Source organism: Pseudundibacterium arcticum (assembly GCF_042646465.1).
Classification (GTDB): domain Bacteria; phylum Pseudomonadota; class Gammaproteobacteria; order Burkholderiales; family Burkholderiaceae_D; genus Undibacterium_A; species Undibacterium_A arcticum.
Genome location: NZ_JBHRTP010000091.1, coordinates 1 through 55279 on the forward strand (window position 1 = coordinate 1; position 55279 = coordinate 55279).

Annotated in this window: 65 protein-coding genes and 2 pseudogenes (1 of these 67 cut by a window edge); 42 read left to right on the forward strand and 25 right to left on the reverse strand. The window is 52.5% G+C overall.

The features are described 5' to 3' along the window. The first annotated feature begins 511 nt into the window (after window positions 1-511). The gene (locus tag ACFOFO_RS23215) at window positions 512-1486 is read left to right on the forward strand and encodes a hypothetical protein (RefSeq protein ID WP_390333042.1); all 975 of its coding nucleotides are present in this window, start codon (window positions 512-514) and stop codon (window positions 1484-1486) included. Window positions 1487-1556: 70 nt separating this feature from the next. Further along, window positions 1557-1991: a hypothetical protein gene (locus ACFOFO_RS23220; RefSeq protein ID WP_390333044.1), complete on the forward strand. Its 435-nt coding sequence runs from the start codon at window positions 1557-1559 to the stop codon at window positions 1989-1991. Between the two features lie 71 nt (window positions 1992-2062). Here the strand turns inward: ACFOFO_RS23220 and ACFOFO_RS23225 are convergent, their stop codons facing one another. Continuing rightward, window positions 2063-3478: a RepB family plasmid replication initiator protein gene (locus ACFOFO_RS23225; RefSeq protein WP_390333047.1), complete on the reverse strand. Its 1416-nt coding sequence runs from the start codon at window positions 3476-3478 to the stop codon at window positions 2063-2065. 522 nt (window positions 3479-4000) lie between these two features. Between ACFOFO_RS23225 and ACFOFO_RS23230 the strand changes: the two genes are divergently transcribed. Beyond that, window positions 4001-5191: an AAA family ATPase gene (locus ACFOFO_RS23230; RefSeq protein WP_390329796.1), complete on the forward strand. Its 1191-nt coding sequence runs from the start codon at window positions 4001-4003 to the stop codon at window positions 5189-5191. A gap of 1 nt (window position 5192) precedes the next feature. Next, window positions 5193-6185 (forward strand): ParB/RepB/Spo0J family partition protein, encoded by a 993-nt coding sequence (locus ACFOFO_RS23235; protein WP_390329799.1) that lies wholly within the window; start codon window positions 5193-5195, stop codon window positions 6183-6185. A gap of 821 nt (window positions 6186-7006) precedes the next feature. On the opposite strand, the pseudogene ACFOFO_RS23240 reads toward ACFOFO_RS23235, so the two are convergent. From ACFOFO_RS23240 to ACFOFO_RS23270, 7 genes and pseudogenes are all read right to left on the reverse strand, one after another. Next, window positions 7007-7307 (reverse strand): annotated as a pseudogene (locus tag ACFOFO_RS23240) (hypothetical protein); the annotation flags it as partial. 61 nt (window positions 7308-7368) lie between these two features. Further along, window positions 7369-8535: a carbon-nitrogen hydrolase family protein gene (locus tag ACFOFO_RS23245; RefSeq protein ID WP_390333049.1), complete on the reverse strand. Its 1167-nt coding sequence runs from the start codon at window positions 8533-8535 to the stop codon at window positions 7369-7371. Beyond that, window positions 8519-8824, reverse strand: coding sequence for a hypothetical protein (locus ACFOFO_RS23250; protein WP_390329804.1), 306 nt, complete (start codon window positions 8822-8824; stop codon window positions 8519-8521). The genes ACFOFO_RS23245 and ACFOFO_RS23250 overlap by 17 nt, the downstream gene beginning before the upstream one ends. A gap of 109 nt (window positions 8825-8933) precedes the next feature. After that, a complete protein-coding gene (locus tag ACFOFO_RS23255; RefSeq protein WP_390333050.1) occupies window positions 8934-9743 on the reverse strand; it encodes a hypothetical protein in 810 nt (269 codons plus the stop codon). A 21-nt stretch (window positions 9744-9764) separates the two neighbouring features. Further along, on the reverse strand, window positions 9765-10400 hold the full coding sequence (locus ACFOFO_RS23260) for a DUF6753 family protein (RefSeq protein ID WP_390333052.1): 636 nt from the start codon (window positions 10398-10400) through the stop codon (window positions 9765-9767). Continuing rightward, the gene (locus tag ACFOFO_RS23265; RefSeq protein ID WP_390329810.1) at window positions 10401-11090 is read right to left on the reverse strand and encodes a nucleotide-binding protein; all 690 of its coding nucleotides are present in this window, start codon (window positions 11088-11090) and stop codon (window positions 10401-10403) included. It abuts the gene before it with no gap. Between the two features lie 71 nt (window positions 11091-11161). Next, complete coding sequence (locus tag ACFOFO_RS23270) at window positions 11162-11929, reverse strand: P-loop NTPase family protein (protein WP_390329812.1); 768 nt, start codon at window positions 11927-11929, stop codon at window positions 11162-11164. Between the two features lie 649 nt (window positions 11930-12578). On the opposite strand from ACFOFO_RS23270, the gene ACFOFO_RS23275 reads away from it, so the two are divergent. The 6 genes from ACFOFO_RS23275 to ACFOFO_RS23300 all read left to right on the forward strand — a co-directional run bounded on the left by ACFOFO_RS23275 (window position 12579) and on the right by ACFOFO_RS23300 (window position 18769). Continuing rightward, complete coding sequence (locus tag ACFOFO_RS23275) at window positions 12579-13235, forward strand: hypothetical protein (protein WP_390333054.1); 657 nt, start codon at window positions 12579-12581, stop codon at window positions 13233-13235. A 260-nt stretch (window positions 13236-13495) separates the two neighbouring features. Then, complete coding sequence (locus ACFOFO_RS23280) at window positions 13496-13942, forward strand: hypothetical protein (protein ID WP_390329817.1); 447 nt, start codon at window positions 13496-13498, stop codon at window positions 13940-13942. A gap of 404 nt (window positions 13943-14346) precedes the next feature. Further along, window positions 14347-16551, forward strand: a complete 2205-nt coding sequence (locus tag ACFOFO_RS23285) for an OsmC domain/YcaO domain-containing protein (RefSeq protein ID WP_390329818.1) — start codon at window positions 14347-14349, stop codon at window positions 16549-16551. A gap of 443 nt (window positions 16552-16994) precedes the next feature. Continuing rightward, window positions 16995-17369, forward strand: coding sequence for a hypothetical protein (locus ACFOFO_RS23290; RefSeq protein ID WP_390333056.1), 375 nt, complete (start codon window positions 16995-16997; stop codon window positions 17367-17369). A 281-nt stretch (window positions 17370-17650) separates the two neighbouring features. Continuing rightward, a complete protein-coding gene (locus tag ACFOFO_RS23295) occupies window positions 17651-17998 on the forward strand; it encodes a BrnT family toxin (RefSeq protein ID WP_390333059.1) in 348 nt (115 codons plus the stop codon). A gap of 102 nt (window positions 17999-18100) precedes the next feature. Further along, on the forward strand, window positions 18101-18769 hold the full coding sequence (locus ACFOFO_RS23300) for a hypothetical protein (RefSeq protein WP_390329476.1): 669 nt from the start codon (window positions 18101-18103) through the stop codon (window positions 18767-18769). Window positions 18770-19134: 365 nt separating this feature from the next. Here the strand turns inward: ACFOFO_RS23300 and ACFOFO_RS23305 are convergent. Further along, a pseudogene (locus tag ACFOFO_RS23305) lies at window positions 19135-19434 on the reverse strand (UPF0182 family protein); the annotation flags it as partial. 71 nt (window positions 19435-19505) lie between these two features. Between ACFOFO_RS23305 and ACFOFO_RS23310 the strand changes: the two are divergent. From ACFOFO_RS23310 to tnpB, 23 genes are all read left to right on the forward strand, one after another. After that, window positions 19506-19805 (forward strand): phosphoribulokinase, encoded by a 300-nt coding sequence (locus ACFOFO_RS23310; RefSeq protein WP_390329478.1) that lies wholly within the window; start codon window positions 19506-19508, stop codon window positions 19803-19805. Between the two features lie 187 nt (window positions 19806-19992). Further along, the gene (locus ACFOFO_RS23315; RefSeq protein ID WP_390329480.1) at window positions 19993-20133 is read left to right on the forward strand and encodes a type II toxin-antitoxin system RelE/ParE family toxin; all 141 of its coding nucleotides are present in this window, start codon (window positions 19993-19995) and stop codon (window positions 20131-20133) included. A 114-nt stretch (window positions 20134-20247) separates the two neighbouring features. Then, window positions 20248-20907, forward strand: a complete 660-nt coding sequence (locus ACFOFO_RS23320; protein WP_390329481.1) for a site-specific integrase — start codon at window positions 20248-20250, stop codon at window positions 20905-20907. Next, on the forward strand, window positions 20907-21125 hold the full coding sequence (locus tag ACFOFO_RS23325) for a hypothetical protein (RefSeq protein ID WP_390329483.1): 219 nt from the start codon (window positions 20907-20909) through the stop codon (window positions 21123-21125). Before ACFOFO_RS23320 ends, ACFOFO_RS23325 begins: the two co-directional genes overlap by 1 nt. Before the next feature lie 92 nt (window positions 21126-21217). Then, a complete protein-coding gene (locus tag ACFOFO_RS23330; RefSeq protein WP_390329486.1) occupies window positions 21218-21469 on the forward strand; it encodes a hypothetical protein in 252 nt (83 codons plus the stop codon). A gap of 16 nt (window positions 21470-21485) precedes the next feature. Then, window positions 21486-21752: a hypothetical protein gene (locus tag ACFOFO_RS23335; RefSeq protein ID WP_390329488.1), complete on the forward strand. Its 267-nt coding sequence runs from the start codon at window positions 21486-21488 to the stop codon at window positions 21750-21752. An 8-nt stretch (window positions 21753-21760) separates the two neighbouring features. Continuing rightward, window positions 21761-21994, forward strand: a complete 234-nt coding sequence (locus tag ACFOFO_RS23340) for a hypothetical protein (protein ID WP_390329490.1) — start codon at window positions 21761-21763, stop codon at window positions 21992-21994. 14 nt (window positions 21995-22008) lie between these two features. After that, window positions 22009-22251, forward strand: coding sequence for a hypothetical protein (locus ACFOFO_RS23345; RefSeq protein WP_390329493.1), 243 nt, complete (start codon window positions 22009-22011; stop codon window positions 22249-22251). An 8-nt stretch (window positions 22252-22259) separates the two neighbouring features. Continuing rightward, entirely contained in the window at window positions 22260-22571 is a 312-nt protein-coding gene (locus ACFOFO_RS23350; RefSeq protein WP_390329494.1) for a hypothetical protein, read from the forward strand. A 21-nt stretch (window positions 22572-22592) separates the two neighbouring features. Next, window positions 22593-22784 (forward strand): hypothetical protein, encoded by a 192-nt coding sequence (locus ACFOFO_RS23355; protein WP_390333061.1) that lies wholly within the window; start codon window positions 22593-22595, stop codon window positions 22782-22784. 16 nt (window positions 22785-22800) lie between these two features. Continuing rightward, a complete protein-coding gene (locus ACFOFO_RS23360) occupies window positions 22801-23187 on the forward strand; it encodes a hypothetical protein (RefSeq protein WP_390329497.1) in 387 nt (128 codons plus the stop codon). Between the two features lie 12 nt (window positions 23188-23199). Beyond that, the gene (locus ACFOFO_RS23365; protein ID WP_390333063.1) at window positions 23200-24114 is read left to right on the forward strand and encodes a hypothetical protein; all 915 of its coding nucleotides are present in this window, start codon (window positions 23200-23202) and stop codon (window positions 24112-24114) included. Window positions 24115-24207: 93 nt separating this feature from the next. Further along, complete coding sequence (locus tag ACFOFO_RS23370; RefSeq protein WP_390329501.1) at window positions 24208-24636, forward strand: hypothetical protein; 429 nt, start codon at window positions 24208-24210, stop codon at window positions 24634-24636. A 132-nt stretch (window positions 24637-24768) separates the two neighbouring features. After that, window positions 24769-25194 carry a hypothetical protein gene (locus ACFOFO_RS23375; protein ID WP_390333064.1) on the forward strand — a complete coding sequence of 142 codons (426 nt, stop codon included), beginning with the start codon at window positions 24769-24771 and terminating at the stop codon, window positions 25192-25194. Between the two features lie 20 nt (window positions 25195-25214). Further along, window positions 25215-25667, forward strand: a complete 453-nt coding sequence (locus ACFOFO_RS23380) for a hypothetical protein (RefSeq protein ID WP_390329504.1) — start codon at window positions 25215-25217, stop codon at window positions 25665-25667. A 10-nt stretch (window positions 25668-25677) separates the two neighbouring features. Beyond that, window positions 25678-26220, forward strand: a complete 543-nt coding sequence (locus ACFOFO_RS23385) for a thermonuclease family protein (RefSeq protein WP_390329506.1) — start codon at window positions 25678-25680, stop codon at window positions 26218-26220. A gap of 19 nt (window positions 26221-26239) precedes the next feature. Continuing rightward, window positions 26240-26488 carry a hypothetical protein gene (locus ACFOFO_RS23390; protein ID WP_390329508.1) on the forward strand — a complete coding sequence of 83 codons (249 nt, stop codon included), beginning with the start codon at window positions 26240-26242 and terminating at the stop codon, window positions 26486-26488. Window positions 26489-26499: 11 nt separating this feature from the next. Continuing rightward, entirely contained in the window at window positions 26500-26835 is a 336-nt protein-coding gene (locus tag ACFOFO_RS23395; RefSeq protein ID WP_390329511.1) for a hypothetical protein, read from the forward strand. A gap of 21 nt (window positions 26836-26856) precedes the next feature. Further along, complete coding sequence (locus ACFOFO_RS23400) at window positions 26857-28068, forward strand: DUF4236 domain-containing protein (RefSeq protein WP_390333065.1); 1212 nt, start codon at window positions 26857-26859, stop codon at window positions 28066-28068. Between the two features lie 69 nt (window positions 28069-28137). After that, window positions 28138-28470 (forward strand): hypothetical protein, encoded by a 333-nt coding sequence (locus ACFOFO_RS23405; protein ID WP_390329518.1) that lies wholly within the window; start codon window positions 28138-28140, stop codon window positions 28468-28470. A 16-nt stretch (window positions 28471-28486) separates the two neighbouring features. Further along, on the forward strand, window positions 28487-28951 hold the full coding sequence (locus ACFOFO_RS23410) for a hypothetical protein (protein ID WP_390329520.1): 465 nt from the start codon (window positions 28487-28489) through the stop codon (window positions 28949-28951). A gap of 173 nt (window positions 28952-29124) precedes the next feature. Continuing rightward, a complete protein-coding gene (gene tnpA / locus ACFOFO_RS23415) occupies window positions 29125-29544 on the forward strand; it encodes an IS66-like element accessory protein TnpA (protein ID WP_390333068.1) in 420 nt (139 codons plus the stop codon). Beyond that, window positions 29541-29888: an IS66 family insertion sequence element accessory protein TnpB gene (gene tnpB, locus ACFOFO_RS23420; RefSeq protein WP_390329523.1), complete on the forward strand. Its 348-nt coding sequence runs from the start codon at window positions 29541-29543 to the stop codon at window positions 29886-29888. The genes tnpA and tnpB overlap by 4 nt, the downstream gene beginning before the upstream one ends. A 67-nt stretch (window positions 29889-29955) precedes the next feature. Here the strand turns inward: tnpB and ACFOFO_RS23425 are convergent, their stop codons facing one another. Continuing rightward, complete coding sequence (locus tag ACFOFO_RS23425; RefSeq protein ID WP_390329525.1) at window positions 29956-30942, reverse strand: site-specific integrase; 987 nt, start codon at window positions 30940-30942, stop codon at window positions 29956-29958. A gap of 175 nt (window positions 30943-31117) precedes the next feature. Between ACFOFO_RS23425 and ACFOFO_RS23430 the strand changes: the two genes are divergently transcribed. The 3 genes from ACFOFO_RS23430 to ACFOFO_RS23440 all read left to right on the forward strand — a co-directional run bounded on the left by ACFOFO_RS23430 (window position 31118) and on the right by ACFOFO_RS23440 (window position 36083). Next, a complete protein-coding gene (locus tag ACFOFO_RS23430; protein ID WP_390333070.1) occupies window positions 31118-32155 on the forward strand; it encodes a DNA-binding protein in 1038 nt (345 codons plus the stop codon). A 153-nt stretch (window positions 32156-32308) separates the two neighbouring features. After that, window positions 32309-34213 carry an ATP-dependent nuclease gene (locus ACFOFO_RS23435; protein WP_390333072.1) on the forward strand — a complete coding sequence of 635 codons (1905 nt, stop codon included), beginning with the start codon at window positions 32309-32311 and terminating at the stop codon, window positions 34211-34213. A 13-nt stretch (window positions 34214-34226) separates the two neighbouring features. Continuing rightward, complete coding sequence (locus ACFOFO_RS23440; protein ID WP_390333075.1) at window positions 34227-36083, forward strand: UvrD-helicase domain-containing protein; 1857 nt, start codon at window positions 34227-34229, stop codon at window positions 36081-36083. A 435-nt stretch (window positions 36084-36518) separates the two neighbouring features. Here ACFOFO_RS23440 and ACFOFO_RS23445 read toward each other — a convergent pair whose 3' ends face one another. The 9 genes from ACFOFO_RS23445 to ACFOFO_RS23485 all read right to left on the reverse strand — a co-directional run bounded on the left by ACFOFO_RS23445 (window position 36519) and on the right by ACFOFO_RS23485 (window position 43242). After that, complete coding sequence (locus tag ACFOFO_RS23445; RefSeq protein WP_390329545.1) at window positions 36519-37295, reverse strand: hypothetical protein; 777 nt, start codon at window positions 37293-37295, stop codon at window positions 36519-36521. 315 nt (window positions 37296-37610) lie between these two features. After that, complete coding sequence (locus ACFOFO_RS23450; protein ID WP_390329547.1) at window positions 37611-37958, reverse strand: hypothetical protein; 348 nt, start codon at window positions 37956-37958, stop codon at window positions 37611-37613. A 15-nt stretch (window positions 37959-37973) separates the two neighbouring features. Next, a complete protein-coding gene (locus ACFOFO_RS23455) occupies window positions 37974-38246 on the reverse strand; it encodes a hypothetical protein (protein ID WP_390329548.1) in 273 nt (90 codons plus the stop codon). 17 nt (window positions 38247-38263) lie between these two features. After that, on the reverse strand, window positions 38264-38473 hold the full coding sequence (locus ACFOFO_RS23460) for a hypothetical protein (RefSeq protein ID WP_390329551.1): 210 nt from the start codon (window positions 38471-38473) through the stop codon (window positions 38264-38266). Window positions 38474-38556: 83 nt separating this feature from the next. Further along, window positions 38557-38793, reverse strand: a complete 237-nt coding sequence (locus ACFOFO_RS23465; protein ID WP_390329552.1) for a hypothetical protein — start codon at window positions 38791-38793, stop codon at window positions 38557-38559. Further along, window positions 38790-39401 (reverse strand): hypothetical protein, encoded by a 612-nt coding sequence (locus ACFOFO_RS23470; protein WP_390329555.1) that lies wholly within the window; start codon window positions 39399-39401, stop codon window positions 38790-38792. The genes ACFOFO_RS23465 and ACFOFO_RS23470 overlap by 4 nt, the downstream gene beginning before the upstream one ends. 194 nt (window positions 39402-39595) lie before the next feature. After that, window positions 39596-40531 (reverse strand): DNA-binding protein, encoded by a 936-nt coding sequence (locus ACFOFO_RS23475; protein ID WP_390329558.1) that lies wholly within the window; start codon window positions 40529-40531, stop codon window positions 39596-39598. 1275 nt (window positions 40532-41806) lie between these two features. Beyond that, complete coding sequence (locus ACFOFO_RS23480; protein ID WP_390333078.1) at window positions 41807-42124, reverse strand: hypothetical protein; 318 nt, start codon at window positions 42122-42124, stop codon at window positions 41807-41809. A 269-nt stretch (window positions 42125-42393) separates the two neighbouring features. Continuing rightward, window positions 42394-43242, reverse strand: a complete 849-nt coding sequence (locus ACFOFO_RS23485) for a hypothetical protein (protein ID WP_390333081.1) — start codon at window positions 43240-43242, stop codon at window positions 42394-42396. A 523-nt stretch (window positions 43243-43765) separates the two neighbouring features. On the opposite strand from ACFOFO_RS23485, the gene ACFOFO_RS23490 reads away from it, so the two are divergent. The 3 genes from ACFOFO_RS23490 to traI are packed head-to-tail and all read left to right on the forward strand — an operon-like array spanning window position 43766 to window position 46490. After that, window positions 43766-44089 (forward strand): plasmid mobilization protein, encoded by a 324-nt coding sequence (locus ACFOFO_RS23490; protein WP_390333083.1) that lies wholly within the window; start codon window positions 43766-43768, stop codon window positions 44087-44089. A gap of 3 nt (window positions 44090-44092) precedes the next feature. After that, window positions 44093-44359, forward strand: coding sequence for a hypothetical protein (locus ACFOFO_RS23495; protein ID WP_390329571.1), 267 nt, complete (start codon window positions 44093-44095; stop codon window positions 44357-44359). Next, window positions 44349-46490, forward strand: coding sequence for a TraI/MobA(P) family conjugative relaxase (gene traI, locus ACFOFO_RS23500; protein WP_390333085.1), 2142 nt, complete (start codon window positions 44349-44351; stop codon window positions 46488-46490). The genes ACFOFO_RS23495 and traI overlap by 11 nt, the downstream gene beginning before the upstream one ends. A 194-nt stretch (window positions 46491-46684) precedes the next feature. Here traI and ACFOFO_RS23505 read toward each other — a convergent pair whose 3' ends face one another. The 6 genes from ACFOFO_RS23505 to ACFOFO_RS23530 form a co-directional block, all read right to left on the reverse strand. Beyond that, window positions 46685-47029 carry a hypothetical protein gene (locus tag ACFOFO_RS23505; protein ID WP_390329578.1) on the reverse strand — a complete coding sequence of 115 codons (345 nt, stop codon included), beginning with the start codon at window positions 47027-47029 and terminating at the stop codon, window positions 46685-46687. A 119-nt stretch (window positions 47030-47148) separates the two neighbouring features. After that, window positions 47149-47487 carry a hypothetical protein gene (locus ACFOFO_RS23510; protein ID WP_390329581.1) on the reverse strand — a complete coding sequence of 113 codons (339 nt, stop codon included), beginning with the start codon at window positions 47485-47487 and terminating at the stop codon, window positions 47149-47151. A gap of 196 nt (window positions 47488-47683) precedes the next feature. Next, entirely contained in the window at window positions 47684-50053 is a 2370-nt protein-coding gene (locus ACFOFO_RS23515) for a DEAD/DEAH box helicase family protein (RefSeq protein WP_390333088.1), read from the reverse strand. Next, window positions 50046-51977 carry a site-specific DNA-methyltransferase gene (locus ACFOFO_RS23520; protein WP_390333091.1) on the reverse strand — a complete coding sequence of 644 codons (1932 nt, stop codon included), beginning with the start codon at window positions 51975-51977 and terminating at the stop codon, window positions 50046-50048. Before ACFOFO_RS23520 ends, ACFOFO_RS23515 begins: the two co-directional genes overlap by 8 nt. 150 nt (window positions 51978-52127) lie before the next feature. Further along, complete coding sequence (locus ACFOFO_RS23525) at window positions 52128-52523, reverse strand: PIN domain-containing protein (RefSeq protein WP_390329592.1); 396 nt, start codon at window positions 52521-52523, stop codon at window positions 52128-52130. Further along, window positions 52520-52762 (reverse strand): AbrB/MazE/SpoVT family DNA-binding domain-containing protein, encoded by a 243-nt coding sequence (locus ACFOFO_RS23530; protein ID WP_390329595.1) that lies wholly within the window; start codon window positions 52760-52762, stop codon window positions 52520-52522. The genes ACFOFO_RS23525 and ACFOFO_RS23530 overlap by 4 nt, the downstream gene beginning before the upstream one ends. 135 nt (window positions 52763-52897) lie before the next feature. On the opposite strand from ACFOFO_RS23530, the gene ACFOFO_RS23535 reads away from it, so the two are divergent. The 3 genes in view from ACFOFO_RS23535 to ACFOFO_RS23545 are tightly spaced (at most 40 nt apart) and all read left to right on the forward strand, a layout consistent with a single transcriptional unit that may run on beyond the window. Continuing rightward, window positions 52898-53323 (forward strand): LexA family protein, encoded by a 426-nt coding sequence (locus ACFOFO_RS23535; RefSeq protein WP_390329597.1) that lies wholly within the window; start codon window positions 52898-52900, stop codon window positions 53321-53323. Between the two features lie 18 nt (window positions 53324-53341). Then, window positions 53342-54613, forward strand: coding sequence for a Y-family DNA polymerase (locus ACFOFO_RS23540; RefSeq protein WP_390329824.1), 1272 nt, complete (start codon window positions 53342-53344; stop codon window positions 54611-54613). A 40-nt stretch (window positions 54614-54653) separates the two neighbouring features. Beyond that, on the forward strand, window positions 54654-55279 hold the 5' portion of the coding sequence (locus ACFOFO_RS23545) for an SOS response-associated peptidase (RefSeq protein WP_390333093.1). Its footprint extends 55 nt past the window's final position; 626 of the gene's 681 nt are visible here — the first part of the coding sequence; the start codon lies at window positions 54654-54656; its stop codon lies off the right edge, out of view.

A 55279-nucleotide genomic window follows, 5' to 3' on the forward strand; every position in this document is an offset into this window, starting at 1 on the left:
GCTGACACCAGGCTATGCTTCGAGACTCAACAAAAGAATGTCTCAGACCGGCCATCAAGAGACGTTGGGCGTCCCGCGCTCTACGTCAGGTCAAGGCGGGTTGCGGTCACTGGGCTTCGATAGAACCCAACCAGTTCTATGCAAATTGGTTTCTTCGCCTCCATTGGAACGAACGGCGGCTTAGAGACCGGCCGTTGACGGAAATTTCTCAACGAGCGGCTGGTTTTCCAAAGCCTGGCGGGCAGGTCTCGACCCAAGCCGGCCTACATCTAGCCCAAAAGCAGTCCTCGAAATATAGCGGCGATTGTGAGATGCAGCCGCCTTCCAGATTCAGTCGATTACCGGCGGTCGAATTGGCTGCAAAGCTGCTTTCTGGCAAACCTATTCTGCCCCCCCCGGAAGAAGCAGGATTTGATCGATCTCAAATGCCTTGCAATACCCCGTCCTAGCATGAACAGATAAGAGCAAGTAGGCGCGCAAGGGAATTTCTATCAGCCTGGGGTGTACAGACATGGAACAGCGAACTTTGAATCTTGGCCGGATCTTCGTGGGAGCTCTTTTGGTTAGCCTTAGCGCATGCGGCGGCGGAGGTCCTGACGACTCGGCTCTTGCACCTACAGGAGCTGCTAATAATTCGGCCAGCGGGGTCTCGATGTTGGCAACATCGTCGGTCACGTTAGCATTACCGACCGTCTCTGCTGGGTTCAACGTTGAGATTTATTCCAATGTAACCGAACCAATGAAACTGTCTTTCGGGTCGGATGGAGCACTTTATGTAGGACGACAAGGAGGTGTAGTGATTCACAGGGTCCCTCCTGGGGGCGGCTCAGCTTCAGAATTTGGTCCGCCCATGGTTGACCCTGATGCGGTTCTTTTTGACGCTGCTGGACTTATAAGCGGCGTCCCTAATTCCGTCCTTGTCGGGGGAGCAGGCGGGGGAGGAGGTGTTCTAGCGGCAATTTTCCCAGATCAAACAGCGACGGTTATTTTCAATTCCGGCTTTGCTGATGTGGATGACATGAAGTTCGACCATACGGGACGCCTTGTTTTTTCCGATGACTTCCCGCAGGTCCTGGTGAGTAACGGAAGTACTCCCACTGTATTGTTCTCGACCCCTAGTCGACCTGGCAGCATTGCGATCGACGACGACAACCGGATCTTCGTAGCCCTCGCAGATGGGACAATCAGGATTTACAACGCAGATGGATCGTTGGCAGACGGTGCTTTTGCGACCGGGCTGGCCGGTCTTGATACATACCTCGCCTTTGGTCCGGGACCAGGCGGCTTCGGAAAAGCGCTCTATGTCCTGAGTGGAAGCAACCTTCTTAGTTTCAACATGCGTGGTAAGGCCACGATTATCGGATCAGGATTTAGTGTTGGCCCCTCTTCAGGTACCGGCTTTGTGTTTGGTCCTGACAATGCGCTCTATGTGTCTGAGTACAATGAAAATCGGATTCTGAGGATATCTCGGGGGCACGTACAGTAACGCAGCAGTCAAGGACCGTGGAATAAATGGGGCGGTTTACATTCGTTGAACGCCACATGGAGCGTTGCAAATGAGATTCATGGTCTCCGCTGTCTTATTGACGCTATGCCAAGTAGCACCAGCACTGGCGGCATCTGACGATCAGAAATATGGTCAGTATCTTTGCCGCGTTGAACACGCTGCGGGGCTTCGATATCACAAGGGCGAAGCTCTGTACGCCGGGGCAATCAACTTACCTGAGTCAGAGCTTACGTTCGGTGTAACAATAAGCCCTATAACGCGTTCGGAGATCGACGTTACCCTCTGCAAGAGAAGTTTACATTTTTTCCGACGTTGGAAATCCGCTATTTCTTTTGCCCATTTGCTTGCAGCTGCAAAAAAGCGTCAATTGTTCAGCGTTTCCTTAGGGGCTCTTGTGGACCCGCGAAAAGCCAATCGTCCACTTCTGCATACGTTAAAGATGGATGAATTTTTGGCCACAGCACGTCACCAACATTCAACGTAAATTGTTTGCGATCGGACTGATGCGACCCGGCGAAATCATGTCCAAGACCGCGAACCCTACACCCGCTTTTCTCAATGTTTTTTTACACCTAGGTCGACACGCGCGCGACTGGCGGGGCGCAACTGCGAGACTCCCTCTTGATCGATCTTTGACACGATCGCCAAATCGATCATCTCCGAATCTGTCGGTTTTTCCCAGCCCTCATCCCACACTGCGTTGCCCAAGAACTTAAGAAAGGCCGGCCGCACGATCGGGCTGGCAATACCCTTGCCTTGGAATGCTTTGCGTAGTGCGCCGCCATCGGACAAAACTTCTTCTTCGAATTTAGATATCCACGTCTTCTGATCAACCATCGGCATTTCGTCAAACATCGCGTTCAGTTCTGTCCGCTTCTGCGCCATGAAACGCTCAATCAATTTCAAGCGCTCGGCTTTCGTGTCATAGACTTGTGCGACCGGCGCGCCCTCTTCCTTTTGCTGGCCGAATTGGCCGGACTGCAGTATCGTCACAAGGTATTTTTCGGGATTGCGAACCGGTTCCATAGTCGATCGGCGCTGACGTTCCTGCATCACGAGGATCGCTTCATCGAGCGCATTTGCGCCGTATTTAAGTAACAGTTTCTCCGCCCTGTCCTGCGCCAGGCCGGCCTTGATTGCGGCACCAATAGTTTTCAAATCAATCGGTTCAATCGCCCTATCCGGCGGCGCCTGTGGCGCCAATTTTCTCTTCACCCGGAATTGCAGTTCCTGCACCGAACGACCTATTTTGTGCTCGATCAATTCAATTTCGAGATCAGTGACATCGTTGACCTTCTTGACCGCTTTTTTTACGACATCGCGATTGAATATTTTGTATTCCTGGTAGGCACTAGTGGGGCTATCCGGCGCACCGGTCAGTACTGGTCGCCACCACGCCCAGGACTGGCGCGCGGTCAACCCACTCGGATTGTCCGCATAGCGACAGCAGATCTCATACAACACAACCGACGCCATCGTATTGAGTGTCGCGAGCACTTGAAGTGACATCTTGGCGAAGCGCTGCGGATCCAGTAATTCCTGTTTGATGTTCGGCGCGTAGCTCCATTCCAATACAAGCTCATTGCCCCGCTGGATGAGGTCCGCATGGGCAATCAGTGCCGAGATGCTCCAGCGCGCGCCCTCCCCTGTTGTCGGTGATTGCCACTCGACGCCGGTCGTGGCCATTTGCCTGAAATACTGTTTGATGAGCTCGGTATTGTTGGACTTGAAATCGATGCCAGTTGCGATATCCGCTAGACGCGCGCGGTAACTGTCTTTCTCAATCCCTTGGCGTTGCGCATATTGCAGCATCACGTTGTAAATCTTGCGCGCGGTAACCGTGATCTTTTCGGATTTTGGCACGATGGCCAACGTGTTGACAGGCTTGCGCAGCAATATGTCCGATTCGACGGCCGCAAATTTGCGGGCGCTGTCGGCAGCTCGCCTCGGTTGAGACTTTGTATTGGGCATGGTTATTGATCGCGATAAGATTCTGGCAATAGTCTATAGTGAGTCGGAAGTTAACGCAAACTCACCTAAGATCATGCCCTCCATTCCCGCGCAACCCAAACTCTTGCGAACTAGATGGCTCCTCCCAAAATATCTCACCTTAAGTGCCCTGCTACCGGCTTTGTCGTGGCGGGCGAGCGTTCCCATATCCACTCACCGTAGGCCCCAAATGTTCTCACCCTTCACCCTAAAATTGCTCACCTTACCTCCCAAACATTCTCACCATACATCCCATAAGTTCTCACAGAAAATGAGTTAACTCGTTGAATCTATTATAGAAATGTTGACCTATAGTTGTTATAGGGATTGAAGGGTTTAAAATTTTTATTAGCGTCGGAGATCAAAGAAAAGATCAAAAACAAACGAAAAGACAGCGATTATTCAAATTTTTGTAAATTTCATGAAATACGAATAATTTTGTAATAGCCATGAATATCGCTATAACGTAAAATATTGACTTATCGTTAAACCTTTGAGAATGCAATGGTCACACAAAAAATGAATGACACGCAAAAAATCCAAATCAGTGACATTGTGGATCAAGCAGAGCGCGCGACGCAAATGGTTAACCAGATTCGTTCTCGCATGCTCGCGCCTAACGCGGTGAAGAATCCACCAGTGTTTTCGCTGACTCAGCTCGCTAGCTTGTGCGGCATCGACAAAGGGCAAGTGTCATATCGAATCAGCAAAGGCGACTTACCTGCCGGTCACCTGAATGACAAAGGCTCGCGTCGCGAGTTTTCGTTAGCCGAAGCTCGCGTATGGGTACAACATTACCGCGCTGGGCAACTACGGCCAGATGGCGCGCGTGCTGTGACCATTGCAGTCGGCAATTTCAAGGGAGGCGTCTCAAAAACCACTACCGCCATGGTTCTCGCACAAGGTTTGAGTTTACGTGGGCACAAGGTTTTGGTTATTGATGCAGATCCGCAGGGGTCACTAACGACTCTATTCGGAATTATGCCAGACACCGAAGTCACTGAAGAGCAAACTATCGCTCCCTTGGTATATGGCGAAACGACAACTATTAGGCCTGCGATTCAGTCGACCTACTGGGAAGGCATTGATTTGGTCGCCGCGTCATCGAGTTTGTTTTCGGCTGAATTTGTGTTGCCTTCCCGGCAGATGAAGGATCCAGCATTTCAATTTTGGGACGTTCTAAATCTAGGGCTCGAGGATGTGCGGGACGACTACGATATTATCGTCATTGACACACCCCCTTCCCTATCGTACGTAACGATAAATGCATTCATGGCCGCTGATGCCCTGATCGTGCCTTTACCGCCCAACGCGCTAGATTTCGCGAGTTCCGCGCAATTCTGGAGTCTATTCAGTGATCTGGCATCCAATTTGGTGGAAAACGCGGGCATAACCAAAACCTTCGACTTCATCCACGTATTACTGGCGCGGGTCGATTCCGCTGATGTTGCCAGCGAAGTGGTGCGCTCCTGGATTACGGCCACTTACAGAGAAAAAGTGCTGCCGGTGGAAATCCCAAAAACGACAGTGACTTCATCCAGTTCAGCGGAATTCGGGACGGTGTACGATATCAGTCGCTACGATGGCAGTATGAAGACCTACAGTCGAGCACGGGACGCATATGACAGGGTCAATGACCTGGTCGAAGTATCGATTCGAAATTCATGGATCTCCCAATTAAGTGAAGGAGTCTGATATGTCGATCAAGGGTCGGCTGACGAGTAAAACAGAAGGACTGTTCTTGGCAAGCAAGGTAGATGGAACTACGACGACGCCTGCTGCCCCAACGGCCGCGCTGCGCACCGGGCCTGGACAGATGTTGATGGTTAACTCGCTGATGAAGGAAAGTAACGAGAAAGTTTCATTGCTGGAGGCGCGGTTACTTGAGTTTGAGGGAATACTTCCGGTGCGCCTAATCGACACTGACAAGATCGCGGCGTCAAAATGGGCCAATAGGATTAGTGACAGTTTCACCTCAGCTGATTTTCTCGCCTTAAAAGAGGAGATCACTCAGGCGGGCGGCAATGTGCAGCCAATCAAGGTGCGACCACTTGTTGGCGTGGCCGATCGTTACGAGATTGTATTTGGGCATCGTCGTCATCGCGCCTGCTTAGAGGCAGGGTTGCCGGTATTGTGTCTGATCGAAGCGGTTAGTGATCAGGAACTGTTCAAGGAGATGGATCGCGAAAACAGGGATAGGTTAGATTTGTCCCCGTGGGAGCAGGGTCGCATGTACCGGCACGCTCTGAGTGAAGGCCTGTTTGGTTCGTTGGGCGAATTGGCCAAAGAGGTTGGAATCGACAAGGGTAATTTGAGCAAAGCATTGCGGTTGGCCGCGCTGCCCGATGATGTCGTCAACGCGTTTCCTTCACCGCTTGACTTGCAATTTCGGTGGGCGAAGTTGTTGAACGATGTGATGCAAAACAGGCCTGATGACGTGTTGGCTCGGGCTAAAGATCTGGCGGAGAGCAAGCCGCACAAGCACTCGTCCAAAGAAGTATTGGATATCTTAGTAGGGTCTCCGGCTAAGGCGATATCCGAGCAACCAGTCGTGGTGGGCGGCAAATCGCTGGCCACAATTTGTATCGATGGGGACAAGGTGGCGGTTCAATTTTCAAAAGGTTCTCTGAGCCCAGAGAAGACGAAACAGTTGCATTCCTTGGTTAAGGAATTTTTGCAGAAGAAATAGGGTTGGCACTGGATAAGACCGAAGTAGAGATGGTTGTTGTACGGTACAACACCCTTTTTTATTTCCGGAGAGTGTCGAATCGTGAAGTGAATATCGGCTTTCAGATGCAGCCCAAAATTTCTCACCTATTAAGATATTGGTCGAACGGGAACGAAAGGGCCGGAATATCAGGCCGTTGGCTCTTGGATTCTGTTGAAACATTATCCTTCAGATGCATCTTGAGATTGGAGGGCACATTTTGGTGTGGCTGGGCGAGGAAGGGCAGCGAATTCTGCCGGCAGCAGGACGGGTGTCGGGGGAGGGAATGGTAGCGGATGGTCGCTTCGGGGGTGTTGTCCCGTACAACACCCCCATCTTTATTGCCTGTAAACGCGGAACGTCGACCGATCGGGGACGAATACTGGGCGCGTAGATTAGTGAGGCGCTCGGAATTCTGACATCCCGGGAATGATGGTTGTCAGGCAGGGGAGGGTAATCGTAGGTTCGGTCTGGGGTGTTGTACCGTACAACACTCGTCACTTTCGGAGTGGATAGATTGAGGGCCTTTCGGTTGCATACAATCTTATCCAATCTCCCAAATCTTCTCACTTTGCTGACATGTAGTCCTTGTACCGTACAACGCCAATGTACTAGAACTAGACCAGTGGAAGGGGGCACTGCTGTCGGTTGCAACTATCGTAAATTCGATGCGGAAAGCGTATTCGCTGCCAGCGGCTGTCATTGAGTAGTCGAAGTCCCTCCCAAAACTTCTCACCTTCGATGACTTCTTGATGCGTGCACATATTCGGATACCGTCCGAGCAATTGACGGCCGGCTAAACCTCAATCCCTCAATCCGAGCGCACGCAGCAATGCGTCAATCTGTCCGAATGCATCTTGCTGCCACTGATCTGGCGTTCGTCCGTTTAACACATGTGAATCTTCGACGAATCGCCGGACGGACGTAGGGCCATAGCCATCCACCTCATCAAATTTTATGGCGAGCAAGGCGGGGATCGAGCAAACAGCAATCTCAACGCGATTATTGCCTCCTTCCGGCATCTGACCGGCGATTGCGACCATCTGATAAAATCGCATCGCCAGATCGGCGCCATACGCGCTAGGCAGCAAAGTCATTAATCAGACTGTGCGAGAGGCTTTAGCTGCGGTACGCAGAAGGTAATTTTATCGGAATTGGCGTTGCGTCAAGAGTTGACAGCGAACAGGACGGGAATATCGAACAACAATCCCCAGGATGTCATTGCCTGTCGTTGAATCTCCGCAACACTGGTTTGTTTTGCCCACCAGATGTTGGACGGAGCAATGAGCAAGTCGGGCGAGTTCGCGGCGCTTATCAGGATCGGCCACATCAAAATTTGCTCATAGCAAATAATGTGGGCCACTTTCTTATTTTTAATTTGAGTTGTACCGGACAGCCACCAGTGGGCCACCGCTCCATCCTCAGCCCACGGTTTCCACATCGAAATTGGTACCGGAACGCGATCCTCTAACTCCCTGCCCGATATCGCCCCAATGCTGATCAAGCTATTGCTGTAGCTGGCGCCGGCCATTGGACGGTGAATCCCAAGCAAAACGGTTTGATCTTTCTTTTGCAACGCTTTTTCAGCGTCTTCCCACCACATCGCATTTACTGACCAATCACCCCCGACCAGCTCGGGCAACACAATAATTTCGCCTCGGTCCCTACTATTTGATTCTTTGGAGACGATGGATTGAAGCGACTGCAGGCGATGGAATTCATCAGTATCGCGTTGGCCACCACCTAATTTAGTGTTAATTGCGGTCCAGCCTGGGATCGCTTCGGCCCGCGTATGCAGCACATTGAAAGTGATGGCAACAAGTGCAAAGGGAAGAATAAAAGTAGGGCGGGGCGATGCTACCAAGACCAGAAAAAGGACCACCAATGCCATCAGCCCATACCATCCAAGACCCGGAAAATAAATGCCAGCAGAGGTTAGGGGATTCGCCCATCCGATGATGCCGATCGGAGGGCAGGAGAGGGCAATCAAAATGACAAGCAGCCGAATTGCTTTAAATCGATGACCCCAGCAGATCGCCCATGTTGCGGCCAGGATCGTGCTCGAACAAAGCCAGAGCATGATGCCCAGCCAAATTCCTCGGAAGAGGGCGGTCTCAGCAAAGAACAGGCTGGACCCATTCAAAATGCCACGACTTGCGGCAGCATAGTAAAAAAATAACGCCAGAAAAGCCGCCCATCGGGTTGCGCAACGACTCCAAATGACAACAATCGCAGGTAGCAGGAGTAGGGCGGTTGTATTTCCACCCCAGCCAAAATATCCGACCATTGCGCTCAGAATACAAAGACTGAGCGTTTTATAACGATTTTCCATGACATTGCTTTATGTGTGTGTGCACCGCATCGAGCGCGGCTAACCAGACTTGAATTTCTCTCTCAATTACGCGAATGCGACTGGAAACTTCTGTCGAATAGGCTTCATCTTCAACATTTAGCAAATTCGATAGTTCTATGCCAAGCGACCTCAAATTAGAAAGGATGTCAGGCAGATCCGCCGCATCAATGGCGTCAGGCTGGGAAGAATTTTCCGGTACGTCAATGGCGGAACAGATGCGGCGATACAGCGAGACAATTTTCAGATTCAAATCATTGTCGTCGCCCATTGCAACTTCCTACCTTGTCGAGATCACCCTTGAGCGCGGATCTACACTGAAGGGTGTTTGATTCGAGTTTGCCGGTGCCGGATTTCCGACGTTGGAAATGGAAACTGCCCTAGCCGACGCGCCGGACAAGTTTTAATTGAACGTGATACCCATTTTCGCGAAGCGCTGACACTAGAGGCGTGTTGAGGTGATCCGGTACGTTGGCCAGCGAATTCAGATGGCTTTCCACGATCGAAAGCAATCCAGTGTGATCGTTATCTTTTGACGATTTCGATGCACCTGGAGCGGGACTGTTTCTTTCAAGCAAGTCAATGCGAGCTAACGCTTCACGATAGAGGCGTTCGATCCGACCTTTTTCTTCCTTCTCTCTGCTCAGGTCCAACGTCAATTCCTGAATGTGCACGAACTGTTCATTCAGCGTTCCCATGATTTCAGCATCCGAGGATTTGCTTTCAGATACCGGCAGCAGTTCAGCGGAATCACGTTTCTCCTGATCGGATTGACTGGCGGTCGGTACAGCATCGACAACCAGGTCGTCATGACTCCGACGGTCCGACGTGAAAGCTCCATCGCAAATTTCGTTACGTTGAATGTTGATGTTTACCAGCCGGCCAAGCAGCATGTGTTCGATCTCGCTACTTTCCGAATAAAGTTCGCAATCGATCCATCCCAATTTTTGTAGGATGTAATTAATATTATTCAAATGGTCTTTGGAGTTTCCGAAAATATCGATGACTTCCAGATCAGCCGATATTTCAAACGCAGCATCATCGTCGTTTTCCGAATTGAAGCGCAATGCCGTCATTCCGTCTTCAATGTATTGATACGAACTGAGGATATCGGAAACCTCCGCGTCACTGACTACGTTGCCAGTAACCATCACCAGTTTTGCTACTGAATTATGTTCTAGGGTTCTCATGATGTAGTCCTTTATTGAATGTTATTGAATTCGCCAGCCGGTGATTTTTTTCTCTCGATCGTCATACGGCACGCAGAAGGTTTTATTTCCCTCGACCCGCTTTTGTCCAGCACTACACTGAATAAGTGATCTGACATCGTTCAGTTCTGCCATATGCCGGGCTGCTACACCTTCTGGGCTGACTGCCCACGCGACTTGCGCCGCACTACTGCGGGAACCGATCGCAAAAGCACTCCAGGCGAGCAAGCACATTGCCATTGCCGCGACGCCAATGCTTACAGTGAGGCCCAAAATGAATTTGTTGCGGGAATCCGCAATGGTGATTTGTTTCGAGGATGCGATGACCTCTTGCGCCATTTCCCGAGCCGCCTTCGCGACACTTTCTACCAGGTTGGCTTTTACATGGCGGTCTGCCGCTTCCGCCGTATGCTCCAAGGCAATCTTGTGTTCTGCAATGAGACGATGTGCTTGCTCCGCAATTTTTGCGGGGATCTCTTCATACAAAATTTCATAGTGACCGAAGGCCAGCAGCAACGACCACACCGAATCGTGCTCACTGAAATTGCATATTTCTTTAATTTTATAGAATTTGCTAATGTCCTCGGCAGAGGGTTCCCGGCCAATCAGGACTCGCAAGGCTTCTTCGATAGGTTTCATTTATTCCCCCAAGAGAACTTCGTCCAGTGCTTCAAACATGTTGTCGCGCCAATCCGCAACAATGAGTTTTGCATAGGTAAAGTTGGTGTGCGCATCGCCGGTTTGTTCTGAAAATTCTTGAAATGGCATACTTGATTCCCGAACCAGCATCATTATTTTGAAGGCCATTCTAGGGAAGAGAATCGTCTGATCTGCATATTTCGCTCCGAAGGTTTGATCAAAATGACCGAATTCAGAGGGGGAACCAAAGCATAGATTTTTAACAGGAAAGACGTTTTTGAACGAGCCGGAAAGCTTGTCAAACAGATGAAGTCCGTCCGGAAGTGTGTTGATTACGAACAACACCTTAATTTCAAAATCATAGCTGTCGGCCAGACGTTCCAGGCGTTGAAAGTAGAGGATTGCTCGCTCACTAATTCCATCCGGTAGGTTGGTGACAACATGACCGTTAAATCCTGTTTCGCAAATGAAGTCTGAGAATAGTGGCCAGCCAGTCTCTTCGTTCAGATCAAATTGCTTTGTGGTCGCGGTATCACAAAAGGACGCATGAACATCCGGGGTCCGTTTGTCACCGTCCACGATCAAAACCGGCGTTTGGTTGCGGCGAAGCCATTCGACCATGCTTTTAGCGACGACAGATTTACCAACGCCACCCTTATTCCCAGCAATTAACCAGACGACTTTATCCATATTTTTTGGGGGGGAGGGGAGAAGGAGAGATCGCCCGGCGCCCCGCCCCCATTTTTCCAACGTCGGAAATGTTAGGTGCCCAAGGCTTCTTGTAATTGATCGAATTGACGATGATTTTCTTGCAACCACATCAGCAATTCCATATTTTCGGAAGGCGTCAGTTTGTGTGCCGATTTGCTAACGTCCTGAACAGGAACGACCGCCGTGCTAAACGGCATCACGTTTTCATTGTCCGCAAACAATTTGTCAACAGTTCGTTCGTGCAGCTCAGACAAGCAAATAGTTCGGCCACCGGAAGCTTCGAACTTCTTCCGAGTTTCGCTGTTGTCCCAGCGGCTAAATTTGTCTTCATCGCCAAAGAAAAGGTTTTTTACAACAATCTTTGAATGAAGCCTGTCACCGACAACGTTCATCGCTTCGGCCAGGAGATTGATACTGTCGGGCAAACGATTGATCACCCAATACATATTGACTGGCCTGTTAAGCATGGCGCAGGTTTCGAAGAAGCGCGCGGATTCTCGCTTGAAGTCGCCGCCGATGCCGGCCGGCAGGGAAACAATGATGGAATCATCCGGCTTCGCAATCATGAAATCGGTTAAGTCCATCCATCCTTCATGCACCCTCAGATTGCTGTTGATGACGGGGATACTGTCACCAAACATCCTCGACACATCGGGATTGCGCGTATCGCCATCAACCAGAGCCGCAGGCACTTTCCGTTTTACCAGCCAGTCCGTAAAAACTGAGCAAGTCCAACTCTTGCCCACGCCCCCTTTGTCGCCGTGAAATAGCTCTACCGGTTTGCCGGCAGGTTTTTTCTTTTCCGAATTTGTAGCCATGACTGACCTTTATAAAAGTATTGATTGTTTATTACATTCTACATTAAATATGTTACAGAATTGCGATGATCTGTAGGGAGGCGGAATACATGACACTGCGGATACATAGAAATCAGCCAACTTGGCAACCTGGCTAAGTACCGCACTGGTACAGGCCAAGCCGAAATAGCGAAACTGAGCGGACTCGCCACATGAATTGCTGACACCAGGCTATGCTTCGAGACTCAACAAAAGAATGTCTCAGACCGGCCATGAGCGGGCATTTACGTATTTATCCGAAAGCGGTCATCCCACTGGTTGGTGGTATCGCGTCGGCCGGTACCCGGTTATTGGTCACGAAAGTACTGTGCGCATTTTCGAAGAATCAGCAGAACGTCAATATGCACAAGGGTTTCAAAGAGATGGCTGCGGCAGGATATTGCACAAGCCTCCCGATTATGAGTCACTATCTGTTCAATAAACCACGTTGGCCGTCATGAACTCTCCGAATAGCAAGTCTATCAATTTGGCCGCTGAACTGAGGTCTGGTCGCCACTATGGCGTGTTTATTGATGACACCGGCTCCCCCGGTCTGATAACTCCCGGTCTCCATGAGCAGCGGAAGTCGTGGGTCGCAGTACTCGTTCCGCCACATCAAACAGCCGAGGTCATGGATCAACTTCCAAGCGCTCTATCCTACCTTCAAGAACTAGGACTCAATGATCCTGAGTTGCACTTCACGGAAATTTGGGGCGGAAGGGGTGAGTACAGCAAGCTGGATCTCCAGCAGCGCTTGGGCATATTTCGCTTTATGGCGCACATCTTTACAACCTACCGCTTTTCGGTGCTGGTGCAGACCTTTGATCCCGATAACGCGGCTGATGTTCTCAATCGCGCTAACTGGCCAGATAATTTTGGCCCCTTGAAGTTTAGCGATCACGAAGACCTTGCATTAATCTTTGCGCTCTTGCGAGTCCGCTTACATCTAAAATCGCTTGAAGGAGGCAACGCAACGGCCTGCGTAGTAGTAGACGAAGGGCGACTCTCCAACGGTAAGGCAATCATTCTTTCTGGCTTAGCTCCAACTTTTTGTGCAGGCGCGATCCTGTTCGCTAGTTCACGGCTGGTTCACCCAATCCAACTTGCCGATTTCGCAGCATTCGTGATGAATCGCTGGCAACTACTTCGCGTAAAGGACAGGCTCAGTAAACTTGATAAAACCCTTCTTGAGATTATTTCGCCCGTTGCAGAGTGCTTCGTCAACATAGACGCTGTGCCAGTTCATGGTTTTCCAAAAATTACAAGCCTTCGCCAAGGAATGAGCTAAATGACGGCCAACCCTACAGTCAAGCGGGACTGCGCAAAAGCGCGCAGCCCCTTACTTCCACGTTAGCCCCCACCGCCGTCATCATGCAGCGCATCTATCCAGATCTTGAGTGGTACTCGAAGCAGAGCGCGTCGCGAGGTCTGCCCGTGCGTTGCCCGTACGCGAACGTCCACACTTGCCCGCGCTACTTTCAAAGCCTTGCTCTTCTGGGAGAACAAGGGACTACTACCCGCATAGACCCGGCGACCGATAGAGCACTCATGGAGAAGTGGCAAGCTTCGCCTCTTTGGCCAGTAGTTGCCGAGCACGCCACGTCCATTGTCAACAAACGTCTCTACTCCAACTTTTGTCCAGAAGTGAGCTTCGATGTATTCCACCTCTTTGCATCATCACTCTCACGCTATGCTGACGAAATCGATAGAGACGCTGCGGAGCGCGCCATGGTCAGAGAGGGCTCTTCAGGAACAAACGACTGGCGATGGAACTGGTCTCACGTCTCGGAAATGCACTACTCGGAGTGCCCCTTGTACTCGCAGCTCGTCCATCAAACGTCGCAGCCCTCCCACCAAACTCCAACCAAGCCGGGTGAGAAGCCTACAGAGATCCTCACGCTCAAGCCGGGCGCTTTTGGCATGTCAATCGACATCAAAGGTCTCTTTACACGAGTCGTGCGATGGTGGCTGTCACGCAATGGGAAATCGGGCTAACCCTTGCATCGAGGGGACATGCAAGATCAGGCTTCGCCTGCTGTCGCATGCCCCTCATCGCCAACTTTTGACCGATTGAATCCGCAGCCAAAAGCGGACATGTGACTACATTAATAAGCCACCCCTTGGTCGCCTTTTCTTCGCGGAACGCCCACCTGCCCGCATTCTGGGGTATGTTGGCGGAACTTGCGGCGATTCAGTTTAGCGCATGGCGCTGCCGTGGATATCGCCATGGCGCATGGAAGCATGCCGGGTTCCAACCACGTCCTGCGCAATAGCATTAGTCTGTCAAATTATCCGTATGCGGCAGCGTTTGTAGAACGCATCGATGTGTCACAAGGCGCCGGCGTGGCGACGGATAATAACGGCCACCTCATTTTGAGCACAATTTTTGGAATTTTCCCATGGAAATCAAGGTCAATTTTCTCGATAAGCTTCGTCTTGAAGCCAAGTTTGATGATTTCACGGTGGTGGCCGACCAGCCCATCCGCTATAAGGGCGATGGCTCGGCTCCCGGTCCCTTCGATTACTTTCTGGCCTCATCGGCTTTGTGTGCGGCTTACTTTGTGAAGCTGTACTGTGTAACTCGCAACATTCCGACCGAAAATATCCGCCTGTCGCAGAATAATATTGTTGATCCGGAAAACCGTTACCAGCAGATTTTCAAGATTCAGGTCGAGTTGCCGGCGGATATCTCTGCCAAAGACCGCCAGGGTATTTTGCGCTCCATCGACCGTTGTACGGTGAAAAAAGTGGTGCAAGCCGGCCCCGAGTTTGTGATTGAAGAGGTAGCGAATTTAGATGCCGATGCTCAGGCCTTGCTGATGTTGAATCCGACTTCTGAAGCGAGCACCTATATTGCGGGCAAGGATTTGCCCTTGGAGCAAACTATCGCCAATATGTCGGGCGTTTTGGCGGGCCTGGGCATTAAGATTGAAATCGCTTCGTGGCGCAATATCATTCCCAATGTGTGGTCGCTGCATATCCGCGATGCGCACTCGCCGATGTGTTTTACCAATGGCAAGGGAGCGACCAAGGAAAGCGCGTTGGCGTCGGCGTTGGGAGAGTATATCGAGCGGCTCAATAACAACCATTTCTACGCCGGTGCGTTTTGGGGCGAAGACATCGCCAATGCGGCGTTTGTACATTACCCGAACGAGCGCTGGTTCAAGCCTGGCCGTAAAGATGCGCTGCCGGCCGAAATTCTCGATGAATACTGCCTGCCCATTTACAATCCCGATGGCGAATTGCGTGGCTCGCACCTGGTCGACACCAACTCCGGCAATGTGCAGCGCGGTATCTGTTCGCTGCCGTATGTGCGACAGTCGGACGGCAAGGTGGTGTATTTCCCGTCCAACCTGGTCGAAAACCTCTACGTCAGCAATGGCATGAGTGCCGGTAATACGCTGGCCGAAGCGCAAGTGCAATGCTTGTCCGAAATTTTCGAGCGCGCGGTAAAACGCGAAATTCTGGAAGGCGAAATGGCATTGCCTGATGTGCCGCACGAAGTGCTGGCGAAATACCCCGGCATTCTGGCCGGGATTCAGGGATTGGAAGAGCAAGGCTTTCCGGTGCTGGTGAAGGATGCGTCGCTGGGTGGCATCTATCCGGTGATGTGCGTCACCTTGATGAACCCACGAACTGGCGGTGTCTTTGCTTCGTTCGGCGCGCACCCAAGCTTCGAGGTGGCGCTGGAACGGAGTCTGACAGAATTGCTACAGGGTCGCAGTTTTGAAGGCCTGAACGAATTACCTCGGCCCACCTTTGCAAGTGAAGCAGTGACTGAGCCAAATAACTTTGTCGAACACTTCATTGATTCCAGCGGTATTGTGTCGTGGCGCTTTTTCAGTGCCAAAGTGGATTTCGATTTTGTCGAGTGGGATTTTTCTGGCCAGGGCGAGAATTCCAATGCCGAGGAAGCCGCGACTTTGCTTGGCGTTCTTGAAGACATGGGCAAAGAGGTGTACATGGCGGTCCATGACCAGCTAGGCGCGGTTGCTTGCCGGATTTTGGTGCCCGGCTATTCGGAAATTTATCCGGTAGAAGATTTGATCTGGGATAACACCAACAAGGCGCTGTTGTTCCGCGCCGATATCCTGAACTTGCATCGCCTGGACGACGCCAGCCTGGAAGCGCTGCTTGAGCGTTTGGAGAACAGTGAGCTCGATGAGTACTCCGACATTGCCACCTTGATCGGCATCGAATTCGACGAGAACACAGACTGGGGCCAGCTGACCGTTCTCGAGTTGAAGCTGCTCATACATCTCGCCTTGCAGCAATTCGAGGCGGCACACGAGCTGGTGGGCGCCTTCTTGCAGTACAACGACAACACGGTCGAGCGCGGATTGTTTTATCAAGCCTTGAACGTGGTGCTGGAGGTGCTGCTCGATGACGACCTAGAACTGGACGATTACGTGGTCAATTTCCGCCGGATGTATGGCAATCCGCGGATGGACGCGGTGCTGGGCTCAGTGGACGGCAGCGTGCGCTTCTTTGGCTTGACGCCAAACAGCATGGAACTGGAGGGGCTCGACAGGCACCGCCGCCTGATCGACAACTACAAAAAAATGCATATGGCGCGGGCCAATGTGGCGGCTAAAGCCAGTTAGGGTTACAACGCGCCGAGCGGATTCGTAACATTTGGGGACGATTTTGCTGATTCAGCCAACTTGTTGCGTCGACCGGTTGAATCCAAGGTCGACTCCCGCCCGTCACGCTAAGAATCTGAATGCCTGGTGCCGGCCACAAAGAGGCGTTCGCCCTCACAACGAGTTTTGTTAAGCATCTCTTAAGATTTGGCGATGACTGATCGAAATTTCTCTGGTAAGTTATACCAAGGCGCCAGATTGGAGTTACGAGAAAGAATGGCGAATCACATCTCGCCGGCGCCCGACCGACATAGGTTCATTTACCGACTACAAATGCCACCCGGCCGAGCTTTCAGCTGTCTATCTCGGTCCGATGATTTCGCTACCTGATCGAAACACGATTATTAGTCTTGCGGCGCGCTACTCCCTTGCCAAGGTGTGGAATGTCACTATCGGAATGAGCCGTGAATTCGAATTCTCGAAAGCAGAGGGTTAATCATATGAGCAGGGGATGGTTTCGACTCGGTATATTGCTGACAGTGATTTGGTTCGCTAGCGCCGTTGCGTTTCTCATCTATGAATACCGTTCCCAGAACCCATTCTGTCAGTTTGATGAACCGGTGGCTTCTGGGCCGGCCTGTGAACACGTTTTTTGGACGTGGGAGCCGATCAAAAACTCATCGACACTTTTTACGACAGGTCAAGCAACAGAGGCCAAGCAGGTTTTTACACCGCAAGTTGGTCGAGTCGTTTTCTTATTGCTCGGTATGCCATTGCTTGGCTGGGCGTTGGCCATTGGCGTTGCATGGGTTGCCAGCGGATTTAGGAAATCAACCTAATCATTCCATACGAACACGAAACTCGCCGGTTAGCGTCCGTTATCCTCAATGCGAGGCAGCTGACGCTGTGCTTTCCGCCTACCTCGAATTCCGTTCTACCTTTGTGAATTGACACCCCCCGATCGACGCTTGCTGTCGCAATCGGCAACTGGCGGCCACAAGGAGACGGCTGACATTTTTCTGCAAAGCCGACGTTCGTGGGAAGTTGAACGCAAGAATGGATGTACTGTCAATCCGTGGCGCTGGCTTATTTCAGGTTTGTCATGTAGAGGAGAACAGTGATGCTAACTTCACCGTGGACTGAGTCGGATTTCCGTATCGTAATCGGAAGCACCACTATCGACTACGATCAAAACAAAGAGACGGTCAATCGCCAAAAGCACGGCTATTCTCTTGCAAGCGCAGTGTACTTTTTGGAGCGCATGATCCTTCCGATCCCGGGCCCGCTGCTGATTACGACGGACCCGTTTGAAGAGAATGGCGAAATTCGGCACAACCATATGACCAAGGACGAAGATGGGCATGTCGTTTTCTTCGTAACAACCATGCGCCCTAGTGAGACTGTGCGGGTTATCTCACTTCGTAGAGCTAGCAAGAATGAGGAAATGATTTATCTTGCGCATACTTGAGCGTAACAGTGCGTTGCCGCCCAACTTGTCGGTCACCAGAACCTGCGCCATAAAGACAGGCATTGGCCGGTTACATCTAGCCCAAATCTAGCGGAGGAATACATGTCAGTCTTCAGATTTATAACATCAAAACAAGGCCGTACCCATGTCGTTACCATTACACTTCTTATTTTTCTTGCGCTCATAGGCTGCAGCAAAACTTCTGATCCTCCATCCTCAATTGCGCTTCGTCCGGAGCCTTCCTGGCAGAAATCCACTCGACTTGAAACGGCTGCTGAGGAACGCAATGTTCTATTTATTCGAAGATTTTCAGAGGATTGGACGTTCGAAAAACCGTACACGACGGTCAAGGCAGGTGATTTCGAGTACGTTGCAGGCGGCAAAATCAATTTTCGTGGGATGGTGATAATGACGTTTCGCGGCGAAAACATAGAGATCACACGAGGCGTTATATGCGACGGTCTGTCACACGACAAAAAGAAGGTTCGTTTTGGCTATCTCGACCTTGAAGAAATTCGAGCGTTCGAAGCAGGCATGGATAGAATGGCTTCGGGAAATGAGAAGCTTCTTGAATCGAATGGAGAAGCATTTTTCACAACCAAAAGCGGTGTTACCGTGAACGGCGACGGAAAAACATTTAATTTCCGATTATTGGGAATTAAGGACACCGAGGAGGAACTGAACGTCGCTGGTCTAAATAAGTCTGACTTGGCAGAAATCAAGATGAAGCTGGAACTGGCGCGCAAATGGGCAGAGAATCAAGGGCAATGATATTACATGTTCGAACTCAAAAACGGCAACTCGCGTCGTTCAACTGGACCGCTGGATAGCTAGCACGTTGAAGGTCAGCTTTGCGGAAAACGTATGTCGCCTTTGGGTCGAATTCGGCCTGTCGCGAATGACGCAGTTCGGCCACGTGCGGTCATTCAAGCCGGTCAAAACCTGGTGACTCAAACGACTCTGATAACTGATAGAAAAGCAGACCTTCGGCGTCCAAGATGCTTAGACAACAGTTCGGCCAATCCGGACCTTCGCGACCAAGTGCTAACCATCAACTGGCAACGTCCGCTTTCGGAAACGGAACGCGTACTCCCGACACATTGGGTTGAGTAGACGCTCTTTTAAATACACTCAGGTCACCTCTGATCCTCGGAACGGCCGGCGCCGAGCGCCTCGAGCAGCGGCCGGAGGGCATCGAGTTCCGAGCCGAAACCGCTCCAATCTCCCGCCTTCAATCGCTCGATGGCGCGGTCGTAATGGGCGAGTGCCTCGCGGGCGCGCGCGTCCGCCGTGCCGCGGGGCGGCGATGCCACCGGGACGGTCTCCTTGAAGAGCGCCGCCAAGGCTTCGCCCAAGGTCTCCTCCATCACCACACGGTCACCATAGGTGGCGATCACCCGCTTCAACTCGGGCAACTGACCGGACGCCGCGCGCACATTGGCTGCTCGGCGTCAGCACCGGCAACAAGACCGAACCGGGGACGATCCTCGCGCCAGAGGCGATCGACATGCTGGCCACCAAGCTACGCACGCCGCTACAGGTCCAGCTGCGCCTGACATTGGCCCTCGAAGCGGGCTACCAGACGGGCGAAAAGCCGGTCACGGCGGAATTGGTGGAGACGGTGCTGTCACGCCAGCTCGACGACCTGGAGCCGACGCTGGCGCGCCACGGCTACCGGCTCAAGGACATGACCGAGCAGTTTGACGCCAAGGCGGCGGAGATCCGCGCGATGTTCAGCAACCAGCTCGAACCGAAGCGCACGGCGGAGATCCGCGAGCGCATGCTGGCGGCAGGCTTACCGATATGAGTCGTCATTTGCAGTTAGCGTGAGCCGGCGCCCATGGAATGCAAGCCGGCGCCGTCGATTGCAAGCTCATTTGCAGATAACGTGAGCATGACCGCGCCGTCAGTTGCAGTTAATTCGAGCTGAAATCGGCGTCAAATGCACGACCGTTTTCAAATGCGAGCCGTTACACTATAGAAGGTTTCCTGGCATGGGGCGGCCTGGCCGAGTGATCGGTACTCGCGAGCTGGTCATACACCCCAACTACATCATTCCGTATCGGATGAGTGGGGACGTGGTTGAGGTCTTGCGCGTTCAGCATGTGGCACGGCGCTGGCCCCGGCGATTCTAAGGACGGGCTCCCGCTTTTCCGAGGACTGGCCACGTACCTTGCCCGAAGCCATGGTTTCAGGGTATCCTTTCTTCAACTAACTCTGAATAGAACCAAATCCGGCAAAGCATATTCATGGCAAAAGCACCATTTATTGAGGATCACCGATTGAAGCACATGCTCAAGATCGCTGCGGTGAGTGGCGAATTCCCGGTGCGTAACGTGGCCATGCTGACCACGATTTACGGCACAGGCATGATGCTGACAGAAATCGCTCGACTGCCGCTCAAAGCGTATCTACGGCCAGATGGCGCGGTCGTAGACGAATCCGCAGTAACCCCAGACGTCGCCTACAACGGCACTGAGCGCCCCCTGTACTGGTCGAATGCCAAGGTTACTGCTGCTATCGACAAGTACCTTGAATACCGCGTAGAACACCGTCACCGCGTCACCACGCGCAAGGCAGCGTACCGGGGGCTGGACCCGGAAGCGCCGATCTTCCTAACCGATGAAGGCGAACCGTACAAATTGACCGAGCGCCGTACCGGCACTGGGGCAGTCAGCTATTCGTGCGACTCCCTCAGCCAACTGTTCCGCAAGCTCCACCTGCAGGCCGGCATCGAGGGGGCAAGCGCGATGTCGGGCCGTCGCACGTTCGCTGTACGTTTAGCGCGCAATCAGATCGACTTGAAGCACATCAAGGTGCTGCTGGGTATGAAGACGCTGCGGGCCACCAAAAACTTGATTGACGCCGATCCTGTCCGCCTGGGCGCGATTGCAGCGGGGGTATTCTAATGAAGCCTGCGCAGTTCGACGCAATAGCGAAACTCATCAGCTCGCGGGAGCCGACAAAGAGCGCGGCCCGGCGCGTGCTGGTGGACGGGAGTGCGCCAGTGGATGCGGCGCGTGAATTCGATATTTCGCGACAGTCGGTCGGCAACACCGTTGCCCGGTTCAAGGCAGCGGAAGATACGATTTTAACGGCCTATAAACCAATTGAAAAAAGCGCTTGACGTACACGTTTAAACGTGTACACTGTGAAACGTAGAAACGCACCAGGTGCGTGCCAATTTAAGCCAGATATTCAGCATAACGAAGGAAACTCATGGCCATTATTAGGGCGGCAGTAGGCGAGAATTTGAAGGAGTTCGATGACGCATCCAGCTTGGAAGATGTTTGGGCATTCATCAACTCGCAAATGGCAACATCCAATACTGAGAGGGCCGTCGTTTTGATGGATGACGGTGGCGACACAATGGGGCAAATTTGGGACAGTTCGCTGTACTACGCTCATTGGGAAACACCGGTCAAGATGCGCGCCTACTTTAACTTGATCGGCTTCGACCAAAGTAACTAGGGAAAAAGGGGGAACTATGGTGTTTGTTTTGCTTCCGTTGATTGCTGTTGCGATTGTCTATGTCTTCCTGAATCGAGGTAGAAAAGCTGTTCGGGCGTTCTTTTATATCCTCGGTAGAAACGCAGGTGAAAGTGTTTTCGATGCGAATCGCGGTGCAATGCGTATAGGCTTCCACCGGGCATCGCAACATAATCTCGCAATGATCGATTGCGCAAATAAACACTTCGGCGGCAGTCAGCTTCGGCTCATTGGTGCAGCGCGCCAAGATGGCTTCACTCAATAGGAAAACCCATGACTTGGTTTGAAAAATGGTGGGGGAGCGAAAAGGATGAGCCAATATCCTTCTGGGACGTCGACACTTCTATCCCTCCACACTGGTCCGCTAAGCCTTTCCGATCACTTGCAAAAGTAATCCGTACAGACAAGAAACTACCGTGGTTTCAACGTCCAGTTGGCGTCGTTTCTCTTGCAATTGTCGAAAGCGTGATCGCCGCCGGTATCGCTAAACGACTGGGCTGGATTTGATTGAGGAAAAATCAATGAATATGACCTACACCGACGTTACCGACGCAACCGAAAACATGATTCGAGAGCTGTTCGCTACCGATGTGCCAATGCCGCCTGCGGAGATTCAAGTGCGCAGCACGCTAGCGCAATCCGCTCTGGACGCTTGGCTCACACATGCAAAGCCGCTTGCGTCCGGCGATACCCACAAAGGGGAGCATGACCGTCTCGCGGAGCTGGTCCGCGAACTGCCGCTAACTGCGCGAGTTCTGGCATAGGAAAAAACATGGCATCCATTCATTTGGTTGAACGTCTCAACAACGTTCGTAAGGTTTCAGCCAATCCACCAATTTGGGAAAGTGGCTATTGGGTGATCTCGGAAGAAACGGCTGATCGCTTGACCGGGGCGGACCTCTACTTACATTCAGGTCAGCTAGTAGCTTCTCATTTTGGTGGGAAAATCTTAGGTTATCGCATCCATCGAGACGGCACTGAGATTGATGGACGCGTAGTCTTCCGTATCGCGCCCAGCATTACACACAAAGGCGTCTTGACCGGCCGCGAAGGTTGGGGAAACGAGAAGAAGCTCGTCTGGTAGCGGGATCATAGGAAAATCGCAGTGCCAGTTACTGATCCAATCATCGTCGCCTTTGTATCCGGTTTACTTGCGCTGCTAAGCGGCTGCGCGGGAGCTGCACTCACGCGCCGCACCGAATATGATAAATGGCTGAGGCAAGAACGAAGTACCGTCTTTGCCGAGTTCTGGAGACAGCTATACAAGGCGAAAGTTGACGCCACCAACGCAATTTAAGAAGCAAAGGAAAAACATGCCAATCTTTCCAATGGTACTCGGCGTTACAGCGGCCGGAATTCTAGTCTTCGGGTACGCCCGTGGTGGGTTCTGGCTTGGGGCGCTTGCGGTTTTCTTGATATGGTGGGCCGACAATGATCGCAAGCGCTTGTCAGGTCGAATGCGCGAAGAGGAACTCATTGCGGCAAACGCTCCAGAACTGGTTGGCAAAGATTTCGTGGAAGCGGGCGCATATATTCTGCAGGCAATCGATACTTTTAAGTCAAGCACTCCGGCCGCAGCGCAGCAGCGATTTACCGAGGCACTTGCACAAGAACAGGCGGAGTGGGCAGGCCGTGGAACTCCCATGCCACTGTGGGCTACTCTTGCGTTGCTGCGCAAAACTGAAAGTGATCTGAAATAGGACGGAAACTGAATGATTACCATCAATACGAACAAGAGCGTCGTGCGGCTTGACGGGTGGGATGACCTGATTGGACGCGCAGGGTTTTCAACTAATCTAGATCCAGCAGAACACGACCTCGATGCGATCATCGGTCGCTATAACATTGGTGAACGCGTTCGCTGCGGCCTCTCTAACTGCCATACTTTGCATGCGAAAGGTTATCTTGTCTCCACCAAGAGCGGGCGAGAAACCAACATCGGAAAGGACTGTGGCAAAGCCTATTTTGGCGTCGACTTTGAGAACCTCGCAAAGCAGTTTGAGCGTATGAGCACCGAACAGGACAACCGCGAGCTTTTGTCAAATTTCAGTTTCAATGTGGAAGAATTGGACACTAAAATCCGCACCCTCCGGCACGGGCAACGCGGTGCGGACTGGGTGAATAAGCACAGTCGGTGTCTAATTGATCCGAACTCCCGAGTTCCTGTGGAAGTCGTTCGTGCGGTTACAAAGTTGGTAAAGGCAAACGCGAACGAGTTTTCTATCCAGCGTGAGGCGACTGATCGAGAGGTAGAAACCATGGAAGCGGCTCAGGGAAAAAAACTGAATCGCCCGCAGTTCGTTGACGAAGCTGTCGCCGTAATTTATGGGTTGGACGTTCTGAACCCGGAATACGACCTGCGAAAACTTCTAGTTATCAATGTGGAAGAGCCGCTGAAAGCGTTCCGCACATTGACCATTGATGAGTTGACTTTCGAGCAGCTTGCGTATTGGAAAAAGTGGGCAGTATCTGTCGAAGGCTCCCTAGAGTCGGCAGCGTTGGCAACCGCCGCCGGTCAGCGCCTTTTGACACGCGAAAACCTATCTCCGCTTTTGCGATTGCCTTCGTTGGAGAAGGGTGAGGATCGCGCCCTGTTTCAGGCCTACCTCGACACCATCACTATTTAGAGGAAAATCCCCAGCAGCACCCTATGCCAGCCACGAGCTAGCGTAGCCATTGAGAGGGGCGGCATGGTGCCGACTTGATAAGGACAGAAAAGTATGATCGACCACAAGATTCAGTTTTTCAGCTTTGACGAGGCGGTCCAGGCTGCACGTAGCGACCCTGGCACCGAACTCGTCGGCATAAAATTCGATGAGCCTTTCAGCTATTTGGGTGTGTACATCATCCAAATCTATGCCGATGAACCGGATAACGTAAACGTCTCCTACGAAGGCGGTGCCCTGTTCGACCCACTGGGAGAGGAAGACTTCTTTGACTTGGAGGATGCGCCTGCTGAGGCGAAGAAGCTGTTCTACGCTCGGAGAACTGATTTAGGACGCGGGCACGCCAATGTCATGGGACTGACAAGCGAATTTGTGCTTCAAGAAGTGCTGCCGGGACTCAGCGAAGATGCAAAGTACCGGGACCAAGCCCATTTCATGCAAGTAGCCGGGGCGGAGTTTCGCGCCTACTGGCGGCATGCGTAACGCATAGGAAAGTTGTGAGCGCCATTATCAGCCAATGCGGAACGTATCGCTAGCGTCGCACTTGTTACGCATCGTTGATGCACGCGCGTCAAAATCAGGGGTGCGCCCCTAGAAGTCGAATCAAAGAAAGCCATGGATATTCAAATTCCCCTGATTGGAATCCTGATACTGATCTGCATCGGGCTTTGGGCACGAGTCGCTAGCTTGCGTGATCAGGTGTTCCTGTGGCGAAAGCGCTGGATTATTGAGCGTTTTGGCGTAGGAGTGGAAGGAAACAAAGGCGATTACTTCGTGACGTTCCAGTACACAAATGGAGTGAAGTGTCTCATCTTTGACAAGAGTGCTGACCGCTTGGCCGGCCATGGTAGCCCAGTGCGGCAGTGGAATAACTTTATGGGCCGAGACCCCTTTTCGGTAGACTGTGACTTACCGGAGGAGAAGGGGGTTGGGCTTCCAGAGAATCCTGAGAGAAGCAAAAGAGCATGGATCGCGGCTGGTCCCGGTCTCTGCCGGCTTCCTCCCGAGTTGCATGAGAAAGCAGCAATTCGGCAAGATTGAAATCTTCAAGGAAACCGACCTTGAGCATGAAAAACAATTATCTCTTGAGGCGCAACGGGAGAAATCAGTTCGACGATCGAGAGGACAGACTGCTGCCTTCAAATATGGAAAGGCCAGCACCAACCGATCGTGACCGCGCCATGTGGGTCATGCACCGTGAATTTAATGAAGCAGTGGTGCGCGAACATGGGGCGGCCTGGTTAAGTTCGTTTGCTGGCATGTCGAAAAAGGACGTGTGGTCGAAGTTATGTCCGCGCGGTACGCCGGCTCTCTCAACGTTCAGGTCCATGGCGCGGGAATATGCGTCGTTTGATGAATTTATGTTCTTCTGGATGGTTAGCAACAAAAGGCAGTCGCTTGCGCTGCTTGGAGTGCCGACGGTGGATATCAACGAAATAATGGAGCGATTCACAGAATGCGGCCGATATTACGTTGCGTATGGCCAGGGGAAGCGTATTTTTGGTACTTCTTAGGAAAACAACGTTGAAAAAATTGCTCATCATTCTGGCCCTAGTCACGGTGCCGGCGTTTGCAGATCAGGTTATCGGCATTGCCGACGGCGACACGCTGACGGTACTGCATGACCGCAAGCCACTGAAAATCAGGCTCGCCAACATTGATGCTCCTGAGAAGAAGCAGGCATTCGGCGAGCGATCCAAGCAATCGTTATCTGACCTGTGCTTTCAAAAAGATGCGACCTACACCGTCCAGAACATTGATCGATACGGCCGCTCGGTTGCGGTCGTTGCGTGCGAGGAAGTCGAAGTGAATCGTGCACAAGTCGAACGCGGGTTAGCCTGGGTCTATGCACAATACAACAAAGATGGATCGCTACCGAAGGTCCAGGCCGAGGCGAAATCGGCTCGGCGGGGGGTATGGACTGACACCAATCCAACACCGCCTTGGGAGTTCAGGCATCCGAAAAATCGTGCAGAGAGAGTTGCAGCCAATGATGCCGAGTGCCACACCGGGCCGCGTGGCGGACACTACCGCATCGTCAATGACCGGAAGCAATACGGTTGTTAATGCCAATTAAAGGAAAATCATGGCACATCAAGTCTTGGAAGGGGTGACGTACGTTCACGCCGCAGCGAAAGACTGCACGGCAAGCGCGACCGCGCCGGCAATGTACGCTGTTGGCGATACGGTTCGTGTGGACCGCGCCGATGGGACAGTGCTCGATGTCGAATTGAACCTGGTCGACGTCGCCCAGGGTAATTTTCAGGGTACCGTCAAGGCGAGTTCGGCTGAAGATGTTGAACTCGATGACACCGTCTCGTTTTACTTCAAGTAGACCGGAAAAATATGCAGGGCTACGTGAAGGTACTGGCAGCCGCGATTGCTACAGTCGCTTCCCTTGAAGCTGCAGCTGCGGAAACCAGTTTGACTTGCAGCGACCGCGAGGGCGCAGTGAAACGAGTTGTATTCGATGCAACCAAGACGACTGTTGTTATGGATGGCGTCAAGATGGTTGATGTGTCTGCTTCTCAGCACGAGATCCGTTTTACGCATGATCTGGGCGTGGCTGGGCGCTGGAAGGTGAGTATCGACCGAACAACTGGCCAAATGATTATCGGCATCCCTGGATCGAGTATGAACCTTGCTCCATTGCAGTGTGAGAAAGCTAGCCAAAAATTCTGACGGATACCTCAAAGGAAAATCGTGGGAGTTCGTTTTCGTAAATCGATCAAGCTTGCACCGGGAATTCGTATGAATTTCAGCGGTAGTGGCATTGGGTGGACTATCGGGCCGCGAGGCGCTTCGGTCGGAATCGGGAAACGCGGGGCACACTTAAATACCGGCATTCCTGGCACCGGACTGTCGAATCGCACCAAGCTGTCTGGGGGGGTGAAGGGGGCCGCGACCACACCGGGACCCAAGCGAACGGTGGCGATCAAGGTGATAGTGGATGACGACGGCAACATCTCATTCAGAGATAGCGAAGGCACCCTTGTATCGCAGACCGTCATTGACGCTGCAAAGCGACAGCAAGGTGACAAGATAAAGGGATTGATCCAGGAAAAGTGCGACGAGATCAATGCGCAGATCGATGCGTTGGCCGAAATTCATTTGCATACGCCGCGACCCGTGGCTCCGGCAATCATTCCAGGTCGATTCAGCAGCGAGATGCCGCGCGCGCCAGTTGCGAAGAAGGCAGGATTTTTCTTTCGCCTTTTCAAGTGGTACGTAGCCAGGATCGAGCGTGAAAACCTTCGTATACACGACGCGCACAACGCCGCCATGGAGGAATGGGAAGCGCAGCGGACCGCCTTCCAAGTGGAGCAACAGGGGCGGGAACGTTACATTGCTCGCGTGCTGGCGGGCGAACAAGAGGCAGTGGCACAGTATTTCGAGGAGTCGCTTCAGGACATTGTCTGGCCACGAGAAACCGAGGTCGATTATGATTTGCACAACGATGGCACCATGTTCCTTAATGTCGACTTGCCAGAGATTGAGGACATGCCGACCAAGACTGCGAGCGCACCGGCACGTGGCTATAGGCTGACGGTCAAGGACATGAGCGCAACGGCGGTACAGAAGCTATATATGCGTCATATTCACTCGATCGGATTCAGGATGATCGGTGAGGTATTCGCGGTGTCCCCGGCGATCAAGACAGTGATTTTGTCGGCGTATTCCAAGCGGCCATCAAAGACAACCGGTCAGGTTACCGACGAATATCTATATTCGGTACGGGTTGCAAGAGCTCAGTGGGAAAACATCAATTTCGACAACCTGGCTCAAATCGATGTGATCGATGCGCTGGCTCGGTTTGACTTGCGCCGCAACATGACTAAAACCGGGTTGTTTAAGAAAATTGAACCATTTTTGGATTCGGCTGCCGCAGCGTCGAGCGAGCGCGATGAAACATAAGTTGCCGTTGAATTCAATGCGCGCTGCGACGGTACGTACATCACAGCTTAGTTAGCGAGGAAAATCGCTATGTTTACTTTTCTCAGACGTGTCTTTAATCCTGGTGCCGCGCACCTGGACAACCTACTCGCAAAACACGCTGCGAGCGTCGCCAGCCGGTTCGATGTGGTGCGGGATGGCATCGTTTACACTTTTGAAGAACATAAGAGTGGGATCACATACGTTTATGCTGCCCGTCGCACCAAGCCGTATAAGCGCGCGACGTTTCAGGTGGAGAACAAGGCCGAGGCGGTCGCATGGCGTGAGGATGGGGTGGTTCCTGCAGGCGAAACCGCCGATCTGCTGCGCCAACTGCAAGCCGGAACCTGGCCGAAGTCGCGTAGCGTAGACGACATTTTTTAACGTACTGGAAAACGACATGACGCCTGAGCCACATTGGACCGCGTATCTGTCTGCGCTCCTTACGCCAACCGTAGCATTATTCGGTGCTTACATCGCATACCAGCAATGGCGGCTCAACCACCATAAGTTGAAATTGGATTTATTCGAGAAGCGTTGGAAGATCTATTCCGCTACCCATGACGCGATGGCTGTATTCATCAATGGGTCTGAAGACGACAGGCGTGAATACTTTGTAGAATTCCAGCGACGGATCATGGATGCTCGATTTCTCTGTTCCGAGAATACGGTCAAATTCCTTGAATCTGTCCGCGATCGAATTTTCCGTTTGATGGATGCCGAGCGAAAGTTCTCCAAGCTCGTTAATGACGCGCCGGAAAGAACCAGCACAATGAAGCAGATTACTGACGAAACGGATGGCCTACGTTCGGAACACAAATCGCTCGTTTCCATTTTCAGCAAAGAGCTTCAAATTACCTTCTAGGAAAAGTATGAACCCAGTACGGGCGGTTGAGCGAGCAGTTGCGCTGCTGCGGCCGCGTCAAGCATATTCGATGATTGACGCGGCCATGTTAGTAAGCGACTCATTAAGGCCGTCTGTACATCAGATCGTTGACGCTCCAAAGTAGTGCCCACCAAATAGTAGTGGGGACCACTTTGAATACAAGCATCAAACCAGGTAGCCGGAAAGGTCGACTCAATTACGGAATCGATTTCAAGAAACAATTGGCGATCGCGGCCTGCGAGCCGGGCGTGTCAGTAGCGCGCATCGCGTTGGATAATGGCATTAATGCGAACATGCTCCACAAATGGCGCCGTGCACATCTTGCCGGCGCCCTCGGTGTCGTGGAACGCCCGCAACAGGATTTTTTGCCGGTGCGCATTGCTCGTTCTGTCAACGAATTGGTACAAAGCCCGGCACACGCGCCGTCGCGTCAGGCAGAACTCACCGTGCCGAAGCTGCCCACGCCAAAGCCCGGTGTCATCGAAATCAGATTGGGCGCAACGACCCTGCGTCTGGAAGGTGCTGTTGATGCAGTAACCCTGGCGCAGGTGCTGTGCCACCTCCATCCATGATCGGCCTGCCCGCCGGAACACGGATCTGGATTGCCGCCGGCGTCACCGATATGCGCTGCGGCTTTCAGGGACTCGCTGCCAAAGTGGAAACGGCGCTGGCGGCAGATCCCTTCAGCGGTCATGTCTTCATCTTTCGCGGTCGCCGCGGTGACGTCATCAAGTTGTTGTGGGCCACCGGCGACGGCCTGTGCCTGCTGGCCAAGCGTCTTGAGCAAGGCCGGTTTGTCTGGCCACAGGCCACCAGCGGCTCAGTGTATTTGACACCGGCACAGCTCTCCATGCTTCTCGAAGGGATAGATTGGCGGCAGCCGCGACGCACCTGGCAACCCACATCGGTGTTGTAAACTTCTTTGAGCTTGCGTAAACTCCGCGCATGCCAATCTCCTCGACGCTCCCTGACGACATCGACGCCTACACTGCGCCGCCAATGACTTCGGCGCGGCGGCCTTCGGCATCGCCGACAACCCCGTGGGCTTCACCCGTGCGGTACCGCGCAAATGGATCCGCGCCCTCTAGGTAGCGTAGCGCCGACTGCATATTCTTCCAGCCCACGTATTCCATCAGCGTCTTGATGTCCCAGCCATTCGACGCGGCCCACTGCGCGAAACCGCGCCGCAGCGAGTGGCTGCTGTACTGTGTCGCGGACGCGATGCCGGCCCCGGCGAACAAGGATCGCAGGAGCGGCACCAGGCTGTTGATGTGGAGTCCCTCAGTGCTTATATTTCCCCAGCGGTCGATTCCGCGGAAGACGGCCCCCTCGGTCAGGATGGCCAGATCAACCCAGGCTGCATATGCGGTGACTGGGCATAGTCGCGCAAGCGCCGGCGCCTTGAAAGTGGCTCCCCTGTAGCTGCGATCGCCCTTGGTCTGCGACAGGAAGCATGTCATCCCCTCGCCGGGCACGACGTTGACGTTTTCGACACGCAGCCGCGTCAGTTCGTCACCGCGAAAGCCTCGCCAGAAGCCGAGTAGCAGCAAGGCCTTGTCGCGCGTGTGGCGCAGCTGCGCTGGACGGTCGCCGGCGGCCGCCGCGACGGCGACTGCCCGGTCGAGCCATTGCGTCGCCTGTTCAAGCTGATCAAGCTGCAGCGGCCGCGCGCGCTTTTCCCGCGCCGGATGCAGCGCCTGAATGCCGCGGAAGACCTTGCGCACCACCGGCGCCTTGGTCGGATCCGAAAACCCCTGATCGATGTGCCATTGCGCCAGCGCGGCCAGGCGCTGGCGCAGCGTGTTGATCGCGAGCGATTCGGCGTGGTCGACCAGGTAGCGCGCGATCGCATCTGCCGTCGCCGGCAAGAAACCGCCCCACTCGACCTCGAAATGACGCGCCGCCGCCTGGTAGCTGCGCCGGGTGTTGTCCCGGGTAGCGGCGTGCAGGTAGGCATCGAGCTTGCTCATGGCGTTTTACTTGGGTTGGCTGGCCAGTACAGGCCGAATCAGGTAAATCATACGCTTTTTCGGCGGTCACCTATTATCCAATCTCATCTCATTATCAAAATAACCTTGAATTGCGGAAGTAAATAGTATGTAATTACATGGTATGTAATTCATTACGATATATCAAGGAGAGACCGTGGCACGCACCGGACTATATAAATCGGATGTCAAAAAGGCGCGCGACTCCTTGCTCGCTCAGAGCAAGAATCCATCGGTAGACGCGGTACGGGTGGCGCTCGGCAATACCGGCTCGAAAACCACGATCCACAAGTACCTCAAAGAATTGGAAGAGGAGGGCGGCGGTACTGAGGGCCGCAAAGCGTCGATCAGCGAAGCATTGCAAGACTTGGTGGCACGCCTGGCCGTACAGTTGCAGGAAGAGGCGAACGCCCGCATCGATACCATTCGAGCGCACAGCGCCGACAAAGAGAAGCAACACTCAGAAGCGCTGACTGCTCTGCAAAAGGATCTCCATGTGTTGAGCGGACAGCTGAAACAGGCGGAAGCAGCCATGCACCAAGAAGCAACAGCACACAGCCACACTCGCGAGACACTGCAAAGAGAAACAATTAGCCGTCATACCCTAGAGCAGCAAGTGACTGATCTGAAAGAACGCCTTGCCGAAAACGAGGCACACCGCCGATCGCTCGAAGAAAAACATCAGCACGCGCGCGATGCGCTCGAGCACTACCGCCAATCGGTCAAGGAACAGCGCGACCAGGATCAGCGCCGGCATGAGCAGCAGATCCAACAGCTACAGGCCGAGATGCGTCAGTTGCAGCAAAGTTTGATCGTCAAACAGGATGATGTGACGCGTTTGAACCAGGAAGGCGCGCGCCTCGTAGCTGACCTCGCCCATGCGCAAAGTGCCTTGTATGATCAGCAGACCCGTGGGCGGCAGTTTGAACAAAAGCTGGAAGCACTGCAGGCGGTCGAGCAGTATGGAAAAGCCGTTGCGGCGCGGCTCGCGGATAAGGAAATCCAGACTCAAGCGCAAAGAGAGCAGCTCGAATTATCAAACGCTAGGGTGGGCGCACTGACCAGTCGGGTACGTGATCTAGAACTGGCACTGGCGGCGGCGGATGCGAAACTTGCCGCGCAACAAGGCGTCGCCGCTGAATTGCGCGCCTATCTGGATGGCCGAGACCGAGTATCCGAAAATCAGACCAACTGAAAAAATTCAAAATAATTGAATTAAGTTACATGATTAACGCCATTTTGGCGAAAAACCGCAATCCAAGCCGCCTCTCAAATACAATTCGAACGATACATCTGCCGATGCTCCGGATCCATTGATGAGAAATACAATATAAATAGGGGAGAAGCGTTGAAGCTAAGCCATCTAAAAATTGCAAACTTTCGTGGAGTTCAGTCCGCAACGTTGTTGCTTCCGACACACACGGTATTGATCGGCGACAACAATACGGGCAAGACTACTATCCTTGAGGCCATAGACTTGGTACTTGGTCCAGATCGGCTTAACCGAACACCTCCGATTGATGAACATGATTTTTATCAAGGAAAGTACGCCGAGGCATCACCTACGACTGCTTCGCCGGTGGCAATCCAACTTGCAGTTGCTGCCGGGGCAACCGACGGCGGTACCGCGGTAGCTGCTGCAGGCGGTGCGCTGGCCGGTGCCGCTATACCTGGCGTTGCAGTTCCAGCCCCCGCGGCGACAATAAATGCGTACCGGATCGAAATCGTAGCTACTATCACCGAACTCTCTGAAGAGCAGGTGGCTCGATTTGGCGATTATATTGAGTTCTGGAACACCGATCTCAATACGATGACCGGCGGTGCCGTGCTTGCCGAGGTGGACGCGGCCAATAAAACGCCAGCACTTCGAGTCACCTTTCATGGCTGGTACGATCCCGAAGAAGACGATTTCGAAGCCAAAACCTATTTCAGCCGAAGCCTGGAAGAGGGCGGCGCGCCCGTGTTCTTTTCTCGGAAAGACAAGCAGATTTGCGGCTTTCTTTATCTGCGCACTATTCGTACTGGGTCAAGAGCACTTAGCCTTGAACGCGGCAGCCTGCTGGATATCATTCTGCGCCTAAAAGATGTGCGGCCGCAGATGTGGGAAGACACGATAGCTGCGGTCGCTAGCTATTCGGTTGCAAGTGACCCAGCGTTGGGGCTTACGGGTGTTTTAGAGAGTATTAATACCGCGCTGAAAAACTACGTACCGAAGGAGTGGGGGATTGAACCTCACCTGAAAGTATCTAATTTGACGCGCGACCACTTGCGCAAGACAATTACTGCCTTCATTGCAACGGGTGAGGGAGCGCATGCCGCGCCGTTCTACCGGCAAGGTACAGGAACGATCAATATGCTAGTCCTGGCGATGTTAACAATCATTGCCGAAGACAAGCAAAACGTCATTTTTGCTATGGAGGAACCGGAGACAGCTGTTCCACCCTATGCGCAAAAGCGGATAGTGCATGAAGTCCGGCAACTAGCGTCGCAGACGATCTTTACCTCACATTCGCCTTATGTGCTTGAAGAATTCGCGCTGGAGGAGACCGTTGTACTCACGAGGGCCGGCGGCTCCTTGCGGCAGGCTACGATTTCCCTACCTGACAGTATCAAGCCAAAACGCTTTCGCCAGGAATTTCGCACGCGATTCTGCGAAGGCCTACTGGCCAGGCGCATCCTCGTCGCGGAAGGAGCATCGGAGGCGGATGCCTTCCCCGTCGCTTGCCGGCGCCTGGCAGAACTGAGGCCTGATGTGTATTCGCCGTTGGAGGCGCTGGGAATCTGTACAGTCGACGCCGGCGGAGAAAAAAGCATTCCGGACCTGGCCAAACTGTACCGCGATCTGGGGAAACGTACATTTGCGATCTGCGACATGCAGTCCCCGGAAAATTGGACGCTTATTAACGCGCAAGTCGATCTATTGCTGATGCACGGAGAAGCGGGGATTGAACATCTTGTGCTGAGGAATACTACGGACGCGGCCATGCGTCGTTTCGTTGCATTGATCGAATGGCCCCCGCATCTTATTCAAAAATATCCGATACCGGCTGATCAAGCGCAGGCCGCGCTCGACGACTACTTCAAGGGAACAAAGGCTGCCTGGGGAATCGCCGACTTCCTTGCACAATGCAGCGAGGCTGAAATACCCCAATGGATTCGTGACGCATGCATGGCGCTAAAAAAGGCGTGTACAACTGCTCCAGCAGCAATAGAAGAACTGGCTGCTGCCGTGGCATCAGCACCGGCTAACTAGTAGGCAGATGGGGATGCAGCTCAGTGAACAACAGTTAGGCATCTTGGGAGCGGCGGGGCACCTACTCGTGATAGGCGGACCCGGTTCCGGTAAAACGACTGTGTCGATCTTGAAGGCCGCCCAGATTGCAAAGGATGAGTTACGACCCGGCCAGAAAATTCTGTTCTTAAGCTTCGCCCGAGCTACTATTTCGCGGGTAATGGAAGCAATTGAAGAAGAACGGGATATCGCCCGCGAGCAGAAGCAGCGAATTGATGTCGACACATACCATGCGTTCTTTTGGAGGATCCTGAAAACGCACGGGTATCTGCTTAGCTTGCCAAGGAATATCTCTATCTTGACACCGGCGGCGGAAGCGATAGCGCTATCGGCGATTCGCAGTCAATTTGCCATTGGCAGGAAATCGACATTGACGGACGCTGAAAAAGAGAAAAAAAAGGAGCAGCGTAAAGACGCAGAAGCAGCTGAGCGAATGCGGTTGGCACACAACGAAGGACGTATTTGCTTCGACCTGTTCGCTAGCTTTGTCAGTGCGATTCTTCACGGGAGCGACCGCATTCGACAGATCATCGCGACGATGTATCCGGTCATCATCCTGGATGAATTTCAGGATACCAATGCGGGTCAATGGCATGTGGTGGAAGCCCTTGGGCAATACAGTAGGCTGTTGGCGTTGGCAGACCCCGAACAGCGGATCTACGACTGGATAGGAGCCGATCCTGAGCGTCTCAATCATTTCAAGGCGGCTTACGAGCCGTCTGAATATGACCTGCAGGGTACCAATCACCGAAGTGCCGGTACCGATATTGCTCTGTTTGGAAATCACGTTCTAACCGGACAGTACAAGGATGGCGAATATAGTGGCGTGTGCTTCGAGACTTATGATCCGGCCGAAAAGGTTGCCATGGCCAGGCTCGTAGTGCTTACCTACGATGCACGCACCCGGCTAATCGAAGCCGGGATAAAAGATTGGTCGATCGCCATCCTCGTTCCGACCAAAAAAATGACCAGGATTGTGTCTGACGCTTTTCATGCCCCTCCGGCGGGATTGACCAAGGTCTCACATGTTGCGACCATAGAAATGGAAGCGGCCATCTTAGGCGCCGAGGTAATCGCTTTTCTGATGCAGCCTGATGTAGACGGGCGTCATTTTGAATTGTTTATTGGACTGATGCTTGACTACTACCGGGGCAAGGGCGGCGACTCACCAACACAGGGAGACTTGCGCGAAGCAATTAGTTTACAGGATGCCTATCAGGAGTGGCTCACTCGACGCGCTGTAGGGCGCGCGGTACGCAGCAACAGCATTCTCGCTGCGATGCGGGATGTTTACGAACAGACCCGCTCGGTGGCTTTGGTGGGCGATCCCGCTCACGATTGGCTCACCATCCGCAATATTTTGTCAGCCGGGGCGTGCGCACGGTTGAAGGGATTGGCCGAAGAAACGCGGAATATTCGGTTACTCCAACGAGGTACGCAATTACGAGACCACCTGTCTCAGGATTGGCGCGACAACGGCGCCTATGCCAACGCGTTGTCAATTACTCGGCAGGCGTTCATAAGGGAGCATTTTTCTAGCAATTCAAAACCGGAGTCCGGTGTCGTCGTGATGAACATGCACAAGGCCAAGGGCAAGCAGTTTGACGAGGTAATTATCCTCGATGCGTGGCCTCGCATGGTGAAACGGGAGATCGTCGCCAATCCCGATCGCTTGGTTTGGAACAATGAGCGAGCGAACATAAACGACCAGGCATGCCAAAATTTCCGAGTTAGTATCACCCGAGCCAAGCGGCGTGTGACCATCATGACGCCCAAGAATGATCCTTGTGTTTTGCTGCACGGCAGAAAATTGCCGACGGTATCCATATAGCGCATTACTACTGAACCACTGGTACAAGTAACGCGACCATATACATCCTCGACACAATTCTCGATCGTTTTCTAGCGGATTGCGAGACGACAGACAATTGTGTGGCTGTACGACGAAGTAATGTGCCGACTTACTGCAAGGGCCATGGGAATAGTATCTCGAGACTGAGGGGATTTCTGTCTGCGGACTGGTGAGTAAGGCACGGCCGACCGGATAATAGTACTGATTTTCATACTTTGCTGCGATTGAACGAAGTTGAAGATTCAGTTCCAGAAAAGTGGAAGATTCACTTCGGAGAGCTGTAAAAAGCAATCAGTTATACTATACCCCCTATTACATAACCTCCCTTCGCATAATACACGTTATGTAAAGTACTATACTCAGTACTGTATATAAAATGCTGACAGATTCCGAACCTTCTTCTTCCCGAAGTGCTCACCTGGAACGATTCGCAGCTGCCTTAAGGTCTTTTAACCAAGCTTTTTCGAACCACTCAGGCAACTCGCCAACTGGATCATCGACAATCTTTGGGGGGACATCGTTCCAGAACGCCACGATGGCAGCCGAAAAGCCTTGGATCTGCTCCTCCGTCACTTTGAGGTCCCTGTGATCCCTGAAATCCATGTCCAGCGGGTCATCGAAGCCCTTGAGTGGATTGTCGATGTACTCCGGGTAGCACCGCTTCAGATCTTGGAACGAGCCTCCCTCGCCGTGCTTGTAGACATTTACTACCAAACGGCACGCGTCAAGCGTTCGGTAGTACGGCCTGCTTCGAATATCCCAACCTAGGCAGGCAAGCAGATCAGCCAGACTGCCAAAGTTCTGCGACCAAATCTTAGCGCGAACATCAGCCCCGCTATGCCAGTGCAGGATCTCGCGCGTCATCCAATCGCGCAACTGTTTGTCCCACTCATGGAACATGCCGGCAACGACGCTCAGGCGCGTGTTGTCGCGCATGTCGTTGAGCAGCTGGTAATGCGCGATGCCCTCTTCCTGGGCCGCCTCGCAGAAGGCTCCAGGGTCGTACCGATCTGGGTCGAAGCGGTGGCTGTTGCGTTCCAGCCAATCAGCAGCGGCTTTGTCGGCTTCACTCTCAATGTCGTCGAACTGAGATAGCAGGCGTCTACGCGCTTGGTCTACATAAAACTGATGACCTTCAATCAACAATTGCCGAAATGGCTCCCACATTTGGAACAGCACATATCCGCTCACAAATCGACTCCTTCGGTATTCAAAATTCTTCCGGCCTTCATGGGTGTTACGGCTTGAGTTACAAACTGGCAGCGAGTCACATTGGACGCCTCGTAGCATGCCTTCCTTTCAAGCTAGACACGCTACGGCGCCACGGTGCTCGATACCTGAATTCCACGAACGCGTCCGTCGGCAGGAGTGCTATGTACTCGCAGGGGGCGCGAAGTTAAAAGGACTAGATGCACATGGTAATGAAAGCTATTACTCGCCGAGGGATCTGGTCCCATGTACTGACCTACTCGTGTTTGGCTAAAGGAAAATCGCTCATGTCAATTTTCAAAGTATTTGTTGCTCTATGGTTCCCCTATAGTGAAGCATCGGATTTTTGCCGGTCAATACATCCTGAATCGCATCTGCCCAGGTTCCGCCGTTCGAGTGCTGTTCTTGCTCAATCTGCACGCGCAGACTGTCAGTCATCCATTGCTGAACATGTGTGGCAACGTCGCCTATGTAAGCCACGAAATCGCATAATCCAGAATCAAAGAAAGCAGCAGCAGTTTGGTACAGGTTATCTACGGCCTCACTATGGGCGCTGGAAGTTAGACGAATCTCCAAAACTTCATCCGTTCCACGGCGACGAAAAAGCACCGTATTTGCAGTTAGCGTTCGCAATTGGTATGCCATCGATTTATCCCTTTCTTACTGCATGGAATTGAATTGGGCTGCGATCAAGGGCGAGATGCCGCGCAGTGTCTTGTAGCGCCTCTCGACTTCGACAAGTGAGCCGAAGTCCTGAGCGTTGCCAAGTGTGCGCCACGCACGCGTTGATGCGTTTTCCACGACCACACGCCAACCTTCGCCGCGACGGGTCAGGGTGAAGATGCTGCCCCGACCGCTGGTCCTGAAAGTATTTTCGTCGATACATTCGATAATCATCTTGTCGTTTTTCGGTATGTTTCGCGCCTGCCGCACGACTGGCGCCAGGTTGTTTAGGCTACTAGGGCCGCTTCGGCTTCTTCGTCGTAACGGTCTTGATATCCACTGTTGAATGCTTTCAGTAAATCAATACTGGAACCGATTACCGACGTTTCGATCAGGCTCATGCAGTTTTTATCCATCGCTGGCGCGCGGCTACGGTTTTCTTGTGCTGCGACGTAGCCAAATTTGTATGCTGCTTGGATTTTTTCTGCTGAGTTCATAATGTTTTCTCCAGTGTCCGGCGCGCTTGGTTACGCTGCACATGACCCATTATAATCTATTTATCGTTGAGCGCAACATAAAATCAAACTATTTTCGACGCGACTATTAATGCCTGTTCGATGGCTCCGCGATCACTACCATACCGTTCGGATAAAGTCGCAAGGGCCAACGCCGCCTCCGGGGACAAGCGCACCCGGCTCAAAATTCGTCCACCGGACGCAAGCAAAGCCGCTTCCAGCTCTTTGCCGCGCTCGGTCGATGACTTGGCCTTACCCGTTACTGGACGCCCTCTGGGGGCCACTTTTTTCTGTACTGTCATTTGCAGCGATTTTCCTTGGGTTCAGGGCTTAGTAGCGGTAGGCGCGGCGGATGTCGCCACGGGTTTTTTTGGGCGGCGTCATACGCATCGGCGATCTTGGCCAGCTCAGCGAATTCCCCCTCGTCCTTGGCCCGCGTGGTGGCCAGCGTTGGGCTGTAATTCGGATGAGTGCCTTCGACGATCTCCTTCAGGGATTCGGACCCGCTGTGCATTCGCACCAGCTCATCGATGCTGCGTTCGGCCACACGACTCCACGCGACCACCGACCATTCAGCAACCCAAGGATCATAGGATCCATCTTCGAAGTCGGTCATGCGTTCTGCGTAGTCCCAGCCACCAACAAACGAGACGGTGTCCACATGGGGAAAATTGGCAATGACGTGACCGATCATGCGATTGAACTCGGCAGCAGTAGGCGGCTTGCCGGTGTAGAAGTTTTCGCTGAGCGGTGCCACGAGCCCTTCCTTGTCGTTCAACGTATTCATCCAGACACCACGGCTGCGATAGAAGCCTTTGCCACAGTCCTTGCGAGCTTCGCGCTCGGCTTCGGTGCGCGCGATCTTGATCTGCTCTTGCAGTTCAGCGAACGTCGTGTGCAATTTTGTCATGTTCATCTCCGGATGCTTGCGGCGCACAACGCGCTGCCCATGCTTTACATCATACACTATTTATCGTTGAGCGCAACGCTTATTTAAAATGTCTTTGCAGCAGCCACAAGCGCCTGCTCGATTGCCGCTTTGTGCTTTGTCACGGCCACTCTCAATATCGACCGTTTTCAAGACACGCGCTTTTGCCATCGTCACTATTTTTTAGCTTTGGTCTGCCCCTGGCCGCCGTCCTTCGCCGCTGTCTTGAAAGCATCCAGCATTGCTGTTTGCTGGTCCTTCATTGCCCCTACCTGGCCGCGCAATGTGGCCGCATCCTCGCGGGCCTGGCTGGCTTCCTTGCGTGCCTGGTCAAGCTCGGATTGCACCGCGGCGAGCGTCTTGTGTTGCTCCTGGTACGTCCCTTGCGCTGCTTCGGCTTGTGCCGTCACGGTCGCCAGTTGCGCCCGTAGTGTCTCGGCCAACGCGACTCCGGCTTCGCGAGTGTCGGCCAGCGTAGCGGCGTCCTGCTCTGCCCTGGTCTTTGCGGCCGACAATTCGGCCCGCACCTGGCTTACGTCCCGGTGCGCGTGGTCAAGCTCGGCCCGCAAGTCGGTAGCGCGTCGCTCGATTTCCACTGTGCGGGCATCGGCTCGTTCTGCTGCTGCCTTAGCATCAGCCAACGCGCGGCGGGTGTCGTCAAGCTGACCGGCGATCTCGACAGCACGGTTAGCGGCCGCGACGCGCTGTCCCTCAATGTCCACAATCTTGGTTTGGGCAATTTCAAGCTCGGCGGCCTGGGCCTCATAGGCGTCGGAAAGCTGCTTGTTCAATATGTCGGCCTCGACCCGCTCGGCCTCCCACCCTGCTTGCGCGGCCCGCAAAGATTCATTCGCCATTTCCTGGGCTTGCTGCCACAACACGGCCAGCGCTTGGGTGTGATGCTGCTGAACAGTCTCCGGCACCTGGATCGCCACCGGAGCGGCTTGAGCCGTCTGCGCTCTACGCCACTCCTTCATTGCCGTGCTGGCATCGCCCATGCTGACCTTTGCGGCCTTGCGGACTGTATCAACGGTAGGAAAGCCGGCGCGGCCGGCTTGCTCGAAAAGCGTATCGGCGGCGGCAAAGATGCGGTCGCGGGTGTCCTTGTTCATTTCCATTTTGCCAGCCCTTGCGATAGTAAGTAGTAATGTAAGTAATATTACTACTATTACTACTTACTTTCAAACTATTTTTAAATCGCCCCGGCGCCAGGCGCAAAAAAACCCGCTCAAGGCGGGTTCGTTGTAACGGTCATCGACCGGACACATACATGCGGCGGCTCGGTGCCCAAACCATAGTCCCATTTCATTGCCTCACTCCATGCGTTCGCCATGCTGCTACGCAACTGTTCTACCATGCACGCGCTCTCACTAGATGAAGAATTCTGAAAGTCACTAGCCCTATGCCTATCCGACGATCAACCTTCGAGCAAAAATACCTCATTTTCGAGTCGCTTGTTCCACACCCATCGGGCGCCATGCTAAACCTTTAGGCATCCATGTTGATGAACTTGTTAGAGTTTCATTCGGCATGTCGTTTCAAAACGGCAACCAGGATGGGTTCCGGCATGACTCAAGGCGCTGCCTAAATTCGGGGCCAAGATCAGTACATGCAGATATGCATTGGGAAGAATCAGTCCTTTTGATGCATCGCTCAACACATGCGCTTGCTACACTTCGCATCATATCTAGGTCTTCGTCAGCTCTCTTAGTTGCAGTAAGTAACGAAAGCGGATCAAGGTCCGCGAAGCGAGGAACAATATAAAGTCGGAGTCGACGTAGAGCCGATTCGCGAGCGACTAGACCTTGTTGCATTTCAGCTAATGAATTTTGGATTTTTCGAGACTGTGCGGGGTCTTTCAGGATAGGATTTCCTGACTTAAGCAACCCATCAAGCTTCTGTATTCCCTCGCGCGCGATGTCCACTTCGAAAGCAACCATTGTTATACAGTAGGTCGCGCGTAACTCTGTGTCAGTTGGCAAACGCTGAGCCAATACGACCCGATATGGCAGTGATATGAAAATTACGACAGCAACAATTCGAAGAATTGAGTATCGCATCGTCGAGTTCTTATCGAATATCCCAGAGTTCGCAGGGCGCAATCGGGCAGAATTGCACCGCATGTGTTTGTCAGCATAATTCTAGACCATCCGTACTGCTGGTGCCTCCCCTCTGCGACCACCTCGTCATTGCCGCAGAGATTCCTAGGAAACATCCGGTAATTCACGTTGTCGAGTTCTCATTGCGATTCTTACGCGCCGTGGCCACCACTTTGCCAGCAATCGTCGCGACATGCGTCTGAAGACCGGCCTTGCCAGGCTGGAGCCAAACCAGTTCGCCATGCGGCGTACCTTGCGGTTCTCTCCAGCGTCCTTCAAAATCGGTGACTAAATCGACTGGCCGCATGATGCGTGTCTAGTGATCACCGCCGACCCTAGGGCATCAATCACTGAGTAACCTGGGTATTGCGTCAAAGCATCGCGCGTAAATCCGCCTACTGCTTCATCCACGGAATTAGCAACTCTAATACCCTGGATCAGTTTAATGACGATTCCATCCGAATTGCTGCGCAACACGCTAGAAACCATGTACTCCGTTTGACGACCAACGCTTAGAACGGCCTTTGCGAAGTCCGGCTGTTCCGCCAATGTAGGCAATGATTGGAAAGCGAGTACAACGGCGAAAAATTGAGTAATTAATTTCATTGATTTTCCCTGTCACTGATTAATTAGATTAAAACCAGTGTAACGTATTTAACGTTGAGCGCAACGAAAAATTAAATTATTTTTAACGTGACTATTAATACCTGTTCGCTTGCTGCGCGATCACAACCAAACCGCGCGGATAAAGTCGCAAGACAATCCGCCGACCTTGTTTTCGAGATCGGATAGCACGACATCTGCGAACTGTCTGAATTCGATCCAGTTGTTACATTTGGTGGTGACGGCGCCGTCGTTTTCCGACGTTGGAAATGTCAGATCACCGAAGGCATTGAGACGAAATCTTTGCTTGATTTTCCGTTGGTCGGAGCAATAATCCGGCCGGCCGTTCTCAGCAAATGGATCTGCTTTTTTGTAAGTGGCCCGACAAATGGAGCGCCTGAAGCGCTATACACGTGATCGTTTCTAATATCGAGATCTTCTATAATCTGCGACCTCTCTTCGGTTGCCATACTAATTGCTTCAAGCTGATCGACTGTCAAGGCCTCTGTAGCCGCAGCCTGGCCGACCGCCGTTGTCTGGATTGGCCGTGCCTCGGCTCTTAAATCTGTTTTTTCCCTGTTTACAATGCTCGGCCCCGAAGCTGGGGGCTTCGGGGCCGACGGGTTCGCCAGTGGCGAACCCGTCGTTTTTGAACCCGCGTCGGCGGGTTTTTTAATTTTTGCCGGCGAAGCCGGCTCTAATTGCGATAAGGCGTCGTATAGCTGGGGCGTCTGTGATTCCCCTCTGCGAAATTGGTATGCCAATTTCGCGCCGTGCTCTTGATGAACTTTTAAGCTATTGCTTTCGATTGCTTTCCTAACGCTGACGATCGAATTTGCGAATTTGGTCGCCTCTTTTGCCAAGTCCTCTTCTGTTTTTAATGAATAGTAGTAGCGTTCAAGCGTACTAATCCCAAGGAGTATCCCCGACTTCTCGAATATTTTTAATATTTCTTCGAATGACAATCCGCTCTTCCTGGCCGCGATCAGTGGACCAAGAAGCTGCTTAACCACTTCCAATTTTGCATGGCGATCGTCAGTTTTTTCACTATAGATTTCAGCCAGCAATAGCTGCCTGGCCTGCTCTATATTCTCCTTAGAGATCTTTCCGACAGTCGCCATTTTGCCATTCCTTCAGTCAGTTACATTGCAGTTAAATCTACTTAAATTATATCAATTGTAGTATGAAATAGTTGTAGTTGAAAGCTCTGTTTTCCATGTAGGCGTTGCTATCATTTGGAGTCCTTTTTTGAAGTCGCCTTCGATCCATGAATTCGTATTGCTTCAATGTGGCGCTCGCAAGTAGCTCTGAAGTGAGCAATTTCTGGCGAAATTGCTTGGAAAAAGCATCATATTTAAATACAGAAAAACATACAGAAAGTTATTCAGTAAATGACTACGTTCCGTCAGGGCAGGATGCCAGATAGGTGCCTCACGGGAACGTTCGGCCCTACCTGAAAAATCAACTTGGTTGCCTTCGGCCCCCTTCGCTGATTTTCCTTTCTGATTTCTCAGGGCTTCGCCCCGAGACCCGTTGTTAAAGCAGGGAAAAATCGATGCGTGCAAACAACATTGCATGATTGACAAATGCTGTGGTGTTTCCGACGTTGGAAACGGCTATTGTTTGTAGTAGAATAAAATTATTATGAGATTCAAAAAATCAGCTAATCCCAAATCCGCCCGGATAGTGGTCTATGCGACACCAGAAGACAAACAGTTGATAGACGCGAATGCTCGCGAAGCTCAACTCTCGGTGTCCGAGTACCTTATCAATGTGGGGTTGTCCAGGAAAATAAAATCTCAAATTGAGCAGCACGTTATCAACGAAGTGCGGACGACGGCAGACTTGTTGCGGGATTTTTATTTCAACGGAAAGCCGTTAAACGATATTCGAGTGGTTGAAGCGTTTGACCATATCGTTGCGATATTAACCACGCTAATTGCTCGAAAACCACGCGGGGCGAAATAGGTGATGAATTATTTTGAGGTCATTGGTTGCATATTTGGACTACTCGGAGCGCTACTTCTCGCTCTCAACAACCGTTACTCAGGTTTTGGTTTTTATGCATTTTTGGTTTCGAATCTTGCATGGATTGGATATGCGATCGTGCAATCCGTTGGCGGTCTGACCATTCAGCACATCGGCTTCTCGATCACTAGCTTGGTGGGGATTTATCGTTGGAGAGCCGGGAAAGCTTCGACCCAATACCTAGATGAGCCACAGAGCCGTGATCGTTAAGGTTCCCCCGGCCAGGCAGGACGGCGGATCTTCCTTTGAAGATCTTGAGGCTTACATCACTGAAGGCATCGAACAGTCAGGTAAAGACACTCAAAAAGGAAGCATAGAACGGTTAGCGCAGTACATCACAAAAGAAAGTGTGTTGGATGCGTTAGGCGAGGATGTTGAAAAGACAATCGCAGTTGAAATCGGTAATGTGACGACCCTGGACAATGCAGCCGGCGAAATGCGCGCTACCGCATCGTTCAATAAGCTTGTGACCAACCCTACCCTGCACTACATTCTGTCTTGGCCAGAGCGTGAAGTACCGGATACACAAGCCATATTCGCAGCCGCCCGATCGACGTTGAAGGCGCTTGGTATGAGCGATCACCAATACATCATTGCAATTCATGGTAACACTGACAATATTCACGCGCATATAGCGGCAAATCGGGTCCATCCGATAACCTATAAGGCCGTAAGGCTAGAATGGTTGCACAAGACTTTACACAAGGCCGCGCGCGAAATAGAAATTGAGCACGGCTGGACGCACGATAACGGGCTGTTCAAAGTCATCGAAATCAACGGCAAAAAACATGTCGTTGAAAACAATACATATGTCGATCCAGAGTTGGTGGGTGTTAAAGGGGCCGCAGCTTCGTTTGAAACGTGGCATGGCGAACAGTCGCTTGAAACTTGGTGCAAAGGCGTACCGGCAAAAGCGTTAAAAAAGATGCTGGCGAAACCCACTTCAACAACATGGCAGGACGTGCACCGAGAGCTTGCACAATTCGGCTTGGAGTTGCGGGATAGCGGCGGTCGCGGCATGCGAGTCTTCTCCCTTGACGCTTCAGGTGACGGCCAACAAGCAAAGAAGGAAATCAGTGTAGGCGCATCAAAGGCATTTCGCTTTTTGAAACGACAAGAGCTGGAAAAAAGATTCGGTGCCTTCGTACCTAGCACAAAGGATTTTTTTGAACCAAAAGAATCGCAGACTTACAAGCGCGATCCGGTGAAGCGCCTCGATCGGAAATTGGAACGCAAGGCCCTTCGCGATGCGCTCCATGTCCAATTTTTGGAAGAGCAAAAAATCGCCAGGATCAAGTACACGGTAGCGAAACGCGAGCTGGACATTGCTTTCAGGGCGGACGACACGGCTCGGCGCGATTTTATTGAACAACGATATACGCGCGATCGAGCGGCTATAAAATCAAAAATCGGCATTACTCCCGCTCAAAAGAAGCAAGAATTCGTGATCGCAAAATTGACGGTCATGCATTCGCGGCAGCAGTTAACGGAACAACTTGCCAACGAAAAGGCGCAGAGAAAACTCTTGCTCCCCCCTCTTCTTCCGTGGCGAGTTTGGGTAGAGGAACGGGCACTTACAGGCGACGAAGCGGCCATTAGTGCATTACGCGGTATGGTGTACCAGGAAAAGCGCGACGGAAAGCTACCAGCACAAGATCCGGCAGAAGAAGTCCTGGAAAACGCCATCAAGCCGGCTGTTATAACGATAACCGATCCGCTCGTTCGGAAACTCTCATCATTGGTTTGGAAAGTGCATAAGAACGGAACAGTTGCCTATAATTTCAAATCTGGCGACAACGGCTTCTTTGATGCCGGCGAAAAACTTACCTTTGGTCGCGCACATGTGACAGATGAGGCATTGGCGCTCGCGCTGCAGTATGCGAAGGACAAATGGAAAGGCGAACTAAGAATTACAGGCGGCGACGCCGCGTTTAAGGCCCGTGTAGCGCGTATGGCGAATCAACTTGGCATCGACCTACTAAACCCCGAATTGAAAGCGCTGCAGGTTCGATCTCGCGCGCCTGCCGCGCCTACCACGCCTACCCTCCCCTTGGCATCGGCGGCAGGACCAACGCGAAGAGAACAATCGATCGAGGATGAAATCCTTAACATCGCGCCAAACGCGGATGTTCAGCACGCCATCACTCAATTGAAACGATATAGCGGTAAGATCGTTTTTGAAAACAAGGAGTTTTTCGCGCAAAATATCGGTAAGGAGAAGTTTATCCTCCACGATAAGAAAGCATTCGGTCCCGAAATTCTTAAAAAGGGCGATCACGTTACGATCGCCTATAAATCTGGACAACCGACAGTGACACAAAGGATCGCAAAATCGCGGTGATTGAGCCGACGGTTATTCGATCAACTAGAAACCGTGGGCGCCTGACATTTCCAACGTCGGAAAAACAGGGCGGGCGCCCGATGCGCCCTTCCCCCTCCCCCTCTCCCACTACAATACACCAGTTCAGTTTCGCGACTCGCGCATGAAATTCCGGAGCATCACAGGAGACTGCCACGTTTGAGTTGCCATTTGCGCTACTTCACCAGCGCATCCAACTCACCCGCAAAATTACGCATAGCATTTGCCGCTGCCACAATCGCCTCTTTGTGGAACTCAGGATCATCAGCAAATTTCTCAAGTAAAACAGTACGGAGATCGATCAGTGCAATGCGTTTGAATTCAGGCTCGTCCCACATGAATTCAACCTCCAATGGACACGACTGTTGATAATGAGGCCCTGCTCCGAACGTGCTATTCAAATATGCAAGCCCACCTTCTAACGCACCATCCAAATAAGCCTTCACAGCCAATGCATATTCATGCTGATCGTTCTCGCATTCTGTTGTATTCGCCGCACTTCGCTGATTTAAGTTTGTCATGCCATGTTCCTATAGGGCGTTCGTAAAATCGACAAATTCATCTGAATTACGCCGATTGTTTAATCTGGAAGAAGACATCGAATTGCTGATCGCAAATAGCATACGGCCGACTCCCTTTTCTATTTGTGTAACGTGGCATTAATTGCGGCCTTAGCGCCCGGATGCCATACCCATCCGCTTCGTAGAGCGCGGCCCATCGCCGAAAGGATGCCATCCGGTAGCGGCATGCCTGGCGGATGTGAACAACATTCGCCGTGCGTGACCACTAGCCCCAAACCAAATCCCGCACAACGATCGATCGCAGCCGCAACGAATTCAGGAATATGGACAGTTTTAATATCAAGCCAGACGGTCGTGGAATCTCCGTGATTGTAGACGCGCATCGCCGCCATCATTGCATCCGCCAAAATTTTTTCAGCCTTCTCAACCGGAAGCACAGGTCCCACGTGCATTTGCATTACATGATGGCGGTTGTCTCCCACATCGATCCCATTGGGGCGAAATGATTCTCACGCGCCAGGTTCAGTGCAAATGCATCGTCAGCGTTGAATCCCATATAAATAACTTTCTCTTTGATTGAATTTGTAGATTTACACCACCTGTAAAGATCGTGACGTATTCATGTCATTTTCGCAGGGATCGGCAAAAAATATCCTACCGCAAGCACTCCTTAACAGCTTTTTCCAAATCGTCCATATGGATCGGCGTTGGACTACCGGATTTCATTTTCCATACTGTGTAGCCGCCTCTAATTGCTTTCCCACGAAGTTCGGTTTGCTTACCCTCGGTAATGAACCGCACGAGTAACTTGGTTTTGCCATGATCCTGAATATCGAAGAGTTTGCGCGCCACAGCATCAGTCAGGAGGTGTCCGCCCTTGGTATCGAGGCAATAAACTAAGTTGCCTTTCCAAACTATGAAATCCGGAAAAAACGAGGCCGTGTCGCCTTCCGACAGCAAAGGGATGTGGAACCCACCGCTGCTCGGGTTGCGGTGCCAGGTATTTCCCACTTTATCCAGCGCGTTCGCAAATACTAGTTCGAACTTGTTGAAACCGGCGTAGCGCTCGTAAAGTCCATTGGTAAATGAGAGGCCACTTTTCGGAACACGAAGGACGCCAAACTGGAAGGGCTTCAGGCTTTCATACACCAATTCGGATTGCTGGTAAAAGGATCCCACCACTTCGGCTGCGAGTTTTTCGGCATGTTTATTGGCGGTGCTTTGCACCTGCACACGTACGTCGAACTTGGGGTCTTTCAAGTCGATAACGGCCAGCGCTCGCGATGATCTCGTTTTCACCGCGGTGTTCACAAGCCAGCGGAGACGCACCGGATTGGTATGCCCTTCAGTCTTCCATTCGATGACTCTGCCGTCCTTGCCAGGTTCGATGAGTTCGACGACATGCGACGTGGTATGTGCTTGACCAATCGTGTCGATGCTGCCTTCTGCAAACGTTGGAAAATCACCGATGATTTCAGCGATTCGCTCACGTGCGGCTTCGGAATCGACGTAAATGTGGTGCAGATTTACCTGGACGTCTTCTTTCGGGTGCAGGTCATCGGCACCAGCATTACCCCCGCCGAAGTTCTCCACGATCTCAATCGGGGCGCCTTCGGCCTTCAGCTTCGCCTTCACACCGCTGATCGCTTCGGTGAAAACGCTCTGTTTGTCCACGCGAAGGAAAAAGTGGGCACTATTCAGTAATGGGTTCTCGTAGTGCTTCGCGTCGTATTGCCGGAGCACGCGACCAATGAGCTGTTCCACTTGGATCGACGAACCCATGCTTTTGTCGATGTACGCCAGATAGCAGGCGGGATCGTCCCAACCTTCTTGCAAGGACAGATTGAAAATGATGTGTTGAAAGTTGCCGGCTTGGAAATCGTCGAAGTCGTTCTCGCCTTTGGAGAACAGGTTGACTTCATCAGGTTTGTTGCCGTCGATGAAAGTCAGGTTCGCATAGATGGCGATGTCCTTCGGACTGACCCCTTTTATTTCCACCAAGTAGCGCCAAATACGAATCGGCGGTGCGTTCCTGTGTTCGAATGGTTTGGTATGATCGTCTTTTTCGCCGTCGTCCGCGATGTTGGTTTTACAGACGTAAATCGCTTTCGGCTTGACGCTCAACCCACGGTTGGTGATCTCCTCGTCGAGAATGTCCAGACGTTTCATTAAGTCGTCGAGGCATTTTTCCATCGGGGCGGTGCTGCCGTCGAACTGGATGGCTTTTTTGACTAGTTGCGCTTCGACCACTTTGTCGCTACTGACGGCGGTTGTGATGAACCGTTGCGGGTCCGGTTTCCCTTGGTCGTTGAGTGCGCCCAACCGTTCAAGAGCCGGCGCATCGTCGGCATCGTCTTCAACCCATTGTTTGATGTACCGGATGACCGATTTGTTGAAGTTATCCGGCAGTTTGAGCGTGGCACTGGCCAGCAAGTAGGCATCCGGTTCGAGCTCGGCCAGCAATTCCGTTTGCTGCGGCGAGAGATTGTGCCCCTCGTCATAGACGATCAGCAGCGGACGGCGCTTGCCGTTGTCGCAACGCTGGATCAAGCGCTCCCAGGGGGACTTATCACCAAACAGGTCGTTGTCACGCTTGTAGATGTTCAACGCGCCTTCGGACTGGTTCTGGTTGTTGAACAGGCCCGTGGTGGCCATGATCATCAGCGGAGTCGAGCTGTCCGCGATGTATTGCGGGGTCAACTGGGACACGTTGATCACGCTGAAGCCGTCGATGATGTCGCTGTATTTGCCGCCTGGCGAAAAGTTCGTGTAGGTCTGCGCAACCACCGATTTGGCCTTCGACATCCAGAACACGATCGGTTCGGCGGCGAAATGCCCACGCATCAATGCCACTGCCTGGGCAAGGATCGGGGTTTTTCCGGCCCCTGTCAGTGCAGACAGGGCTTGAAAAAAAGCGCGTGACTGATGCCCTTTCCGAGGCCGAGATGGATGGTTGGCAAAAAAAGCATAACGATCTGCGATGAGCTTGGCACTGTCGGCCTGGAACACTTTCAGGTCAAGCATGCATAGCCTCTTCATTGTTGAACGCGTCGGAGCGTGGGTTGAAGCCGATGTGTTCCAACACCTTGTCCGGGATTTTGTAGAACTCGATTCCCGTGCCCGTGTAAGGAGCCATGGCGGCATACACGTGGTAGCGCGAACCTAACTTCGCTGCATTGGCTTCTTGAACAATTCCCTTGAAGGCATCGCGGTTCAAAATCGAAGGGCTATCGGGCGAATCCCATATGAGGAAAAAACCCTCTTCTTTAGTGTTTACCCCGAACAGGTAACGATTCTCCTTGTTCGGCGGCAAACGACGCAGATACGACTTTGCCTTCTCGGCTTTGTCCCAGTAGCTAGTCAGCAGCAGGTCAATCATTTCCTCACGAGCCAAAGTATTGACCGCTTCGGCATCAATCTTTTCGCGCTTGAGTTCGATGAACCGGAAGCCTCCAGGGATTCCCGCGCGCTTGCCGGATGCCCAGTTTCCGTTGATGGCACGACGAACCCTCTCAGCAGTGAGCGAGCGAGCATAGTGATCACCCTTGTCAGTATTTCCCTGCTCAATCAAGATGAATCGCCGGTTTGCGCCCGATTCGTGATTAAGCTCTACAACGGCGTGGCCTGTTGTACCGGAGCCAGCAAACGGATCGAGCACGATGCCGTCAGGACGGCACCACAATTGGATGATCTTCTTGATCAACCGAAGCGGCTTAACGGTCTTAAAGTCGTGCCCTTTGCCGACTACGGCATCGAGTTCATTAATTCCTGTCTGGCTGTGCCCAGACTCTTCGTGCGCCCACGATTGGCTATCGATTTGGAGAGGAGCGTCATAGTCTTCGCTAGCCCAGTATGTCATGGGCACGACGCCGCGCCTGACGTCCTTCAGGTATTTCTTTAGACGGAAAGCCCCCATGCCATTGTCGCGCCAGTAGCCAATAGGCCAGGTTCCTTTCTCCAATATTTCTTGTGCTCGTTTGCGCGCTTCGGCAAGACTACCTTTGATTACAAGCGCTGGGGCTCGTCCGTCGTCGAGAGATTTCGCGACGTATGTTGATCCCCAACCTTCGAGCATTTTCTTAATGCGCGCCTTCTCTGCAGCCCAGCAACGGCCTTCCGACGGGTACATCATTTCGCCCGTGAACGGAGATTGAATAGCATATACCTGACCGTAGTGCGTGTCAGCGCCTGGACCAGTTAAGTCGCCTGGCGCCCAAGGTTCAGGATCGCCATCCTGCGAAGCGTAGCGGGCGTCCATTGCCGCGGTACGGTCTAAGAATTTTGTCTTAGAGCGGTCAATGTTTTTTGCGTAGATAAGCACATACTCGGTCGCAGTCGAGACTTGACTCTTGCCGCCAACGTTGTTCTTTGGCGCGTAACTCTTCTGCCAATTGATGATAGCTATGCGGTTGTCTTCCTTAAAAACCTCATCCATCAACATGCCGAGGCGATACAACTCGCGATGGTCAATACAAATAGCGATAACTCCGCCTGGCTTCAGCATTTCGCGCATCATCCAGACACGTGGCGTCATGAACTTCAACCATTTGCTGTGGCGAGACCCGTCATCTTTCGGCACCAATTCGCCTAGGTCTGGGTCGTTGGGGTCTTTGTCCCATTTATCGTTGTAACGGAAGTCTTCACCGGTGTTGTATGGCGGATCGGTGACGATCAAATCAACTTGGCCACGGTATTTGTAGAGCGTGACCATGGTAGACAGGTTTTCACCGTCCCAGATTTCGTTTTCCGACTGAAGGCTTTCATCACCAGCGGAGTATTTTTTGATGATGCGACTCAGCTTCGGCTTAACCTGGCGAATGATCTGCCACGGAGCGGTTCTCCCCGTGTAGTTCATGATGATTCCGTCTTTGCCTGCATCGAGCAGCGCCGTATCGTGCTCTTGAAGCATACGGATCAGCGCCGACCTCGGAAGTTGTTCGTAATCCATCGTTAACCTTTGTTCTGCAATGCAGTGCGCCCCGCCAATCCGGGTGAACTACTCCCGTGACGCCGTTGGTTGAGGGCTTGTGGAAAAACCTTGTATTTTAGCGCCAAGGAAGGGTTCCACTGACGATCGCGATAGTTTTATTTCCTCTTTTCAATTCACAAGCCGCATGCCAGCAGTCTTTGCTGCATTTCCATCAAAGGTAACGGTATATTCGCAACCTACCTTGTTCGCGGATCGCTCGATGAGGCAATCCGAAAAATCTGCTTTTGATCCCGCAAAAATACTTAGTGCTTTGATCGCTGTTTCAGCGTTTTCCACCGCCAACTCTTGGGTTCGAAGTAGCATTTCAAGAATTTCGACGATCTCCGACTTGGTCGCGTTGTAGCAGCCCTGCATCACCCACACTAATTCAACAAGCGACACGAGCGTAATGAACCCCGGTTCTTCGTTGGACAGCGCATTGATTACGGCCGTAGCGCGTGGTGACTGCTTCGGATCGTCCTGAGCGATGTATCGCACCAGGACATTGGTATCAAGACCTATCATCGCGCTTTGGCTCCCTGCGAGGCAATTGCTTCATTCATACTCTCGATCGTCACAGGCATAGCAGGCTTGCGCAGCATGCCCTTCAGGGCTAGGACGGGACTGGTAGCCGGGACGATTGCGTACTTGCCTTTTTCGATTTCAACAAATTCAATCCGGCTGCCGGCGTCGAGACCAAGTGCAGCCCGAACGGCTGCCGGGATAGTGATCTGACCTTTTGAGGTTACCGTTGCTGTTGACATGATAATCCTTTCATTCTTACATATACCTTACTTTAATGTAAGGCATGAAAATTGTCAAGGAGCAGGATTGAATAAAAGAGGCACTTGCCGAACTTCACGAGCTTACATATACTGTACGAACATACAGTATAAATTATGAATGCTCCGGTCCCTCTTTCTTCCCTTCCCTTGGTGTTGACCTTGTTTGACGCGGCGGTTTGCGCCGGCTTTCCGTCGCCGGCCGCTGACTATGCGCAGCGCCGGATCAACCTGAATGAACATCTGCTGGTGAACGAGCAGGCCTCGTTCCTGTTTCGGGTACGTGGCCTTTCCATGATAGGCATAGGCATTTATGACGGTGATACCTTAATTGTCGATCGCTCGATTACGCCTGCGCACAACCATATCGTGCTGGCCATCGTCGATGAGGAATTCACCGTGAAACGTCTTTACCGGCGCGGATCCGATGTGAGGTTATTGGCAGAGAACCCGGCGTATCCTCCGATTGTGCTAAAGGAAGGGCAGGAATTGCGCATTTGGGGTGTTGTCACATTCAACTTGCACAAGCTACTGAATGTATGAGGCGATGGAGTGGGCGGTATGCAGGGAAAGACTCGCAGTATCGCACTGGTTGACTGCAACAATTTTTATGTGTCTTGTGAGCGCGTGTTCCGGCCGGATCTGCAAAATCGGCCGGTAATAATTTTATCCAACAATGATGGCTGCGCTGTTTCAAGGAGTAATGAGGCAAAGGCACTGGGCGTCAAAATGGGCGTGCCTGTCTTCAAGATCCGTGACCTGGTGCGAGAGCATGGGATCGAGGTGTTCTCATCGAACTACGTGCTGTATGCCGACATGAGCAACCGGGTCATGTCGATACTGAGCCAGTTCTCTCCGGTCCGGGAGGTCTACAGCATCGATGAGGCCTTCCTGGATCTGACGGGATTCACTGATATCCAGGAGCGGGCACGCTCGATGAGGGAGCGCGTGTACCAGGAGACCGGCATTCCAGTTTGCGTCGGCATTGGACCATCAAAAACGCTGGCCAAGCTGGCCAACTTCGTGGCCAAGCGGCACCCGCGGTCCAATGGGGACTTCAATTTCAATCTGCTTTCCAAGTCCCAACTCAACAGCGTTCTGCGTAATATCCCGACCGAAGAGGTCTGGGGCATCGGGCGCCGTCTAACTGCAGCTTTGAGCAGCCTTGGGGTCGAAACGGTCCTGCAGCTGCGCGACGCGGACGCCCCCAGCATGCGCCAGCGCTTCGGCGTGGTGATGGAAAAAACTATGCGGGAGTTGCGCGGTGAGCCCTGTATCGAGTTGGAAGAGCTGGCGCCGGCCAAGAAGCAGATCATCAACAGCCGGTCCTTTGGCCAAGCCGTGACCGCGATCGAGGATCTGCAGGACGCCCTTGCCCACTTCGTCAGTAACGCGGCCAAGAAGCTGCGCGATCAACACTCTATCGCCGGCATGCTGCAGGTGTTCATCATGACGGATCGATTCAGGGAGGACCGCCCCCAATACTGTCCGAGCGTCACCATCCCACTCACGACGCCAACCGCGAATAGCATGACGCTGCAGGGCTGGGCGCTGGCTGGCCTAGCATCCATGTACAAATCGGGCTTTCATTATAAGAAGGCCGGCGTCATCCTGAGCGAGGTCTGTGATGCCTCCCGTTATCAAGGGGATCTGTTCGCGGCCGTTCCGGAAGATCCTGCGCTCATGACAACGCTGGATGAGATCAATGCCAGGTACGGCAAGGGCACGGTAAAACTCAGTCAGGACGGCTCAAGGCAATCGTGGAAGATGCGACAAGAGCGTAAGTCGCCTGAATACACCACCAATTGGGACGAATTGCCGGTCTGCGGGTAAGGTTTATACTGCCTGGAACGCAAATTTAAGGACCGCTACCATGTGTGTGAACTATTTGCCAGCGTCCCGCGAAGAACTCGAAAATGACTTCAATGCTCCCGTTCAAGGCGAGTTCGATTGGAAAGCAGAGACATGGCAAGACTATCCTGCCCCAATCATCATCGGGCAGGAAGGGCGAAGAAAGGCCGTTGTCGGGCTGTATAGCATGATCCCAAAGGCACATATCCCGCCTGGCGTTAAAAGGTTCAGCACGATGAATGCCCGTGCCGAGTCGATTGACACGCTCCGCAGCTATGCGAAGCACTGGCGAGAGGGACGGCTGTGCCTCGTACCGATGACCAGGTTTTTTGAGCCCAACTACGAATCCGGGTCGCCTGTACGCTGGAAGATTGCCATGGCCGATGCGTCGCCGTTTGCCGTTGCAGGCCTGTATCGAACCTGGGAAGAACCGGACGGCACTGAATCTTTTTCATTCACCCAGATCACGATCAATGCCGAAGATCACCCACTGATGCGGCGATTCCATAAGCCCGGAGCCGAGAAACGCTCGCTTGTCATCGTGCCAGCCGGCGACTACGATCATTGGCTGGAATGCCGGGATTCCGAACGCGCCAGGACGTACCTGCGTCATTACCCAGTTGAGCTTATGGCTGCGATGCCAGCTCC

Coding starts and splice junctions, on each gene's coding strand:
- ACFOFO_RS23215 (WP_390333042.1), top strand. CDS start 512: ATGGAACAGCGAACTTTGAATCTTGGCCGGATCTTCGTGGGAGCTCTT.
- ACFOFO_RS23220 (WP_390333044.1), top strand. CDS start 1,557: ATGAGATTCATGGTCTCCGCTGTCTTATTGACGCTATGCCAAGTAGCA.
- ACFOFO_RS23225 (WP_390333047.1), bottom strand. CDS start 3,478: ATGCCCAATACAAAGTCTCAACCGAGGCGAGCTGCCGACAGCGCCCGC.
- ACFOFO_RS23230 (WP_390329796.1), top strand. CDS start 4,001: ATGGTCACACAAAAAATGAATGACACGCAAAAAATCCAAATCAGTGAC.
- ACFOFO_RS23235 (WP_390329799.1), top strand. CDS start 5,193: ATGTCGATCAAGGGTCGGCTGACGAGTAAAACAGAAGGACTGTTCTTG.
- ACFOFO_RS23245 (WP_390333049.1), bottom strand. CDS start 8,535: ATGGAAAATCGTTATAAAACGCTCAGTCTTTGTATTCTGAGCGCAATG.
- ACFOFO_RS23250 (WP_390329804.1), bottom strand. CDS start 8,824: ATGGGCGACGACAATGATTTGAATCTGAAAATTGTCTCGCTGTATCGC.
- ACFOFO_RS23255 (WP_390333050.1), bottom strand. CDS start 9,743: ATGAGAACCCTAGAACATAATTCAGTAGCAAAACTGGTGATGGTTACT.
- ACFOFO_RS23260 (WP_390333052.1), bottom strand. CDS start 10,400: ATGAAACCTATCGAAGAAGCCTTGCGAGTCCTGATTGGCCGGGAACCC.
- ACFOFO_RS23265 (WP_390329810.1), bottom strand. CDS start 11,090: ATGGATAAAGTCGTCTGGTTAATTGCTGGGAATAAGGGTGGCGTTGGT.
- ACFOFO_RS23270 (WP_390329812.1), bottom strand. CDS start 11,929: ATGGCTACAAATTCGGAAAAGAAAAAACCTGCCGGCAAACCGGTAGAG.
- ACFOFO_RS23275 (WP_390333054.1), top strand. CDS start 12,579: ATGGATCAACTTCCAAGCGCTCTATCCTACCTTCAAGAACTAGGACTC.
- ACFOFO_RS23280 (WP_390329817.1), top strand. CDS start 13,496: ATGGAGAAGTGGCAAGCTTCGCCTCTTTGGCCAGTAGTTGCCGAGCAC.
- ACFOFO_RS23285 (WP_390329818.1), top strand. CDS start 14,347: ATGGAAATCAAGGTCAATTTTCTCGATAAGCTTCGTCTTGAAGCCAAG.
- ACFOFO_RS23295 (WP_390333059.1), top strand. CDS start 17,651: ATGCTAACTTCACCGTGGACTGAGTCGGATTTCCGTATCGTAATCGGA.
- ACFOFO_RS23300 (WP_390329476.1), top strand. CDS start 18,101: ATGTCAGTCTTCAGATTTATAACATCAAAACAAGGCCGTACCCATGTC.
- ACFOFO_RS23310 (WP_390329478.1), top strand. CDS start 19,506: ATGCTGGCCACCAAGCTACGCACGCCGCTACAGGTCCAGCTGCGCCTG.
- ACFOFO_RS23315 (WP_390329480.1), top strand. CDS start 19,993: ATGGGGCGGCCTGGCCGAGTGATCGGTACTCGCGAGCTGGTCATACAC.
- ACFOFO_RS23320 (WP_390329481.1), top strand. CDS start 20,248: ATGGCAAAAGCACCATTTATTGAGGATCACCGATTGAAGCACATGCTC.
- ACFOFO_RS23325 (WP_390329483.1), top strand. CDS start 20,907: ATGAAGCCTGCGCAGTTCGACGCAATAGCGAAACTCATCAGCTCGCGG.
- ACFOFO_RS23330 (WP_390329486.1), top strand. CDS start 21,218: ATGGCCATTATTAGGGCGGCAGTAGGCGAGAATTTGAAGGAGTTCGAT.
- ACFOFO_RS23335 (WP_390329488.1), top strand. CDS start 21,486: ATGGTGTTTGTTTTGCTTCCGTTGATTGCTGTTGCGATTGTCTATGTC.
- ACFOFO_RS23340 (WP_390329490.1), top strand. CDS start 21,761: ATGACTTGGTTTGAAAAATGGTGGGGGAGCGAAAAGGATGAGCCAATA.
- ACFOFO_RS23345 (WP_390329493.1), top strand. CDS start 22,009: ATGAATATGACCTACACCGACGTTACCGACGCAACCGAAAACATGATT.
- ACFOFO_RS23350 (WP_390329494.1), top strand. CDS start 22,260: ATGGCATCCATTCATTTGGTTGAACGTCTCAACAACGTTCGTAAGGTT.
- ACFOFO_RS23360 (WP_390329497.1), top strand. CDS start 22,801: ATGCCAATCTTTCCAATGGTACTCGGCGTTACAGCGGCCGGAATTCTA.
- ACFOFO_RS23365 (WP_390333063.1), top strand. CDS start 23,200: ATGATTACCATCAATACGAACAAGAGCGTCGTGCGGCTTGACGGGTGG.
- ACFOFO_RS23370 (WP_390329501.1), top strand. CDS start 24,208: ATGATCGACCACAAGATTCAGTTTTTCAGCTTTGACGAGGCGGTCCAG.
- ACFOFO_RS23375 (WP_390333064.1), top strand. CDS start 24,769: ATGGATATTCAAATTCCCCTGATTGGAATCCTGATACTGATCTGCATC.
- ACFOFO_RS23390 (WP_390329508.1), top strand. CDS start 26,240: ATGGCACATCAAGTCTTGGAAGGGGTGACGTACGTTCACGCCGCAGCG.
- ACFOFO_RS23395 (WP_390329511.1), top strand. CDS start 26,500: ATGCAGGGCTACGTGAAGGTACTGGCAGCCGCGATTGCTACAGTCGCT.
- ACFOFO_RS23405 (WP_390329518.1), top strand. CDS start 28,138: ATGTTTACTTTTCTCAGACGTGTCTTTAATCCTGGTGCCGCGCACCTG.
- ACFOFO_RS23410 (WP_390329520.1), top strand. CDS start 28,487: ATGACGCCTGAGCCACATTGGACCGCGTATCTGTCTGCGCTCCTTACG.
- tnpB (WP_390329523.1), top strand. CDS start 29,541: ATGATCGGCCTGCCCGCCGGAACACGGATCTGGATTGCCGCCGGCGTC.
- ACFOFO_RS23425 (WP_390329525.1), bottom strand. CDS start 30,942: ATGAGCAAGCTCGATGCCTACCTGCACGCCGCTACCCGGGACAACACC.
- ACFOFO_RS23440 (WP_390333075.1), top strand. CDS start 34,227: ATGCAGCTCAGTGAACAACAGTTAGGCATCTTGGGAGCGGCGGGGCAC.
- ACFOFO_RS23450 (WP_390329547.1), bottom strand. CDS start 37,958: ATGGCATACCAATTGCGAACGCTAACTGCAAATACGGTGCTTTTTCGT.
- ACFOFO_RS23460 (WP_390329551.1), bottom strand. CDS start 38,473: ATGAACTCAGCAGAAAAAATCCAAGCAGCATACAAATTTGGCTACGTC.
- ACFOFO_RS23465 (WP_390329552.1), bottom strand. CDS start 38,793: ATGACAGTACAGAAAAAAGTGGCCCCCAGAGGGCGTCCAGTAACGGGT.
- ACFOFO_RS23470 (WP_390329555.1), bottom strand. CDS start 39,401: ATGACAAAATTGCACACGACGTTCGCTGAACTGCAAGAGCAGATCAAG.
- ACFOFO_RS23475 (WP_390329558.1), bottom strand. CDS start 40,531: ATGAACAAGGACACCCGCGACCGCATCTTTGCCGCCGCCGATACGCTT.
- ACFOFO_RS23480 (WP_390333078.1), bottom strand. CDS start 42,124: ATGAAATTAATTACTCAATTTTTCGCCGTTGTACTCGCTTTCCAATCA.
- ACFOFO_RS23485 (WP_390333081.1), bottom strand. CDS start 43,242: ATGGCGACTGTCGGAAAGATCTCTAAGGAGAATATAGAGCAGGCCAGG.
- ACFOFO_RS23490 (WP_390333083.1), top strand. CDS start 43,766: ATGAGATTCAAAAAATCAGCTAATCCCAAATCCGCCCGGATAGTGGTC.
- ACFOFO_RS23495 (WP_390329571.1), top strand. CDS start 44,093: ATGAATTATTTTGAGGTCATTGGTTGCATATTTGGACTACTCGGAGCG.
- ACFOFO_RS23505 (WP_390329578.1), bottom strand. CDS start 47,029: ATGACAAACTTAAATCAGCGAAGTGCGGCGAATACAACAGAATGCGAG.
- ACFOFO_RS23510 (WP_390329581.1), bottom strand. CDS start 47,487: ATGCAAATGCACGTGGGACCTGTGCTTCCGGTTGAGAAGGCTGAAAAA.
- ACFOFO_RS23515 (WP_390333088.1), bottom strand. CDS start 50,053: ATGCTTGACCTGAAAGTGTTCCAGGCCGACAGTGCCAAGCTCATCGCA.
- ACFOFO_RS23520 (WP_390333091.1), bottom strand. CDS start 51,977: ATGGATTACGAACAACTTCCGAGGTCGGCGCTGATCCGTATGCTTCAA.
- ACFOFO_RS23525 (WP_390329592.1), bottom strand. CDS start 52,523: ATGATAGGTCTTGATACCAATGTCCTGGTGCGATACATCGCTCAGGAC.
- ACFOFO_RS23530 (WP_390329595.1), bottom strand. CDS start 52,762: ATGTCAACAGCAACGGTAACCTCAAAAGGTCAGATCACTATCCCGGCA.
- ACFOFO_RS23535 (WP_390329597.1), top strand. CDS start 52,898: ATGAATGCTCCGGTCCCTCTTTCTTCCCTTCCCTTGGTGTTGACCTTG.
- ACFOFO_RS23540 (WP_390329824.1), top strand. CDS start 53,342: ATGCAGGGAAAGACTCGCAGTATCGCACTGGTTGACTGCAACAATTTT.